Genomic DNA, 57,671 nt, shown 5'->3' with positions numbered 1-57,671 from the left:
GGCGACGTCGCGCGGCATCGGTTAGGAGTTGGGAGCGCAAATGTCAGACCCCAATCATACCAAGATATGCTCAGGTCGCGACGTGCTCGCAGACGGGGACGGCGATCTCGAACGTACTGCCCTGCCCGGGCGTCGATCGCACGTCGATCGTGCCGCGATGCAGCTCCACGATCGAGCGGCAGATCGCAAGCCCGACGCCCATGCCGGCCGCCTTGGTGGTGAAGAACGGCTCGAAAATCTTGCCGCGAACCTCCTCGGACATGCCGCAGCCGCTGTCCTCGATGGTGAGGCGTACCATTCCGTCGCCGGCTTCGGTGGTGTTGATCACGATCCGCCTCGCGCTCTCCTCCATCTCAGCCATCGCGTGAATCGCATTGGTGACGAGGTTGAAGATGACCTGTTGCAGCTGGACGCGATCGGCGGAGATACTTCGCCGCTGATCCGACAGCCCCACCGTGATCTGCACACTGCCGGCGTCGAGGTCCTCGGCGATCAGCCGCATCACCTCTTCGACCACTTCTTCCAGACAGATCGGTGAGAACGTCGCCGGCGCCTGCTTGCCCAGCGAACGCAGCGACTTGACGATATCGGCGGTGCGGCGTCCGGAATTCCTGATCCGGGTCAGCCCTTGGGTCACCTCGCCGATGTCGGGCTGCTCCCTGTTGAGCCAGCGCAGCGCGGCCTCGGTTTGTGCCAGAATGCTGGCGATCGGCTGATTGATTTCGTGCACGATCGAGGCGGCGAAGCTGCCGAGCGCGGTCATCTGCGACGTCCGCCCCAGTTCCGCGCGAGCCTCGCGCAGTTGAAACTCCGCCTCGGCCCGGCGTCGGTTCTCGTCGATCAGGTTGCGATACAGCCGCGCCGCGTCCAGCGAGATTGCCGCCTGCGCGGCGAGCACCTCGAGCATCGCTATGCGGCCGGGAGTGAAGACGTTGGCGGCCAGCGAATTCTCCAGATACAGCATACCGACCAGATCGCCGCGCTTGATGAAGGGGATGCAGGCCAGCGAGCGGGCGGCCCTGCGGCGCGGCCCAGCAGCATCGAGCTGCGGTGCGTCCGTCGAAACGTCGGCGAAGGTGACGGCCTTCTTGATCCGCATCACGGTGTTCAACAGCGCCAAAGGCAGGTCGTCGTCGGTCGGGATCGCGCGGTAGAGGTCGACTCGAATCTCCTGTCTCTCAACTCTCACAGATGCCTCGATACCCGCAACGCCGTCCTGGACCAGCAGGAACAAACCGAACTGTGCACCGGCATGAACGATCATGCTCCGCATCAGGGTTCGTAGCACCTGCTCGAGTCCGACCTCTTCGGCCAGCGTCTGGGCCGCCGCGGTCAGCGCCGCGAGATCGAGTTCGCGCTGGCCGGCGCCGTCCTCCGCCGGAGCGACCCGGCCCGCGTGCTGCGGAAATCGGACGGCGAGATGCGCCGCTTTGCCGATCGCGCCCCATTGGCGATTGCAGGCGCCCGCCGCAATCAGGCAGCCCTGCGCCGGAGCGAACAGCCCCGCCTCCACGTAGTAGTTCCCCGCCAGTTCGTGGGCGAGCGCTTGATCGTGGATGAAGCCGGTTCTCTCCGCCGCACGGGCGGCCCGCTCGTACAATCGCTGCGCGGCTGCGCCGTCGCCGCTCAGCCGGGCGGCCTCGGCATCGAGCAGGAGAGACTTGCTCTCGAACGTGTCCGGATTCAGACGCGCCCATTCGGCGAAGCGCGCGCGGACCGCATCGAGCCGCGCGATCTTGTCGTCGTCTGGACGGCCGCCCGCGATCGAACGACACGACGCCAACGCGAAAAAGAAACGGCACTGCGCCGTGTCGATGTGAGCAGGCGCGGACCAGGCCAGATCCATCGCCTTTTCCAGATGGCGCAGCGCCGCGACATCCCGATTGAACAGGAACGCTGTGACGCCGGCATAGTAGGCGACCCAGAACTGCGTCGCCTTCGAGGTGACGGCGTCCGCATCACGGACCTGATGCCGGTCGCTGTCACCGCTCAGCAGCGCGGTGACGAGGCCCATCTGGGCGTCGAGGATGCGTTCGATATCCTTGTAGCCGATCTCGATGGTGTAGCTGAGGCCCTCCGATATCTCGCCGCGAACGGCGTCGAGCGGCTCGCCGAGCACGAGAAGATTGGAGGCGATATGGTTGCGCGCGTAGCAGGCCATGCCGAGATCGCCCGCGGCCTGTCCGACGCGAGCGCCCTCTCGCGCGCGCTCCAGCGCAAGCCGCATCGGCCTGGTCCAAACGCTGACCTGGTCGAGCGCGATCAGCGCCGCGGCCCGCTGCGCTTCGTAGCCCTCGCGCTCCACCATCCGGCAAGCGACTTCCGCCCAGAGCACCCCTTGCTCATACGCAGCGAAGTGATGCGCCCCGTAGACGCCAAACCATGCCAGCCCATAGGCGGACTCCGGCGTCAGGCCGTAGTCCAATGTGAGCTCGACGATTTTGAGAACGTGAAGAAAGCGAAGGTCGCCGGGAACAAAGGACGCTGAGATCAGCGTCGACAGCAGCGGGAGGGCTGCGCGTGCGATTTCATCGGATGCGTCAGGCAGAGCCAATATCCCGGCAGGCGTCAGTTCTTCCAGCCGCGCCTGGCAAGAGCGATAGAGCTGCTCCAGGTCGGCCAGATCTGGGAGACGCTCGATTTGGATGCCGAGTGCCGCGAGGCCCTGCAACGCCGCCTCGATCGCCGAATCGTATTCGGACCTGATGGTCAGAGCCAGCGCCCGTAGACGATAGGTGTCGGCGATTTCGACAGGCGTGACGGCGACGCTCAGTAAGCCGCCAAGCGCAATGAGTGCGTCCTCGGTATCTGCGAGGGCGAGCAGGCAATCGCATCGCAGCCACTCGATCGCGAACACCGGAAACGCGCAGTCCGGCACCCCGCTGGGCAATCGCAGGTCGCGGGCGACGTCGAGAAATCGCAGCGCCTGCTCGGCCGCGCCGGTCGACCGCGACGTCCTGGCCGCGGTCAAAAGAACCCCGGCGAAGATCACACGCTCGCGGTCCGCCAGCTTGCTTCCGTCGGCACGTGTGATCTGCGTCGCGATGTCGAACGCCAGGTCCGGGCTGCAATCGCCGATTCCGGCAGCAAGCAAATAGCGTGCGATACGCAAATGCTCACTCGGCCTGCGCTCCTCCGGCGTGAGCGAATAGGCCGCCTCGCGAACGCGGTCGTGCGAGAATGTGAGATATTCCCCGGCGCGCGAGATGAGATTGGCCTGCACCAGACTGTCGACCAGCTTGCGTACTTCATCCGACGACATCGCCGTCAGGCCGGCCAGAACCTCGATCGATCCGCGCCGGCTGAGACAGGCGAGATGACGAAGCACCTCGCGCTGGCGCTTCGGCAGTGCCTCGAGCCGCCGCGCCATGAATTCGATCACCGTGAAGCCCTGAAACAGGCGGGCCTGGTCCCAAACCCACTGCTGTCGCGCGCCGTCGAATGAAACGATCTGCTCGTCAGTCAATTTCTGCACGAGCTGGCCGATGTAGAACGGACTGCCGTTGGTCTCGCGATGAATGATCGCCGACAGCTCTCCGACCTGCTCCACCGGCTGGTCGAGGGCGAAAGCGATTAGTTCGCGCGTATCGCCCGGCGACAACGCCGCGAGGTTCATCTCGGTGCAGGGAATGCCGGAGGCGCGCGCTTCGTCGGACAGCGAACGCCAGGGGCCGTCGCTGCGTTCGTGGCTGCGATGACTGCAGATGAGCAGGATGTGCGAGGAACGCGCGTCGAGCAGCGCCTTGGCGACGTCGAGACTGGCGCCGTCGAACCATTGCAGATCGTCGAGAAACAGGATCAGTGGCGTTTGCGCAGAGGCGAGCGCCACGAAGGTCTCGCGGATGATGCGCGTGGTGCGAACCTGGGCGAGATGGGCAGGCACCTCGGGCAGAGGCCGACTGCTCCCCGACAGCAGCGTGACATCGGGGATGAGTTCGGTCAGCAGCCGGCCGCAACCGGGGACCTCGGCGAGGCGGCTACGTATCACCTCGCGCGCCTCGCGGTCCCCGGCCACGAGGCTGATCATGGCCGATCGCAGCGCCTGAACAATGGGCGCGTAGGGGATTGCCTTGCGCAGCGGGTCGCCCTTGCCGACAGCGCTGATGGCGTCGCCTTGACCGACGCGCTTCAGCAGACGGCCGACGAGAGCGGATTTTCCAGCGCCCGGCGGCCCCGACAACAGCACGACTTCGGCCCTGCAGGATTGCCGCACATTGTCCAGCGAACGAACCAAGCTGTCGAGTTCAGCGTTACGGCCAAACAACGCGTCGGCGAGACGGGCCCGGACGGCCAGCTTTCCGGACGGATAAAGAAGAGTGTCCTCCCCGCCTGCCGCTCCACGCAAGGCTGCTATCCGTGCAATCTCGGCCTGCAGCTCGCTCGCGGTCTGATAGCGCTGGCCGGGATCTTTCGCCAACAGCTTGAGCAGAACTGCATCGATCGCAGGCGGAATACGCCCCCGGATGTGGCTCGGCGGCAGCACATCGATCGCCACATGGGCGTGTAGCCAGTCGGCAATGCTCGCCGCGAGCAGGGGCGGACGACCGACCAGAAATTCGTAGAGGATCACTCCCAATGCATAGAGGTCGCTTCGCGTATCCAGCACGGGATGATCACGCCGGGCCTGTTCTGGGGCGGCGTACTTGAAGTCGATCCGCGGCAGCCCGGACATATCGGGCGCAAGCTCTTGCCCGGTCAGGCGCGCCCGGCCAAACTCCGCAAAACGGACGAGGCCGTTCTCGTCGAGCAGGACTTTGCCAGCGTCCAGGGTGCCGTGAACGACGTCACAGGCATGCACGCGCGACAGCGCAATGGCCGCAGCCTCTGCAATAGCGAGAAAGCAATCGACCGCGACCTCGCCGATCGGCAACGATGCCAATGCGCGACGGGCGGCCGGATAGACAAGGACGACCTTGTCGCTATTGCCGACATACGCGGGTAACTCGGCCGCGGCGGCGCCCACGCGGGCCGCGATCGTCGCCTCGCGCTCCAATCGGGCCGCTGCAAAAGTGCCCGCTGCCGCGCTGCGGATGCGCCAGGTTCGCCCGCTCTTCTCCTCCGCCAGATGCGTTTCGATCCCGTCAGCCAAGCCTGTGAAGGATAAAGCGAGTTCGGACCACCATTGGCGATTGATCGCCTGGTAGGGCCGCGGCTCCTCCGAGCTGCACCGCGCCTCGCCGTGACATGTCTGCTGCGAGGTTGCCAAGGTCGGGTTCCACAGCTGTTGATGACCTGAAGGACAAGCCTATCTCCACCGGCTGGCTCGGTCTTTGCTTGGACAAGCGACGTTTTGGCCAGGATTGATATGCTTGATCCGGCCGGAGCCCGGGTCCAGATTGCCAAGGGGCGACGGGATGCAGCCGATGAGCCTGAGGACGAGGACCAGATGACCAGACTGGAGGCGTTCGGGGATCGAAAGTTTCCAGCCGCCGAGCTTATTCTGAGCTCCGAAGGACGAGGCTGGGACGGCATCGGCACACAGGTTCGACGTCATCCCGCCGGCGAGATCCCGGTGCCGGTTCCCGACCAGATGGAGGTCACCCTCGCCATCGCCGGCTCACAGACAGGACGCGTGGAGCGTCGCTCCGGCAGCGCGTTTCAGAATACGACGGCGCGACCGGGCACATTGTGGTTCTGCCCCATTGGCGTCACCGAGGATTCGATCCGGATCACCGAAACGCTGCCGATGGTGCAGCACGTCTTCCTTGCAAAGTCGCAGTTCGACAGCCTTTCCGAGCTGAGTTCGAGATCGCTGTCGCCTGCGAACATCGCCTATCTGGCGGACGTCAACGACGAGCTGGTCCGCCAGATCTGCCAACGGATCTATCGGGAGGCGCAGGAAGAAACCAGCAGCGGCAAGATCCTGATCGACTGCCTCGCCCAGTCCCTGGTGGCGCATCTCGTTTCCGACTATTCCCACGACAGCCGGATCCACCTCGGCCCCGACAGCGGACCATCGAAGCTCGACGATGCGAGGCTGCGCCGGGTGCTGGACTACATTTACGACAACATCGACCAGGACCTGTCTCTGTCGAAGCTGTCAGAGGTCGCCTGCCTCAGCAAACATCATTTTGCACGGGCGTTCCGGGAAGCGACAGGAACGCCGCCCTACCGCTTCATCAGTGAGCGCAGACTCGATCACGCGCTGAACCTGCTCAAAGACAGCCGACTGAGCTTGGCGGAAATCGCCTACATCTGCCGGTTCTCCTCACAGGCAACCTTCACCCGGGCGTTTCGACGCCATGTCGGCACTTCGCCGGGTGAATATCGACATCTCTCCCGCACCTGAGCCTGGGGCGCCGGCCTAGAGCTTCTCCGGTTCCAATAGGATCAGAACCGGAGCTCTCGATTTTTGTTTTGACGCGTTTTCTTCACGCGAACCGTGTCCACTTCGCTCGATAACGTTCTAGATGCATCGCCGCGATGCTACTCCGCTGGCGGCGGCACGATCGGCTTCGCGCCGGCTGGAGCGCTGTTTGGCTGGATCGACACCGTCGCCGTGAGGCCCGCAGCGAGCACGATCGACGGTGGTACATCCTTCAAAGCGATCCGGACCGGGACGCGCTGCGCCAGCCGCACCCAGGTGAACACCGGGTTGACCGTGGCGAGGCCGGACGGATCGGACTCGGCGTTGGGGACCGCGATACCCCGCTCGATTCCGACGACCTCGCCCGCGAGTGTCTGCGGATACGCCATCAGCGCGACCCGCGCCCGGTCGCCGACGCGAATGCCGCGAAGCAAGGTTTCCTCGAAATACGCATCGACCCAGAAACTGTCGCTATCGACGATCGACAACGCGCGCTGGCCGCTGGTGGCGTAGTCGCCCGCCTGGGTGACCAAATTGGTGACGTAACCGTCGACCGGAGAGATGATCTCCGTCCGGCTGAGTGCCAGCCGCGCCTTGTCGAGGTTGCTGAGCGCCTGACGCAAGGCCGCAGCTGCCATGTCGGCCGCGGCCGCATAGATCTGCTGCTCCTCCTTTGAGACCGCGAGGGACGAGAGACGGTCGCGCCGTTCGGCTTCGGCCTGCTTGTTGGCGAGGTCGGCCCTGGCGCTGGCGACGGTCGCTTCCGCGCTCGCCAGCGCGATCTGGAAATCGACCGGATCGATCTTCATCAGCGGATCGCCCTTGCGGACGTACTGCGCCGCCTTGACCGAAAGCTCCGAAATGCGGCCCGACACCTGAGGCGTCACGCCGACCACGTAGGCCCGCACGGTGCCGTCGCGCGTCCACGGCGCAGCCATATAGGCCTGCCACAGCATCCGCCCCATATAGGCCGCTGCAGCGATCGCGGCGAGCGTGGCCAGGACCGAGAGCACCTTCCCAACCGAAAGCCGGCGTGCTGCAGGAGTATCAACGGCCGTCATTGATGAGCTCCCGAGACGACGACGACGATCGAGAGGATGATGACGTAAATCGACAGATTGAAGAGACCCGGGTGCCAGACCCACCGGCCCAGCTGCAGCCGCGCGCCCAAGATGCCGAGCGGAACGGAGGCCGCCCACGCGATCAGCATCATCACCACGAACGGCGCGACGTAGACGCCGAATAGATTGACCTCCCGATACATCACATCGGCCCCCTCACCTGAATGCCTTGAAGAACGGCTGCCAGCCACGGAACGGAGTCGCCAGCAGCACTGGATGGTTGTCGATCGCGTCGATGATGACGGCGATGTGGGACTGGCTGGCGATCCAGCGCCGGTGGTCCGCATCGTCGGGCGGATCGAGCGCGAGGCTCTGGCCGCGCCATGTCACCAGCATCATCCGCGCGTCCGCCAAATGGCCATCGGCCAGCGCCGTCAGGGCGGCTCGGAGCAGGCTCAGCGCGCGGTCGCCCGAAACCTCTTGTTCGAGGCGGAGAGCTGCACGACCGACTGCATGGAGCGCGAGCAGATCGGCGACGTCGTCCGCCGTCGCCTTCGAGGGCAGAAGCTCGATGCGCCGCGCCATCAGCGCTGTCCAACGACGCTGATCGGTCGTACTCCGAAGCGACAGCAGCCGACGCAGATCGCGCAGCGAGAGACCGATCAAGCGGCGCAGCCGAAGGCTCGGCGGCACAACCGGGATGGCGACGAAGAACATCGCTCCCACCGCACTTCCGGACACGATCGCCAGCGCGAGATTGAAATACGCCGAAGCGTCGTAGGTGATCGGGTTTCCGACGCCGAGCAGCGGCAGCGACGAGATCGTCATCGCCAGGAAGACGACGCTGTGCCACGGCCCCGCTTGCATCACGCCGAGCACGATGAACAGCACCGACAGCACGGCGATCAGCGCCGCGAAGCTCGATAGCGCCGGCAGCACGCCGAAATAGAGCACGCTTCCTACCACGGCCATCAGTGCGACGCCGATCGTGTAGTCCTTGGCGAGATCACCCGCGTGGTCTCCGAACGAGGCGAAAATCAGCGTAGCGACCGCGGTAAAGACGATCGCAAACGGCCCCGACGGCCAGGCCGTCACCACCCAGAACCAGGTGACCGCGAGGATCGCTGCGGCCGTCCGGGCCCCGTTCACAAGCGCGGGCAGCGGGTCGGCGACAACGAAGGACGCCCGCGGTGTCCGGCCGTTGCTACCGACAGCCCCCTTAGCCAGCATGCCGTCGGCCGCGGCGGCGAGGCCTTGGACGACGTCGCGAGCCGCAACCACGATCGGCGCATCGACATCGCTACTCCGTGTCGCGTCGATGCGGCCGAGCGCGGTGCGGCAGCTATCCCGGAAGCCCGCCGGATCGCTCTGAAATCGGGCCGGATCGATTGCAGCGAGCGAGGCGCGCAACTCGCCGCGGCTGGTCGTCTCCGCCACGCTGGACCGCTCGCCGAAACGAGCCGCATTTCGCCAGCTGGTCAGTGCATCCAGAAGCGCGAACGGAATTCGGCGCAACCGAGCGCGATCGGCGAGCACCGGCGATTGCTCACCCAAGGCTGCGTCGATGGCGAGATTGAGCGGGCCCAATTCGCGCGCGAGGGCGATGCGTGCGGCACGACTATCAGCGGCACCGCGACCTGAGGTGACATCCGTGGAGAAGCCAGCGAGGAGATTCGCCGAGATCCGGCCGAGCGTCTGGCACAGCTGTCGCCGGGCCGACCCGGAGCCGGTCAGCATCGCGACGACAGTGGCCGACCAGATGCCGATGTAGATCTCGCCTACACGGACGATCGCGAGAAAGGGAGCCGAGGAGGGATCCGTCACGGTGTCGGCGAAGATGATGGCGCTGGTGATGCCCGCCAGCGCAGCCGCGTAGGCCGCCAGATTGCGCAGCAATGTAGCGGCCGCCGCGCATAGGCCGCAGAACAGCGCGAGCAGCAGCAGCGCCGGTTCGCGCTGCTGGGGAAACGCGGCCAGCAGCGCCACCATGACCAGAGCGCCGAGTGCCGATCCGATCGCGCGAAAGCGACCTTTCTGGATCGATGCGCCGAGATTGGGCTGGCAAACGATCGCTGCCGTCGTCGCCGCCCAGAACGCGTTCTGCAATTCGAGATAATAGGTGGCGAACAGCGCGAGACAGACCGAGGCCGACAAGCGCAGACCGAACAGCACACGGGGAGCCAACGCTTGGAGACGCGACAGCACCGCCTGCCGCAAGCCGTGCCAGAAACGCCGAGCCTCGCGGCCGCTGTGGTCGAATACGCTCATCTTGGCCGGACACCTCGAGGCTGGGAGCATCCCAGATGGATCCGGCGCGTGACGAGCTCCATCATACGATGGTTTGCCAGCGCAGGTTGATCGTTCTCCGATGAGATAAGCGCCTTTCGCGGGCGACACGGCGTAGTTGATACCAACCATGGTTTGAGTGACCAGCCGTTCGAATCCGAACAACCGCGAAATAATTGGAAAAGAACATCACGAACCAGGGCGCAAATGGCTTGTGCACGGCAAGTGGTTGCCGATCAAGTGAGGATGGAACGATGAAGAAGCTCTTGATGCTGTCGGTTGTTGGCGTCGGCATGCTCACCGCGAGCGCGGCCTCGGCCGCTTCCTACAAATGGTGCATCGATTACGGCACCGCCGACGCGCTGGAATGCGAATATCGCACGCTCGCCGCGTGCCGGGCCACCGCCTCGGGCGTTGGCGGCGAGTGCACCGTCAATCCGCATCTGCTGTTCGGCAACGCCAGCACCGCCCAGTCGGCGCGCTGACAACGGCAGATCGAACCAAAAGGGAGCGCCAGCACACTGCGGCGCTCCCTTCGTTCTTCGGCATAGCGGCGCGGGCTCCCATGCTGAGGTGCGCTCTGCAAGTGAGGATCGCAATCCAGCGCCGACGTCCTCACGGCTGGATCTTGTATCTCACGCTGAGATTTTGAGGCCGTCAGGCCGACTTCATATCGTCAAGTCGACATCGACCCGGCTCGCGCGCCGGGCGTTCGCGCGACGCGCGTCAGCGAACGTAGCCACGCCGTCTTCTGAAGCAGGGATCCGTTCGTGCGTCCGGGGTCCCCAAGGCAGTTCGCTGTCGTCTCGTCGACACGCGTTGCACCTGCGACCAGCGTCGCTTCGGGAACTATTCAGGTAACGAGATTATCGGACACTGCATGGAAGGTTTGACCGGGAAATCGACGATCAGCCTCGTCCCCGGACGATTGTCCTCATAGCGGATGGTCGCGCCGATACGGTCCGCCGCGAGATCGATCACGCGGCTTCCGAAACCAGACTTGGTAGCCCCATCATCGACTGAACGTCCACACCCGGTATCGGCGATCGACATCGCTCCTCCGCCCAGACCGTTGCGGCGGATTTGAATGATGACATCGCCACATCGCCCGTCGCTGTAGGCATATTTGCAGGCATTGACGACGGCCTCGGCGGCAATGAGGCCAAGGCTCGTTGCCGTTTCGGGCGGCACCGTCATCGGGATGAGGTCCGCAAGCAGTCTGCCCGAATTGAGAGACGGCAGGCACAGCGGGCGAAGCTCCCGGATCAGCGAAATCAGATAATCGGCCAAATCAAGAGAGTCTTCACCCAGGGACGTGGAATAGAGCCTGCGATGCACTCCGGCGATTGCCTGTATTCTCAAGCCCGCCATTTCCAGGCTGCGACGCGCCTGGTCGTCTTGGAGCTGCAAACTCTCCATCGAAATCAGCGACGCAACCATCTGCAGACTGTTAGCGATCCGATGATTGCACTCGGCATTCATGTATAGTCCGGCCGGGCTATCGATGAGCACCGACGTCCCGCCGTGAATGGAAGCCTCGCCAATCATTGTTTGTCTCTCCACGATTGTGGGCGGATTATGCCATTCGGCTTGGTAAGCAATACTGTACTCAGGTGTTAAATCAGCTGACCTTGGTCGTGAAACGCCCGAGGACGCGAGACAAGACAGGCAGCAGCGACGAACCGATCGGGCGATGGACTCGCCCGGAAGCGCCACCGATTGCAACGAATAGCGGCCGGGTTCTACGGGACGACGGCGTGGACGCCGAACTGATCGGAATGCGAACTCTGCGGCAGCACCGTCTCGCGCCACTTCGCCGGCGTCACACCGGTGATCTTCTTGAAGACCGTGGTGAAGTGCGCCTGCGTCTGAAATCCGACCTGAATGGCGATCTGGATGATCGGCTGGTTGGCGTCCAGGAGCAACTCTTGCGCCGCCGCGATGCGCCGCTGCAGCAGATACTGATGGGGCCGCATGCCGGTTGCGCGCAAGAACAGCGCCGCAAAGTGCATGCGGCTCAGCCGTGCCGCCGCGGCCATGTCGGCCAGCGTCACCTTCTCGCCGAGATGCATGGTGACGTAGTCGTAAACCAACTTGAGCCGCCACTTCGGAAGACCGGCCGCCGTCGTTTGCGGCTCGTGGACGGCGCCGGTGTGTCCCTCGATGCTGAGGCGACGAACCACCGTGACGAGGCGGACGGCGTCGGCGTAGAGCGCCGAGAATTCCGATGGATCGCGCTCTGCGGCCGCCAACGCCTCGGACAGCCGGGCCGCCACCGGATCCTGATCGCCGGAGACGGTCTGACCTTCAGGGGCAAACGAACGAACGAGATCGGGAAAGCTCAAGACTGTCTCTCGGCTCTCGTTCGCGACTCGGCATCGCCATCCCTGCTGGATCGCCGGAGTGGCCGCAGCGTCGCCCGTCACGATGCTGATCGACGCAGCGATGCTCTTGAAATCAATTTTCTCGGGCCGGGGATGCGGCGGCTCGTCCTGTCGGCGATCGCCGGCGCCCAATTGGATGCCCCCGTCCCGCTGGTGCGGCTGTGCTTCACGAACGAACTGACAGGACTGATGCGACACGGTCGACCTCCATATTGACGGTCACGCGCCACGTTGCGCGCTTCCTTTATATGAAGGGGGGCGTTCGACCGAACATCATACGAATGTATGCGCAACCTGACCCACATGATGAGCCCGCGAGAGGTGCCACCTGCCCAGCCACATTCGAAACGCGACCGTGAGCGCCAGGTCCTAACTGACGCTTCAAACGTAGCGCGGGATCGGCCCATTGTGCGGGGTCATGCGGTCCGACAGGTCGAACATGACCTCGTCGACATAGCACCACCCCCATCCTTCCGGCGGGTCGTAGCCCTCGATGATCGGATGACCGGTCGCATGGAAATGCCGCGTGGCGTGCTTGTGCGGAGAGTCATCGCAACATCCGACGTGACCGCAGGTTCGACAGATCCGCAAGTGGACCCACGGGCTGCCGATCTTCAGACACTCCTCACAGCCGAGCGCGCTCGGCGTGACGGTACGGATCCCCGCGACATGTCTGCATCCCATCGTCATGTGCATTTCCCTCGTTGTGGCCGTGCAGGATCGCGAACTGATTTGAATTCAATGTCCGGCGCTTCGCCGAAGCAAAGCGCCGGACATTCAATTTGGCCATCGCGACATCAGCGTGGCGGAAACTCCGGCACCGGTTTGGTCTTGCCGCGGAACAGCCAGTAGCCGTAGCCGATATAGGCCAGGATGATCGGCCCGATGATCACGACAGCGCCGGCGACGATGACCTGCGTCCTGTGCATCGACGACGCCTGCCAGATCGTCATCACGCCCGGAATAGCTTCGGGCCACACGCTGGCGCCGAGCCCGGCGAGCGAGGTGACGAACAGCAACAACGACAATGCCAGCGGCGCCCATTCGCGTTCGCTCCAGCGCGTCAGCAGAATGCCGATCCCGGCCAGGACCGCGATGATTGGCAGCGGCGCCAGCAACAGCGCATCCGGCCACGCAAACCAGCGCTCGGCGATCTGCGGCTTGGCGAACGGCGTCCAGACACTGATCAGCACGATTGCGGCGCCGGCGCACAGCAGCGTCGGCAGCATCAGTTCGCGGCCGAAATTCTGCGTCGATCCGCTCGTCTTCCAAACCAGCCAACAGGCACCGAGCAGGCCGTAGGCGGCGACCACGCCCAGTCCCGTCGCGATCGAAAACAGCCCGAGCCAGTCGAACGGACCACCCGCGAATGCGCCGTCCGACACCGTGATGCTGCGTCCGACGAAGGCCCCGAGGACGGCGCCCTGGCAGAACGCCGCAATGAATGACCCGGCCGCGAAGGTCGCCGACCAGACGATCTGGAATCGGCCGCCCTGCGAGCGGAATTCGAACGCTACGCCGCGAATGACCAGCCCGAACAGCATCAGGCACAGCGGCACGTAGAACGCCGGCAGCAGGATCGCGAACGCGAGGGGGAAGGCGCCGAGCAGCACCATGCCGCCGAGCACCAGCCAGGTCTCGTTGCCGTCCCAGAACGGCTTGAGCGTCGCCATCATCGCGTCGCGATCGGACGCGCGCGGCGCGAACGGAAACAGGATGCCGACGCCGAGGTCGAAGCCGTCCAGCACGACGTAGAGCCCGATCACGATCGCCGCGGCGACGGCGAAGAAGGACGCAAAGTCGAAGTTCGCCAGCATGCTCATTTCGCACCTTCAGGGGTTGGGGAGGTCTGTCCAAGCGCGGCCGCCACGGTCGCCAGCGGCACGGCCGGATGAGTCGGCAGTCCGCTCATCGGACCGCGCCACGCCAGCCGGCCGGCGTACCAGAAGAAGCCGAGCAGCAGGCAGTTGTAGAGCACGAAGGCGACCGCCATCGAACTGGCAACGGCGCCGGTGGCGAGCGGCGACACCGCCTCGGCCGTGCGGAAATGCCCGTAGATCACATAGGGCTGCCGGCCGACCTCGGTGACCACCCAGCCCGCCAGTGTGGCGATGAAGCCGAGCGGGACGCAGCCCATGCAGGCGATCTGATACCAGCGCGTGGTGTAGAGCCGTCCTCGCCAGCGCAGATACAAGCCGGTGAACGCGACCGCGAGCAGCAGTATCCCGCAGCCGACCATGACGCGGAAGGCCAGGAACACCGGGAGCACAGGCGGTCGCTCCGACGCCGGCACTTCCTTGAGGCCCTTGACCTCGCCATTGAGCGAATGCGTCAGGATCAGGCTGCCGAGCAGTGGGATTTCGAGCGCGTAGTCGTTACGCTCGGCCTTCTCGTCCGGCCATGCGATCAAGTTGATCGGCACGCGGCGCGCCGTGTCCCAGCGCGCCTCGATCGCGGCGAGCTTCATCGGTTGATATTTGCGGGTGTTCAGCCCGTGCTGATCGCCGATCAGCATTTGCGCCGGCATCAACACCGCCAACAGGCCGAGGCAGACCGAGAACGCCTTGCGGGCCGCAGGCTGATCGGCGGGACGCCCGCGCCACAGCCAGAACGCCGAGACGCCGGTCACCACGAAGCCGCCGGTGATGAAGCTTGCGGTGATCATATGCGCCAGCCGGTAGGGCATCGACGGATTGAACACCACGCCCCAGAAATCGGTGGCGACGAACCGGCCGTCGGCCGTCGTGGTGAAGGCGGTCGGCGTCTGCATCCAGGAATTCGCCGAGATGATCCAGAACGCCGACAGCACCGTGCCGATCGCGACGATCAGGCAGGCGACGAAGTGCAGCTTCTCCCCAACCCTTTCCTGGCCATACAGCATCACGCCGATGAAGCCGGCTTCGAGGAAGAACGCGGTCAGCACCTCCATCACGAACAGCGGTCCGATCGCATCGGCGGTCGCCCGCGCGTAACCGGACCAGTTGAGCCCGAGCTGATAGGAAATGACGACGCCGGTGACCACGCCCATGCCGAAGGCGAGCGCGAACACCTTGGTCCAGAACCGTACCAGATCGCGGTACACCGGATTGTGCGTGCGCAGCCACAGAGCGCTCAGCACAACGATGAACCAGGCGATGCCGATGGTGAAGGCCGGCCACAGGATGTGATAGCCGATCGTGAACGCGAACTGCAGTCGGGAGAGAAGGAGCTGATCCATCGGGTGAGCCTGTTCAGTTCATTCGGTGGGGGAAGTGGGCGAAGGTTGCGCAGCGACCATCTCGGTCGGAGGTCTGCCGACGATCCCGTCGCGCGCCACCGTCCGATCGCCGGCGAGCGGCGCCGCCGCGGGCGTGATCTTGACAGGGATCGATTTGTAGGACGGCGTCAGGCACTCCGGATCGCGGAAGTCGAGCGCCACCAGCGGCTGAATCTCCGGGTAGTAGGAAGCGCAGCAGCCGTCCGGCAGATTGTAGCTGACGAGTGTAAGGCCTTGGACGACGCGGTCGGCCCGCGCGTGGTCCAGCGCAGTGGCGACATCGACGACGTCGCCTTCGGCGAAGCCCAGCCGCGCGAGGTCTCGGGGATTGACGAACAACACGTCGCGGCGGCCGAACACGCCGCGGTAGCGATCGTTGAGGCTGTAGATCGTGGTGTTGTACTGATCGTGCGCGCGTAGCGAGGTCATCCGCAGCACGTCAGGGTCCGCGGTCGTCTCGTCCTCTTCCAGGCCGGCGAAGATGGCGAAGTTCGCCCTGCCGGTCGGCGTATTCCAGATCCGCATTGCAGCCGAGTTCGGAAGCTGAAAACCGCCCGGCTTGCGGATGCGATCGTTGTAGGCCTCGAACTCCGGAAACACTTCTTCGATGGCGTCACGGATGAGGTCGTAGTTGCCGGCGAGCGCATCCCAATCGACCCGGGTCCCGCCCGCCAGCGTCGCCTTGGCGATGCCGGCGAGAATCGCCGGCTCAGAACGCACTTGATCGCTCGGCGGCGTGAGGAAGCCACGCGAGGCGTGCACCATCGACATCGAATCTTCGACGGTGAGCGCCTGCCGCCCGGAGGCCTGGATGTCGGCGTCGGTGCGGCCCAGCACGGGGAACAGATAGGTCGTCTTGGCCGCCAGAAGGTGCGTGCGATTGAGCTTGGTGGCGAGGTGCACGGCGAGATCGAGCCGACGGAATCCCGCAAAGCACGCCTGCGGATCAGAGGCCGCCATTGCCAAATTGCCGCCGAGGCAGATCACCGCCTTGGCGTGGCCGTCGCGCATCGCCGCGATGCTGTCGACGACCGAATGGCCGAACGCCCGTGGCGGCTCGAAGCCGAACACGTCGCGCAGCCGGTCGAGCAACTGCGCCGACGGCCGCTCGGTGATGCCGACCGTGCGATCGCCCTGCACGTTGGAGTGCCCGCGCAGCGGACAGACGCCGGCGCCCGGCTTGCCGATGTTGCCCTTCAGCAGCAGCAGATTGACGATCTGCTGCACATTGGCGGTGCCAGTGACGTGCTGGGTGACGCCCATGCCGTAGCACACGATGGTGGCGTTCGAGATCGCATAATCGTCGGCGATCCGCTCCAGATTGGCACGCGGCAATCCGCAAGCGCGCTCGATCGCCGACCAGCTGCAGGACTCGAGGTCGGCGACCATCGCGTCGAATCCTGCGGTGTGGCCGGCGATGAAGGTATGATCGAGCAGCGGCGCCAGATCGGCGGCCCGCGCCGCCTTGTCCTTCGCCACCAGCGCCTTGCAGATTCCCTTGAGCGCGGCAGCGTCGCCGCCGACCTTGACCTGGAAGTAGCAAGAGGCGATCGGCGTCGACGAGGTGGTCGCCATCTCGATCGGCGCCTGCGGCGCCTCGAAGCGCTCCAGCGCCCGCTCGCGCAGCGGATTGAGCACGATGATCTTGACGCCGCGCCGCGAGGCGTTGCGCAGCGGCGTCATCATGCGCGGATGATTGGTACCGGGATTGTGGCCGATCGAAATGATCAGTTCGGCCTTGTCGAAATCCTCGAGCGTGACGGTGCCCTTGCCGATCCCGATCGAGCGCGGCAGGCCGACCGAGGTCGCCTCGTGGCACATGTTGGAGCAGTCCGGGAAATTGTTGGTGCCGAATTGGCGGCCGAACAGCTGAAACAGAAACGCCGCCTCGTTCGAGGCGCGGCCGGAGGTGTAGAGTTCGAGCTGATTGGGATCGTCGAGCGAATTGAGGCGCGCGGCGATGTCGTGGAACGCCACCTGCCAGTCGACCGCTTCGTATTTGTCGGTTGCAGCGTTGTAGCGCAGCGGATGGGTGAGCCGGCCCTGATCCTCGAGCCAGTAATCGGATCGCTCCCACAGCGATGCGACCGTATGCTGCGCGAAAAACTCCGGGCCGACCCGCTTCGGGGTCGATTCCCAGGTCACCGCCTTGGCGCCGTTCTCGCAGAACTCGAAGGCGGACGTGTGCTTGGGATCCGGCCAGGCGCAGCCCGGACAATCGAAGCCGTCGGGCTGGTTCTGCTTCAAGAGAGTCGGAACGCCGTCGACGACGAGCTGCTGCTGCTTCAGCGCGACGGCCAGCGCCTTCAGCGCTCCCCATCCGCCGGCCGGCTCCTCGTAGTCTCGAATTCCCTCTGGTCGCCGCTTTGTCACCATGCACCCTCTGCGAGAATTGGCAGCGGGACGCGTATCCCGTGCCTGTCTCAGGTGGTGACATCGGAGGCCAATGCATTTTCATTTCGCATTGCGGAGTGCGAAACGAACACCCGAAGAGTTGGTAATCGGGAGGCATCCGCTGTCGTCCGGGCGCGCGGCGGCAGGCGTCCGGCTCGGACGCGATCGACACGAAGATGCGCCGCCAAAGCTGGCGCGGCGCATCTTCATTCTTCCACTGCCGCTGTACCTAGCGGGGCAACAAATTCTGCTCGGCGAGATCGATCACTTCGTCGCCGCGCCCGCTCATCACCGCGCGGACCAGCCACAGGCTGAAGCCCTTGACCTGCTCGGCACCGATGGTCGGCGGCATCGACAGTTCCTGCTTGGCGGTGACGACGTCGAGCACCGCGGGGCCGTCGTGAGCCAGCACTTCGGCCACCGCGGCCGGCAGATCGCCGGGATCCTCGACCCGCACGCCGTGAATGCCGACCGCCCGCGCCATCGCGGCGAAATCCGGATTCTGCAGATCGGTGCCGAGCTCGACGAAGCCGGCGGCCTTCATCTCCAGTGCCACGAAGCCGAGCACGCCGTTGTTGAAGATCACGATCTTCACCGGCAACTTCATCTGCGTCAGCGTGATCAGGTCGCCCATCAGCATGGTGAATCCGCCGTCGCCGGACAGCGAGATCACCTGCCGACCCGGCTGCGCCGCCTGGACGCCGATCGCCTGCGGCAGCGCGTTCGCCATCGAGCCGTGCGCGAGGGAGCCGATCAGGCGGCGACGACCATTCATCTTTAGATAGCGCGCCGCCCAGATCGTCGGCGTGCCGACGTCGAAGCTGAATACCGCGTCCTCGGCGGCGCTGTCGCTGATCAGCTTGGCAAGATATTGCGGGTGGATCGGCTTGCGGCCGGGCGCGCCCTTGGCGAGGTCGTCGAGACCGTTTCGGGCCGACACGTAATGTGCCACGCAATGGTCGAGATGGCCGCGATCGGTCTTGGTCATCAGCTTAGGCAACAGCGCTGCAATGGTCTCGCGCACGCCGCCGACGACACCGAGGTCGAGCTTGCAGCGCCGGCCGAGCTGTTCGGCGCGGAGATCGACCTGGGCGATCTTCACATCGCCCGGCAGGAACTGCTTGTACGGGAAGTCCGTGCCCAGCATCAGCAAGACGTCGCAGGCGTGCATCGCCTCGTAGCCCGACGAAAACCCGATGAAGCCGGTCATGCCGACGTCGTAGGGATTGTCGTATTCGACGTGCACCTTGCCGCCGAGCGCATGAACGATCGGGCTCTTCAGCGCTTCGGCGAGCGCCATCAGCTCGTCGTGCGCGCCGGCACAGCCGCGGCCGCAGAACAGCGTGACCCTGCCGGCGCCGTTGAGCAACGTCGCCAGCGCCTCGATCTCCGCCTCGCCCGGCGTGACGACCGGTGCCGGCGGCAGCAAGCCCGAGACCGGCGACACACCGCGCCCCGTCGCCTCACGCAACGCCACGTCGCCGGGGATCACCACGACGGCGACGCCGCGACGGCCGATCGCGGCGCGGATCGCGTTCTCGATGACGAAGTCGAACTGATGCGGATCGGTGATAAGCTCGCAATACACGCTGCATTCACGGAACAGATTCTGCGGATGCGTCTCCTGGAAGTAGCCGCCGCCGATCTCGGCCGACGGAATCTGCGCCGCGATCGCCAGCACCGGCGTACGTGTCCGCTGCGCGTCGTAGAGGCCGTTGATCAGATGCAGATTGCCCGGGCCGCAGGAGCCGGCGCAGACCGCCAGCTCTCCGGTGATCTGGGATTCGCCGGCGGCGGCGAAGGCCGCGACTTCCTCGTGGCGAACGTGCACCCACTGGATTCCACCGTGCTCGCGCAACGCCTCCGTCAGTCCGTTGAGGCTGTCTCCGACGACGCCGAAGATGCGCCGAACTCCGGCTTGATGAAGAATCTCGACAATTCGATCCGCGACCTTGGGCATGTACCCTATTCCCTGACTGAGCTGTGAAGGATCAGCGATGCGGCGCGACCACCGCACCGCGAGTCCCGCCTTCACCGATTGAAAGCTTCGAGCAGGTGGAAAGCCGCGCGCCGAATCACAAGACTGGTTCATCCAAGGCCCACGCGACGTGCCGAGCAGGGCTGCGATGCTCTCAGGCCCGCTATGGAGCGCCTGTGCCGTGCAAACTTGCAAAATCGCGCGGCACCGCAGTCCAACTGTCTGATCGATCTCCGGCTGTAATGCACCGCCGATTGCGCTCCGCTTGCCCCGCCTGCAGGCGTCGAAGCCGCGGCTCGGACAGCGGCACGGTGCGGCGTTAATTCGTCAGGCTCGCAAGGACGTTGACCATGCGCAAATCCGTCATTCTCGCCTCCACGCTGGCCGGAGCCGCGCTTGCGGCAAGCCTCTGGTACATCCGACAAGACGAGTCCGTCGCAGCATCAGCCGTGGTGCCGGTGCCGAGCGCAGCGGTGCCGGTGATTACCGCGAGGGTCACACGCAGCGATGTGCCGATCTATTTGCGCGGCATCGGGACCGTCGTCGCCTACAACACCGATGTGGTCCGCAGCCAGATCCAGGGCCAGCTCACCGCGATCGATTTCACCGAAGGGCAATTCGTCAAAGCCGGCGACCTGTTGGCGCAGATCGATCCGCGTCCCTATCAGGCGCAGATCGCACAGCTGACCGCTAATCGCGACCGCGACGCTGCCCACCTCGCCAATGCCAAGGCAAATCTCGATCGAGATACTCAGCTCGGCGACAAGGGCTTCGCCAGCACCCAAGCGATCGAGACCCAGCAGGCGAAGGTCTCTCAGCTTCAGGCTGCCGTAGAGGCCGACCAGGCGGCGATCGATCAGGCCAACGTTCAGCGCGGCTACACCCGCCTAACCTCGCCGATCCCCGGCATCACTGGCGTTCGGCAAATCGATATCGGAAATATCATTCATCCGACCGATCCCAATGGTTTGGTGGTGGTGACCCAGATCGAGCCGATCTCCGTTCTGTTCGCTTTGCCCGAAGCCGATCTACCCCGGATTCAGACTCAGATGGCCAAGGGCTCCCTCCCGGTGATCGCCTATACTCAAGACGGCCGGACCAGGCTCGACGAAGGCAAGCTTCTGCTAGTCAACAACCAGATCGACCAGGCGACCGGCACCGTGCAGCTCAAGGCGGAGTTCGCCAACACCGAGCATCGACTGTGGCCGGGCCAGTTGGTCACCGTCAATCTGCTGCTGACGACGCGAAAGAATGCCGTCACCATCGCTGGCTCCGCCGTGCAGCAGGGGCCGAATGGCTCCTACATCTACGTGGTCTCACCGTTGGGCACCGCCGAGATGCGGCCTGTGACAATCGGTCAAATCAGCCGTGGACAGGCGCTGATCGACTCCGGCCTTGCCGGCGACGAGACGGTGGTGGTCGACGGCCAGTATCGACTGAGAGACGGAAGCCAAATTCGGCCGCTGCATGGCAAGGCGGCGCAGGAAGCCGATCTGCAGAGCGCCATTCAGGACGCCCTGCCATGAATCTCTCGGCTCCCTTCATCAGCCGTCCAATCGCGACGTCGCTGTTGATGCTCGGCCTGCTGCTGTGCGGCCTTGCGACTTATCGGCTTCTCCCGGTCGGCGCTCTGCCGAACGTCAATTATCCGACCATCCAGATCTCTGCGCAGCTGCCGGGCGCCGATCCGCAGACCATCGCCTCGTCGATCGCGACGCCGCTGGAGCAACAGCTCAGCCAGATCCCCGGCGTCGTGCAGATGACGTCCTCGAGCGCGCTCGGCGTCGCGCAGCTGATCGTGCAGTTCGATTTGTCGCGGAACATCGACAGCGCAGCGACAGACGTGTTGGCCGCAATCAACGCCGCGAGTCCCTACCTGCCACCGAATATCCCCTACCCGCCGACGATCCGCAAAGTGAACCCGGCCGAAACGCCGGTGATGCTGCTGGCACTGACGTCCGACAGCCTGCCGCTCACCACCGTCGACGCCTATGCGGAAAACATCCTGCTGCCGAAGATCTCGCAGATTCCCGGCGTCGGGCTGGTCGGCATCGGCGGCCAGCAGAAGCCGGCGATCCGCATCCAGGTCGATCCTGAGGCCTTGGCGGCGCGCGGCCTGAGCCTCGAGGAGGTCCGCAGCGTCGTCGCCGGCGCCAATGTCGAACTGCCCAAAGGCACGCTCAACAGCCCGCGCGTCACCTACACCCTCAACACCAACGACCAGCTGCTCAAGCCGGACCAATATGACGCGCTGATCATTGCCTATCGCAACGGATCGCCGGTGCGGATCCGCGACATTGGCAAAGCGGTGGAAGGGCCGGAGAACGACCTGCTGGCGGGCTGGTACAACAAGGATCGCGCCATCATTTTGGCGGTTCAGCGCGTGCCGGGCGCCAATGTCATCGCGACGGTCGACCGGATCAAGGCGCTGCTGCCCCAGCTCCAGGCGTCGTTGCCTCCCGCCATCAAGGTGACGATCGCGGCCGACCGGACGCAGACGATCCGCGCCGCGGTCTCGGACGTGCAGCACACGCTGCTACTGACCATCGGCCTCGTCGTCATGGTGATCTTCCTGTTTCTGCGCAACATCTGGGCGACGGTGATTCCGGCTGTCACTGTGCCGCTATCGCTGGTCGGCAGCTTTGCGGTGCTCTATCTGCTCGGCTACAGCCTGGACAATCTGTCATTGATGGCGCTCTCCATCGCGGTCGGGTTCGTGGTCGACGACGCCGTGGTGGTGATCGAGAACATCGTCCGCCATATCGAGAACGGCCTCAGCCCGATGCAGGCGGCGATCAAGGGATCGGGCGAGATCGGCTTCACCATCGTGTCGATCACGCTGTCGCTGATCGCGGTGTTCATCCCGCTGTTCCTGATGGGCGGCTATGTCGGCAAGCTGTTCCAGGAATTCGCCGTCACCATCACCGCCTCGCTGATCCTGTCGCTGATCATCTCGCTGACCTTGACGCCGATGATGTGCGCCCGGCTTTTGAAGGACGAGACCCACAAGCGGCACGGACGGATCTACCTGGTCGTCGAGCGGGCGTTCGAGTCGCTGTTGGCGCTGTACGCACGCGGATTGCGCGTTGTGCTGCGGCATCGCTTCTCGACGCTGATGGTGATGCTCTCCACCATCGCGCTGACCGGCTACCTCTATATCGTGATCCCAAAGGGCTTCTTCCCGCAGGAGGACACCGGGCAGATCGTCGGCATCACCGAAGCCTCACAGGACATTTCGTTTCCGGCGATGTCCGAGCGCCAGCAGGCGATCGTCGGCGTGCTGCTGAAGGATCCGGCGGTGCAGTCGGTCGCCAGCTATATCGGGCCGGGCGGCCCGACCGCGACGCTGAATCAAGGCCGCATCTTCATCATCCTGAAGCCACGCGCGCAGCGCAATGTCAGCGCCGACCAGATCATCGCCCGGCTCAAGCCGGAGCTGGCCCGCATTCAGGGTGTCGAGCTTTACATGCAGTCGGCACAGGACATCACGATCGGCGCCCGGCTGTCGAAGACACAGTATCAGTACACGCTGACGGATGCCGACTCCGCCGAGCTGGCCCATTGGGCGACGATCTATCTCGCTAAGCTCAAGCAGATCCCGGGCATCTCTGACGTCGCCAGCGATCAGGCAAATGCGGGACCGCGGCTGGACATCACGGTCGACCGCCAGGTCGCCTCCAGCTTCGGCATCCTCCCAAGTACGATCGACAATACACTCGACGATGCCTTCGGCCAGCGCATCGTCTCGACGATGTTCACCTCGCTGAACCAGTATCACGTCATCCTGGAGGTCGATCCGCGCTACCAATACGGCCCAGATGCGTTGCAACGGATCTACGTGCCATCGTCGGGCGGCCAGCAGGTGCCGCTCAGCACGCTGGTGACCAGCAAGATCGTGCCGAGCCCGATCCTGATCAATCACCAGAGCATGTTCCCCTCGGTGACGCTGTCGTTCAACCTGCAGCCCGGGATCGCACTCGGCGATGCCGTGGCGGCGATCAAGGCTTTCGAAAAGTCATCCGGCAAGCCGGCGGCGCTGGCGACCTCATTCCAGGGCAACGCCCAGGCATTTCAATCGTCTCTGGCCGGCACGCCGCTGCTGATCGGCCTCGCGCTGATCGTGATCTACATCATCCTCGGCGTGCTGTACGAGAGCCTGATCCATCCGATCACAATCCTTTCGACCTTGCCGTCGGCCGGCATCGGCGCACTGCTGCTACTGATCGCGATGAAGATAGATCTGAGCGTGATCGCGCTGATCGGCATCATCCTGCTGATCGGCATCGTCAAAAAGAACGGCATCATGTTGGTAGATTTCGCGCTCGACGTCCGGCGCACTCGCGGACTGTCGGCAGAAGATTCGATCTATCAGGCCTGCACTTTGCGATTCCGCCCGATCCTGATGACCACAACGGCGGCGATTCTGGGCGGCCTGCCGTTGATGCTCGGCTCCGGCACCGGATCGGAGCTGCGGCAGCCGCTCGGCACCGCCATCGTCGGCGGACTGCTGCTGTCGCAAGTGCTGACACTGTACACGACGCCCGTCGTCTATCTCTATCTCGACGCGCTCGGAGACCGCATCGCGCGGCTGCGATCGCGCGCCGGCACGCCCACGACGCCGCCTGCGCTGCCGATCGATGACATCAACACGCCTCCGCCGTCGAGCATTTGAGGTGCAGACAATGACGCTCGAAGCCTGTTTGTTGGTCGGTGTCGGCGGCGCCATCGGAGGCGCTTCCCGCTTCGTCGTTTCGGATGCGGTCGGACTGCGATGGGGTACGACGTTCCCCTGGGGCACACTCGTCGTCAACGTCACCGGCGCGTTGCTCATCGGCGTCTTCGTCGGCTGCGCCCGGGTCTATGCGGGCGCATTCGACAGCTTGCTCACACGAGATCTGATCATCACCGGCGTGCTCGGCGGCTACACCACGGTGTCGTCGTTCAGTCTGCAGACCATCAACCTGGTGCTCGACCGTCGCGCGGGGCTCGCCGTGCTGAACGTGATCGCATCGACCACGCTGTGTCTGATCGCCGTGGCACTGAGCTATTTCGGCACGATCTGGGCCGTGGGCGGAGGAGCCTGACCATGCCGGCCTCGCGCATCGTTCTCTGCACCGCCGTCGCGCTCGGCAGCGCACTCGGGGCGCTGTCGCGGTTCGCCTCGGCGGCGATTATCATGGATGTCGGAGGCGGCGGCGATCTGATCGCGACCGCCGTCGTCAATATCGTCGGCTCGTTCATCATCGCGCTTTACGCCACGCTGACGGATCGGCGCGGGGCTTTCCCCGCGAGCGAGGTGTCGCGTCAGTTCGTGATGGCGGGATTCTGCGGCGGCTTCACGACGCGGTCGCTGATGGGTCTGGAGACATTCACGCTCATTCTGGATCGTCACCCGCTCTTGGGAATCGCCTATGTGACCGGCGTCGTCACACTCTCACTGCTCGCTGCCGCAGGCGGATATCGATTGGGCCGTTCGTTCGAGCCTGGCGCTGAGGTCAAGACGATCGAAGAATGCCGGGCGCTGTCATGACGTATGCCGTTCACAACCCGCCCTGCGCGATCGTTCGATAGCGGAACCTCTGCAAACTCGGCGTGCAATTGGACAAGCGTAGCGCGGCGCATCCGTCTCACTTGAGCAGCGCCACTCGCTCGACGGCCCTCAACGGCGCGCCGAGACACCCGGCTCAACCCAATGCAGCGGAGACACGCAATGCCGACATCAACCAAACCTCAACCGATCCGCGGCAGCTACGGCGCCGACGATCCCGGCCCGCGCAATATCGAATTGGATCTGCAGAACCCCGACATTCTGGTCCCGCCACCAACCGACAATGGCTCGATCCCGAACCTGAAGTTTTCGTTCGGCATGGCGCACAACCGGCTCGAAGCCGGCGGCTGGGCGCGCGAAGTCACGGTCCGGGAATTGCCTGCGGCCAAGGGCATGGCTGGCGTCGACATGCGCCTCGGCCCCGGCGTGGTCCGTGAGCTGCATTGGCACAAGGAGGCCGAATGGGGCTACGTGCTCGAGGGCCGCTGCCGCGTCACCGCCGTCGATGCCGATCGCGGCGTCTTCGTCGACGACCTGAAGGCCGGTGACATCTGGCTGTTTCCCTCCGGCATCCCGCATTCGATCCAGGCGCACGCGGAAGGCTGCGAGTTTCTGCTGGTGTTCGACGACGGCAACTTCTCCGAGAACGAGACGCTGCTGGTGACCGAGCTGATGGCGCACATGCCGATCGAGGTCGTCGCCAAGAACTTCGGCATCCCGGCGACGCATTTCGCCAATCTGCCGCCGAAGGAAAAGTACATCTTCCCGCTGCCGGTGCCGCCGCCGCTCGGCGAGGTGATGGCGAAGCTGCCGAAGAACCGCCCTGCCATGCCGTTCACGGTGCACGGCGGCGACTTCACGCCAACGCAGTGGGACGGCGGCAAGACCACGGTGATCGACGTCCGCAACTTCCCGGTGACCAACATGGCGGCGCTGATCATCGATCTCGAGCCCGGCGCGCTCCGCGAGATTCATTGGCACCCCGACGCCGACGAATGGCAATACTACATCCAGGGCGAGGCCCGGATGACGGTGTTCGACGCCACTTCCAAGGCGCGGACGTTCAACTATCGCGCCGGCGATGTCGGCTATGTGCCGAAGACCCTCGCGCACTACATCGAGAACATCGGCACCACGCCGGTGCGCGTGCTGAACGTCTTCAACAAGCCTCTGTTCAAGGACGTTCCGCTCAATCAGTGGCTGGCGCTGACACCGCCGGATCTGGTGCGCGGCCACCTCGAGCTCGACGACATCGCGATGGCGGCGCTCAATCCAAACCCACGTTCCGTGACGCGCTGACACCGGGCGAGCCCGACTGATGCCTGCGTGCGAAATAATCGCGCGCAAGCATCGTTGGTTCTCGTCCGAGTGCGGAGCCGACATCCAGAGAGAGTGGCCACGATGCCGTCGGATGCCGACATGGCAGCAGCGCTGGAGACCGCGAACGGTGCCGGCGCAAGGTCGATGCTCCACGGCGTGTTTGCACTGTCGCTGACGTGCATGGCGGGATACCTCGACGCCGTGGGCTACACCCATTTGGCCGGCCTGTACGTCTCGTTCATGAGCGGCAACAGCACCCGCCTGGGCATTGCGATTGCCAAAGGCGATCGGGAGCTCTTGGTGCCCTGCGTCGTGGTGATCATCGGATTCGTCGCAGGCGCATTCATCGGATCGTTGATAGCTAACGCCGTTAGTCGCTTCAAGCTGACTGCGGTCCTGGCCACGGAGACCGCCCTGCTGCTGTCGACGATCGCTCTGAGCCTCGACACCACAAGCTACGCCGCGCTGCTTCCGATCTGCGTCGCGATGGGTATTCAGAACGCCGCTCATGAGACGATCGCCGGCGCCGAACTCGGCAAGAGCTTCATCACCGGCTTTCTGTTCAATCTCGGCAAGGCTCTGGCACATCTGGCTCAGGGCCGAGGAGGCGCGGCTCGGGCGCTGGCCTATGGCGCCTCATGGAGCGCCTTTCTCCTCGGCGTCGTTCTGGGCACCCTGGCACTGGGATATTTCGGCCTGATCGACGCACTGTCGGGGGCCGCTGGGGTGCTGTTGGCTCTCGCAATCGGCGCGGCGTCCGACCAGTTCGACCCGCCGAACCCGATCGCCGACTCACGGCGGCGGTCGACCAGCCCGTAACGGGCTGGCGCATCCGACAGGGCTGTCAAGCCGACAGCCATCGGGCGCGTACCATCGGATAGATGAGTCGTGAGTGGCCGGACGCATCTTCGGCATCGGTTCGCCGTTCCGTCTTGTCGAAATGAACGATGCCTTGTGCATTTCGCGCGCGGCAATGTCGTTCAGGTCGGATATCCAGCCTCGTCCGTTGGACGCGACGGGATGAAGCGCAGATCATTCGTTCCGCCGCCCCCTTAACACCTAGATTTAATGTTCAGTGGAAGCGGGCCTCGCTACCTTGCTTACTAGAGTTCAGCATCGGTAGTGGAGATTACCATGGCCTCATCGTTTCCTATGGCGGCGCCCGCATCGACACACGTCAATTCCGTGCTGTTCGACGAGCAAGACTACATGCGGGCGATCGGCCGCTATCCGGTGCTCGAACCGGACGAAGAGGCGCGGTTGTGGCAGCGCTGGCACACCGCTCGCGACAAAGCGGCGGCTGACGTGCTGATCACCAGCCATCTCCGACTCGCGGCCAAGCTGGCCCGCAACTACCGACGCTACGGATTTCCGATCGGCGACCTGATCGCCGAAGCCAATCTCGGCCTGATGATGGCGCTCGACAAATTCGATCCGACGCGCGGCGCACGCTTTGCAACCTGCGCGGTGTGGTGGATCCGGTCGGCGATCTACGATCACATCGTCAGGTCGTGGTCGCTGGTGCGCATCGGTCGAACGCCGGCGCAGAAGAAGCTGTTCTTCCGTCTCCGCGGCGAGATCCGCCGGCTGAGGCCCGACCACCACGGCGCCCTCACCAAGGACCTGGCGGAGCAGATCTCGACCTCACTCGATGTCCCTCTGCGAGAGGTCATCGAGATGGAGCAGCGCCTGTCGGGCGATCTGTCGTTGAACGCACCGCTGTCGGACCTCGACGAGAGCGGCGAGTGGCAGGATTTGATCGCCGATGACTCGCCGAATGCCGAAGCTATTCTGGCAGGCCACGACGAGCTCGATCGTCAGCGCGGCGCGCTCCGGGACGCGCTGGTGCAGCTCGACGCGCGTGAGCGCTACATCTTTTCGGCGCGGCATCTGGGCGACCGCCCCGCCAGCTTCGAGGCCATCGGTCAGTCGCTCTCGCTTTCTGCCGAACGGGTCCGGCAGATCGAGGCGCGTGCGTTCGCCAAGGTGGCGACAGCGGCGCGGCGGCATTGCGGCACGGCCCAGCAAGTTGCCCGCGGCAGGATCGACCGACATCCGCATCCGGCCATCCAGAGCCGCCAACTTGGAATGGAGCAGATGGCGCACGCCTCGTGACGAATGGACCGCGCCCAACCGTTCGGAATGAGCACCGCTCATCCTGCACTCCGGCCGACGAACCGCCGAGTAACCCTCAGCGTGTCGACAGGCGGCCCCGCCGGGCCGCCAAACCCAGCAAGGAACGCGGATGAGCAGCGCCGAGTTTTACGGCACACGGCTGGACGAGCATTGGCGCGGGCAGTGTTCGGTCACATCACTGCTGGTGAAGGGAAAGGCGCAAAGCGACGTCACGGTGGCCCGCTTGATCGGAGGCCCCGGATTCGGAATGGTCGCACCGGTGCCGCCCGAAGAGGGCTACGCGCTGACGATCGAATTGATCGACTATCAGAAGGGTGAGCTCTGGCTCGGCGGCCGAACCACCCCGCAGACCGATCTGCTCAGGAATCACAGCGTCTTCTTCGACCTTCGCAACGGCGTCGAAGCCAAGCTGGAGGATCCGTTCGATTTCCTTCATTTCCATATTCCGCGACAGTACTTTTCCGACCTTGCCGCAGCCAGCGGCGTGAGAGCGATCGACGAACTCCGCGTGCAGAGCGGCCAGGGCTTCTTCGATCCGACGATGCTGCATCTGGGGATGGCGATGCTTCCCGCGCTCGAGCGCCCCACGGAGGCCAACCGGCTCTTCCTCGATCACACGATGCTGGCGCTCTGTGCCCACATTGCCGGCACTTACGGCGTCGCGATCGAGCCGCGGGTACTGGCGAAGGGACTGTCGGGCTGGCGACTGCGGAGAGCCAAGGACCTGATCGCGAGCCGTCTGGACGGTGACGTTTCGATTGCCGAGATCGCCGCCGAATGCGGGCTGACGCCGAGCTATTTCGCGCGGCAGTTTGCCGAAGCCACCGGGACGACACCGCATCGCTGGCTGCTGAAGATGCGCGTCGAAACCGCCAAGCGCCTGATCGTCGAAGGCAGACTTTCGCTCGCCGAGATCGCGGTAGCTTGCGGCTTCGCCGACCAGAGTCATTTCACACGGGTCTTCGCCCGCGAGACCGGCGCGACGCCGAGGGCGTGGCGCGACCATCTGCGGTGAGAAAGCGTCACGCAGTTCCCAATCTGCACAACCGGATTCGCATTTCGTTCAAGACGCAAGGTTCTGTGCCGAGCATCATCACGATGGAGGAAAGGCTGCCGGCGGAGACGTCGGCGCGCCGCTCCGATTTCGAAGGAATGCAAGGATGCGAGAACCGCCAGCTTCGGCCCCCTGCACGTCCCGCACCCCTCAGATGTGCTGGTCCGGCGAAAATTCGGCCCTGAGCGACCTCCGCTTGTCACCTGACAGCCGCAGTTGCAATGGCATCGGCGATGCGGTGAAGCCTGTGAATGCGACCAGGTCCGACGAAATGGCGGCCGTTGGACATTATTCCGCGGTGATGTCGCGGGAGCTCCATCATCCACTCACCAGCCTGGTGTTCGATGCGGAGGCGGCGCTTCGCTGGCTCGACCGGCCGCAAGCCGAGCTCGGGGAAGTCATCCGGGGTCTGGAACGCATGCGTGACGCGGCGCTTCGTGCCGTCGCCATAGCACGGTCCTTGCAAGCGCTGGCTGTTCACGCCGCACCGTCATTTGCGCCCGTTCTGATCGAGGATCTGCTTGAAGCCATGCTGAGGAACGTCGCCAGGGATATCGAACGGCATCGGATCGCGGTCGAAACCGAGCTCCCTGCGGTACGCAGTTTGGTGAGAGCCGATCCCGTGCAAATCCAACAGGTCCTGCTCAACCTCATCGGCAACGCAATCGACGCGATGGCCGTCACCGAAGGCAGAGACCGACGCCTGTCGATCGCTATCCGGCATGTCGGCAGCGCGGTCCATTGCAGCATCAGCGATACTGGAACAGGAATGGAAGCGGACACCGTGGCTCGCGTGTTCGAGCCGCTCTTCTCGACCCGTCCGGCCAAGAAAGGCCTCGGCCTGACGATCGCGCGCGCCATCATCGAAGCGCATGGCGGCAAGCTCGAGGCGCGCTCCCGGCCTGGGATCGGCAGCACGCTCTCGTTTCATCTCGATGTGACACGCTGACCTCTGCACCACCGAAGGTCCTGGAGGCAGCCAAAAGTTGGCGACCAAACGTCTTCGGCCGGGAAGTGCTTCAACAGACTAGCAGCCGGCGGAGCACCAAGTGCCCCGCCGGACAGCGGCTGCTAGGCTGGATGACGACTGCGTCGCGCCGCCCGCAGCTCCCGCACCTTGATGGCGATGCCAAAGGCGAGGTTACCCCAACCCTGCACGATGAGGTCGACGACCAGCAACGCACCAAACAGCCAAAGACCGATCCCCGGCGATCCGACAATGAGTACGACGCCAGTTGCGAAGGTGACGATGCCGGCAGCAGCGATCCAGCCCCACCCTCCTGCGTGCCGCATCTTGATCCCGGCAATGGTGCGCATCACGCCCATGCTCGCCAGGAAGAATCCTCCCAGCAGCGCAAGTTCGAGCGACGCCAGCAGCGGATCGTACACGATGAGCGCCCCGGCGACCGTATAGATCAGGCTGCTCAAAAACCAGAACGCCGCGCCTCGCGGCCCGCGAGCCGAAAAGGCATGCACGATCTGGGAAATGCCGCTGACGATCATCGTCGCGCCGATCACCACCACGGACGCCAGATTGGCCAGCATCAGGTTGGTGGATGCGATCCCACCGACGATCAGATCGATCAAGCCGATCGCGATGAACCAGCCCCATTTGCCGTCCAGGGTTCGGGGCGCGCTGCCGAGCGAAGGGCTCGCCTCGGAAGTCATTGTCATGTGGTGCCTCCCGTCTATTCGCCTTGCGAATTATGGCCGTGCCGGCCAGCTTCGTAGAGAAACCAGACGCGCCGCTCAGCTTCGTCGATCCAGTTCTCGATGAGGCTCGCCGTCGCGATATCGCCATATTGGTCGCAAAGCCCGTGCAAGCGGCGCAGCTCGACGGTCAGCTGTTGATTGTCGCCGCGAAGCTCGGCCAGCATGTCTTGCGTATCGACGTAGTCGGCGTCGTTGTCGAGAATGCGCTGGGTCCGGGCGATGTGCCCGATCGAATGCAGCGCCGTGCCCCCGATCTTGCGGGAACGTTCGGCGATCGGATCCGTCATGCCGAAGATCTGGTCCGACTGTTCGTCGAGCATTAGATGGTAGTCGCGAAAGTGCGGACCGGACATGTGCCAGTGGAAATTCTTCGTCTTCAGATAGATGGCGAAGACATCGGCCAGCAGGGCGCGCAACGCGGCAGCAATGTCGCGTATGGCCTCGGACGAGAGATCCGTCGGACTATCCAGATTGGGGCGGACGAGGGGCAGGTGCATGTGGGGGATCCTTTCATCGGTCGGAGGGAGGAGCGTGATTGGCTGGCCAAAGCGCTGGCGTGAGGTCGGGGTAGCTACGCGACCTTTCGAGCGCGGCGTCATATCGATCTGGCAACGCAGGGCCAGAAGCCGTTCCGGATCAGCACTGCGCTTGCGCAACAGCACTTCGAGGACATCAGCGGGAAATCACGAACGACGTCGGGTCTCGCGCTTCGTCAGCGGCCGACAGGTTCGCGTGATCGTCGATCTAGTAGCAGACACGATGCGTCTGCCGCACGATTCACCTGCCTGCCGGATCACCGAGCGACAATGACCCCTGACGGACGAAGCGCCCTTCGCGTCGGCACGCGCCGGCGGGGCGCCCAAACGAGCCGCCGAGGCTTACCTAAATCCGAACGGGATAGACGCAGAGCTAATGTTGCGACGACGGCGGTTCGCGTCGGCGGCCGTCGAGCTGAGCAGCGGGCGCCGCCCGGACGCCAAGCGCGTCGGCCATCCGGACCAGCTCTGCAAGAGACTTCGCCTGCATCTTGCGCATCATGTTGCCGCGGTGAATCTTGACCGTGATCTCGCTGAGCGACAGTTGCCAGGCGATCTGCTTGTTCATCAAGCCGGCCGTGACAAGCCCCATCACCTCGCGTTCGCGCGACGTCAGCGATTCGTAGTGCATGCGAAGACTATGATCACGGTCCGCCTCGCTCCGCTTCTGCTGCGCGCGGGACACGGCCTCGCGGACACCGACGAGCAGCGCCGCCTCGTCGAAAGGTTTGGGAAGGAAGTTGACGGCGCCTGCCTTCATCGCCCGGACCGTCATGGGAATGTCGCCGTGACCCGAGATGAGGATGATCGGGATCGGCGTATCGGCTGCGACGAGTTCCTGCTGAAATTCCAGGCCGTCCGCTTCGCCGAGCCGGATATCCAGAATCAGGCAAGAGGCGTCGTCGACGGCGTCGGAGGCGAGAAAGTCCTGCGGTCCGGCGAAAGTCTTCACCCGATAGCCGACCGAGCGCAGCAGGCTGCTGATCGAGCTGCGGACGTCTTCGTCGTCATCGACGACGCAGATCAGAGATTGCCGTGAATCGCCGGGCTTCTCGGTCATGAATTCGTCTCCGGCGAATCCGGCTCGCGATCATGAGCCGATGACTCCCGCAAAATCGTTTCGACGTTCTGCAGCAGGATTTCGGGATCGACCGGCTTCTCGACGAAACCTGCGGCGCCGAGATGGCTGGCTTCTGCGTGGGCCTCAGGCGTCGAATAAGCGGTCATCACGATGACCGGCACATGGACGCCGCGGCGCAGCAGCTCGCGATGCAATCCGAGCCCGTTCATTCCGGGCATGTGCAGGTCCGTGATCAGGCACGCGGCATCATCGATCGTCGCAGACGACAGGCACTTCTCCGCGGTGCCGAAGCCGACGACCTGGAGCCCGACCGAGCGAAAGAAGCTGGAGATGCTCTCTCGAACGTCGTCGTCGTCATCCACGATGCAGATGGTGTGTCCCTGCGCCAAAATTGTCTCCCGCCGCATCCGCGAAACCGGCCCGCCAATGGTATGGCGGCTTTGGCCAGCGTAACCCATCATATCAAGATATGAGACGGCGATTGTGGCGCCCCTCGTCCGGGTTATTGCGCAGCAAAGTGAACGCCACGGTGGCACCCGGTCCGTCGTTGTTCGACGCCTGGATCTGGCCGCCCTGGCCTTCGATGATGGTCCGGCAGATCGACAGTCCAAGGCCCATTCCGTCGGATTTCGTCGAGAAGAACGGTTCGAAGATTCGAGCGGGTTCGCCCGCAATGCCGACCCCGGTGTCACACACGGCAACGGTCAAGGAGTCGCCGGCGTCCTCGATGCGGACCAGGATCTGGCGATGTCCGTCGATCCCCCGCATCGCTTGCAGCGCATTCATCAGCAGATTGACGAAGACCTGCTGCACCTGAACCCGGTCACAGTCGATCATCGCGATCGGCGTGCTGAGTTCGACACGCACGGTCGCCTTTACACTGTGGATTTCCCGTCTCAGCAACTCGATGGCGTCCTGGAGCATCACGACCAGGTCGACCGAATCCGTCAGCGGGGCGGATTTGCGGGCGAGAAAGCGAACGCGGCCGACGACCTCGGCCGCGCGGTTGGCATTCGACACGATCTTGTCGAGGCAATCGGCGACCTCGCCGATGTCCGAGGTCGGCCGCACCAGCCAGCGTTTGCCCGATTTGCCGTAGTTGATGATGGCGGCGAGCGGCTGATTGACCTCGTGGGCGATCGACGCCGCGAGTTGGCCGAGCACAGAGACCCGCCCGGCGTGGGCGAGTTCCGCGGAAATGCGTTCGATCTTGGTCCGCGCCTCGTTGCGTTCGGTCACGTCGATCGCCATTAGCAAGACGCGTGACCAGTCGGTCCCGTCTGGCAGAACCGACAACCGCAGCACCGCGTCGATTGTCCGTCCGCGCCGCGTGATGAAGCGCGTCTCGGTCTCGATCTGCGTGGCCCCGGTGCTGAATGCGACGAAGATCGTCTCGAGTGCCTGCCGAGCATCCGGGATCGAGAAGGCCAGCAGTTCGGCGACGACCAGTTCTCCGGGGCCGTCGGCGTCGAACATGTCGAGAGCGGCCGGATTGGCCTCGCAGATCACGATGCGTTCGACCGCGGCCGCCAGCAGCGCCGGATCCGCGCGCAACGACGCCGCCACGTCGGACCCGGCCGACAGAACCAAGCTCAATGCGCCACTGAGATCGCATTCCAGAGCCGCAAAGCCCGCGGAATTGAAGATGGTGCTGTACCGCCGCTCCGATCGGCGCTGTTCCGCCTGCGCCCGGCGACTCTCCGTAAGGTCGGCACTGGCTTCGATGACGCCGATCGCCCGTCCCTCCCCGTCGCGCCGCTGCAGCCACCGGCTTGCCAGAATCAACCGAGCGCCGTCGCGACGCGTGCGTACCACCTCGCCGGACCAGCTTCCGACCTCCCGCATCGATCGATCGATTTCGTCGACCGGTGCGCTTTCGTCGAACAGTTCGGCGTAGTGACGTCCGATCGCCTCGTCGCGGGACCAGCCGTACAGACGCTCGGCGCCTTCGTTCCAATAACGCACGATGCCGGCTGAGTCGCGAATGATCACCGTGTCGTGCGACGCTTCGAGGATTCTCACCTGCTCGGCCAGCGAAACGCGGGCCGAGCGGTCGCGCACCGACAGTAGAACGGTGATGAGGATGGCGATCAGGCTGACGACAAGCCGGAGCAATGCGCCGCCGACCAGATCGGACGCATGACCCCACACAAAGGCGGTGAGCGCCAGCACCGCCGAGATGTAGCCCGCCACGACGATGAACTTGCGGCCTAGCGGCGCGACCATCAGTACGACACCGGTGTAGAGCACCGCGACCGCACCATCGATCGGACTCAGCGCATCCGCAACGAAGATCAGCACCGCGGCGACCACGGCCACCACCAACACGGCCCGCCGCCTTCTTCGGTCGATGATCCCCACAGTTTGCCCTCTCGGAACGCCGGCGAATCAGCCAAGACCCAGGCGCCGGCGCCTTTCATCCCCAGCCCGCAAGCTTCGCACGATAGTTGGCCGCCCGGGATGCTGCAGCCATACCTAGGTTTGGGTTGAGGGGGTGATAGGTCAGCGCGAGCGTTAGAATGGGCCGTTCCCGACACCAACCAAACCGCCCGCGGTCCGGGAACGGCCAGCGGTCGCCCATGGGATCAGCACAGGTGCTGGCCATAATCCGGCCACCGAGTAGCGGGGGTGCTGCTGCCGAGGAAACCATCGGGAGGATCGGGTGTCGAGCGGACAGAATAGTCTCAACTTCCGGTGCACGACCTTCCGATCCGGCACGATGACGCCGGTGGGGCGAATGTCGCCCCACCGGCGGTTGGAACAGGAGGCTTAGCGCTTCTGGCCGAGCGAGCGACGCGCGATGCTTGCGGCGAAGAGCGGGGTCTCGCGCGAATTGTGGTCGCCGCCAGCATCCTGACGGGCCTTCGCGGCGTCCTCGTAGCTGACGCCGTGCTGCTTGATGAAATCCATGAAACTGTCGGTCGGATGCGCGGTCACGCTGTTTGTATAGCGGGTGCGGCCACCATCGATGCCTTCAGCAGACAGCTCCCAGATCACGTTGACCTGGGTGCGACCGGCCGAGGTGAACACGTCCGAGATCGAGTTCATGCGGCAATAGGTCGGGCTGACTTTTTCGGCCACATAGTGCTGCACCACCAAGCCTGTGCCGATCATCTCGACGTTGATCATCATCGTACGACCGTCATCCGAAGTCGTCACCCCGCAGGCGATGTGGTCGGGCGGGCAGCAGCGCTGATATTCGGCCTCCGGCAGATTGAACAGCCAATCGGCGATGTCGAACCGGTCGATCGGCACATCGACATCCGCGTGGAACGCCGACTTCGAGAGAATGGTGTCCGAGAGAATCTTCATGGTGTCTTCCTATCCTGGCTTCGAAGATGAAGTTGCGAGTGGGGTTGGTTCAGACCGCAGCAACAGGCCGCAGAAGCTGTTCGAACCAGTTCCGCGTTGATTGACCGTTCTTGGCGCCGGAGCGGAGCACGTCGGTATCGGCGCTGCCTGCTCGGAACTCGTTCGCTGCGAATTGCCCGCCGTTACCGCGCGGCATCCCGCACCGACGGACAAGGAGTTTGCAGGCGCCTCAGCCTCCCTCGAGCGCGCCGAGCGTCTCCGCCGCACGTGCCGAAGCCGATATCGCGGCCGGGAAGCCGGCATAGAATGCGAGGTGCGTGATGAGGCCGCTCAGCTCAACCTTGGTCACGCCATTCTCGATCGCTCGGCGGAGATGCGCCGGAAGCTCGTCGGCGGCGCCAAGGGCGATGAGGGCGGAGACCGTCACCAGGCTGCGATCGCGCTTGCTGAGCGCGCCATCTTCCCAGACCTTGGAGAAGAGCGGGTCTTCCACAAAGTGAGTGAGCTGAGGCGTAAACGCGCGGGCGGCCTCGCGGGGACTTTTCATTTCGGTGGCGCTCATGATTTTTCTCCGGCTCTGTTGATCTTGAACCGCCTCAGCAGTTCAAAGACGCGACACCACGAACATCGGACGGAAACTCGCTATCCGCAGCTATACGTAGGTTTGCAGGCTGATGGGTCCACTCAAAAGCCGACGAGCGCCCGGACTGTCGAGGGAATCCGCTTGCCCGAGAGGCATCCGGTGGTGGAAGCCCGGCTAAGATAGTCGAGGACCAAGACGAGGATGGATCGGCACACGTCGAACAGCACGACGCTGGGCGCTCGCCGGGATGGTCGAACGAAAGCTCAGTCCTAGGATCGATAGTCGAAGAGGTTCTTGTACTGATAAGGCTGAGAGCGAAGGTATTGATCCGGCGCGCGAACGCGGCCACCCAAATGCGCCGCGGCGTGCCAAGGCCATCGTGGATCGTACAGAATGCCGCGTGCCAGCGCGACGAGATCGGCGTCGCCGGTGGCGATGATCGCTTCAGCCTGCTCATAATCCGTGATCAGCCCGACAGCGACCACCGGAATCGAGACCGCCTGCTTCACAGCCCGGGCAAACGGCACTTGGTAGTTGGGCCCGTCGGTGATGCGCTGCAGCGGGTCGATCCCGCCGCTGGAAACGTTGAGGGCCGAACAGCCGCGCGCTTCCAGCGCCTGCGCGAAAGCGACCGCGTCGTCGATGGTCGCACCTCCATCGATCCAGTCGGCCCCCGAAATACGAACCGTGACCGGGCGATCCGTCGGGAAGGCAGCTCTTACGCCCTCGAAAACTTCCAATGGAAAGCGCATTCGGTTCTCGAGCGAACCGCCATATTCATCCTCGCGCTTGTTCGAGAGGGGCGAGAAGAACTGGTGCAGCAGATAGCCGTGTGCCGCATGCAACTGCACGGCATCAACGCCAAGTCTGGCTGCGCGTCGGGCACTCTGGGCAAAGCCCTGGCGGATCTGCTCGAGGCGCTCGGCATCGAGGGCAACAGGAGACCGGCCGCCGACACTCAGCGGAAGCGCCGAAGGCGCCACGGTCAGCCAACCGTTCGGGTCGTGCGGTGGCAGATGGCGCCCACCGCGCCACGGCACATCGGCCGACGCCTTGCGGCCCGCGTGCGATAGCTGGATCGCGATCGGGATCGATGACCAGCTCCGGATTGCATCGATCACCCGACCGATCGCCGCTTCGGTACGATCGTCCCAGAGACCGACATCGAACGGCGTGATGCGGCCTTCTGGTGCGATTGCGGTGGCTTCTATCGTAAGCATCGCCGCACCCGAGAGGGCCAGATGGCCGAGGTGCATGAGATGCCAATCCGTCATCTGGCCTTCACGTGCCGAATATTGGCACATTGGAGCGATCACAATACGGTTCTCGAGCTTCAACCCGCCAACCTGCAGAGGCGCAAACAATTTAGACTTGGTCATGAGGGGCTCCGACTGAAGCAGCTGCTGGCGAACGAGCCCGGAGAGCGCATGGACCTCGCGCTCGGTACCGAGACCCGCCTCGCTGTCGGATATCTGTGACCAAACACTCCAAGTAAGCACCATACCTTAGTTTGTTGCTGTCAAAGCGGCACTCAATCCATGCGTGGCCGACAAATACTCAGGCGTCTTCAACTCACCCGTCCCATTGACCTGGCGATCATAAATGCAGCCGAGCGGCCAAGGTACGACATCGGCGGTCCGATGTTAGCTCACGAGGCGATGCATGAAGCGTGCGGGACCCAGCTTCAATATCATCATGACCAAGCGTTGCGGGATCCGGCGCTTGGAGCGCGGGTCAGCCAGGCGTGAAAGCTTGACCGCGACACCAAGCGCGCATCGCGCAGCCATGCCACCGGCCAGAGCGCCCGGTGCTTCGCGATGAAGACAAACTTCATGTCGCTTCCTTCGCGAAGAAGGGTACGGCCTTCTTTTGGAATGTCGCGCTCCGTCTGCAGCTTGGCGAACTTACGCCTCAGCCGCACGATCTCCCGCTGCTCGGGCTTCCTCTGGCCGTGACCGGGAACCGCCTGAACCGGGGCGACGCCGCGCTGCTTCACCCACTTGCGCAGAACGCTCTCGTGAACGTCGAGATCGACCACGGCCCGCGCCGCCAAGACCCGCGCTCCTTCAGATCCGAAGGCTTGGACCGTTCCAGCGCGGACCTGATTGGCGAGAGACCCCACCTGGATGCTGGAGGCGTCGCTGCGCCGCGGCCCTGCGTGACGCCCAGGGCGTTGTGCGTCGCCGAACATCGTCAAATTGACGGCGGATCGTGAGGCCCCGCAGCGGCCTTGAGGCAGACCGGATCCCGATGAGGTTTGAGCGCGGGTGACTAAACGCGCGAGTTCGACGAGCGGGCGCCACTGCCAGACGGCGGCAGCCCGCTCTGCGACGCAGCCGCTTTCCAACGATGTCTGCCGCCCACGTCCGACCGCGCTGTACGTCCACTTTCAGGCAGCCGACCACGGCGGCCCGATGATGTTCGCCAGGATCGGCGTGAGCAGGATGGTCAGTCGGCACCACCCCGAGCCACCTCGGCCGCTGCGCAAGGACAAGCCGTGGGGTCGGCGCCGGCTCAAGCGCGACGAGTGACGGCTGGAAATGTTGTACGCCGCGTTGTACGGGCTGCTGAGCGAAGTCGGCGCGAGCAGCGTTACAGTCAGCTAAGTGATTGAGATTGCTTTGGTAGCGGGAGAGGGACTTGAACCCCCGACCCCAGGATTATGATTCCCGTGCTCTAACCAGCTGAGCTACCCCGCCACGGTGGTTCGCCGTCGGCCTTGCGAGTGAAGGCGATGCGAACGCGCGGCATATAAGGAGGCGCGGGTTGCCCTGTCAAGCAATGCCGGACAGGGCGGGAAAACTTGCCAATATGGCTATTTGGGACGGACCGTCGGATCGTCGCCAGGGCTGCCCGGCGGCGGAATCACCGGGGTTCTGCCGACGTCCGGGGTCGGCGCCCGGATTTCCGGGTCGACGCCGGTCGGCGGGCAAAGCACGCCATCAGTCTTAGCGAGCTTGTCGCCGAGCGGCTGCTGTGTCTGGCCGGTGGTGGCACCTGGAGCGGTCGTGCCGGGCGGATTGGCGGTGGCATGCGGCGAGCATTCGGTCGCCGACGGCGCCGTGGTGGTGGGCGGCTTGGGCGGCGCCTGGGCCGCAGCGGGCGCGGTCGCCAGGGCGAGGCATCCGAGCGCGATGGTCAGTTTCGACATCATGCCCGGACAACGTGGTGACGCGGGTCACGTTCCGGCGTCACACGGTCACAGTTTGCGATAGCGGATCAGCGAGAAGTGGCCCATCGGCGGCATCGGCCGGCGCTCTGCGAGTTCCACGCCGCGGTTGCGCGCCGCCCAGTTCACCAGCCGCTGCCACGGGAACTCGGGCCGCCAGCCGAGCCGGCGCGCGATCGGCGAGAACGCCAGTTCGAACAGCTTGCGGGGCCCGCTTTCGGCGCCGATGTGGTTGACCAGGATCAGCTCGCCGCCCGGCTTCAGCACGCGGACGAAATCATCGAGCGTGGCTTCCGGGTCCGGAACCGCGGTGATGACGTATTGCGCCACGACGGCGTCGAAGTAATCGGCCGGAAACGCCAGGTTCTTGGCGTCCATCACGGCGAGCACATCAACGTTGCTGAGGTTCAGCGTGCGGACGCGCTCATGCGCCTTGCGCAGCATCGGCTCGGAAATATCGACGCCGCACAGCCGCGTGGTCTTCGAATAATCCGACAGCGACAGCCCGGTGCCGACGCCGACGTCGAGCACACGTCCGCCGATCGCATCGGCCACCGCGATGGTCGATTGCCGGCCGCTGTCGAACACTTTGCCGAAAACCAGATCGTAAATCGGCGCCCAGCGCGCGTAGGCTTTCGCCACGCCCGCGCGATCGATGTCGTTCGCCATACTCTGCCCCGAAAATCCTTTAGCCGCGCGCGGCGGCCAGCGCCGGCGCCTCGATTTGCTCGCGCCCGCCTTCGAACCGGCGCGGCGCAGCGCTCTTGATGAAGCCGCCGCCGAGCACGCGGGCCTGGCCCTCGGCCGCGTCGTAGAACACGCAGGCCTGCCCCGGCGACACGCCCTCCTCGCCGACCACGAGTTCGACCTCGTAGCCGCCGTTCGCCGCGCGCAGCCAGGCCGGCTGCGGCGCCCGAGTCGAGCGCACCCGGACGAACAGCTCCAGGCCGTCGCCGATCACGTCGTCGAGTGCTCCGTCGCCGATCCAGTTGATGTCGCGCAGCACGATGCGGTCCATCAGCAGCGCTTCGCGCGGGCCGACCACGACCTGCCGACGCGCCGCGTCGAGCCGAAGCACGTACAGCGGCGATCGCGACGCAATCCCGAGACCGCGGCGTTGGCCGACGGTGAAATGCACGATGCCGGGATGCTGGCCGAGCACGCGGCCGTCGACGTCGACGATGTCGCCCGGCTCCATCGCGTTCGGCTTCAGCCGCTCGACCACGTCGGTGTAGCGCCCGGTCGGCACGAAGCAGATGTCCTGGCTGTCGTGCTTGTCGGCGACCGAGAGGCCGAACTGCCGCGCCAGCTCGCGGGTCTGCGGCTTGGTCATGTCGCCGAGCGGGAAGCGCAGAAATTGCAGCTGCTCGCGCGTGGTGGCGAACAGGAAGTAGCTCTGGTCGCGGTCGCGATCGGCGGCACACACCAGCGCCCGCGATCCGTCACCGAGCCGCCGCGACGACACGTAGTGACCGGTCGCCAGCGCCGAGGCGCCAAGCTCGCGCGCGGTCGCAAGCAGGTCGCGGAATTTGACCGAGCGGTTGCACTCGATGCACGGCACCGGCGTCTCGCCGGAGGCGTAGCTGTCGGCAAAGCTGTCGATCACCGACTCGCGAAACCGGCTTTCATAGTCGAGCACGTAATGCGGAATCCCGATCCGCTCGGCGACCGCGCGGGCGTCGTGAATATCCTGGCCGGCGCAGCAGGCGCCCTTGCGATGGATCGCCTCGCCATGATCGTAGAGCTGCAGCGTGATGCCGACGACGTCGTAGCCCTGCGCCTTGAGCAGCGCGGCAGTCGTCGAAGAATCCACGCCGCCGGACATCGCGACCACGACGCGGGTGTCCTGCGGCCGGCCTTCGAGATCCAGACTGTTGAGCATTGGTTCAGTCATAAGCTGCGACCGGCGTCCGCCGCGCGGTCATCCTTCCGCAATGTCCGGAAGCGGCAGGGCCAATTCCGCAAACCTCGGTGATGCATGCTTTTAATATAGGCCGCCTCCCGGAGGCGCAATCGCAGCGGCCCGGTTTTGCGGGCCGCGGCCGCGGCAAATTCTGCCGCAGCGGCAGAAATAGCGTGGCAAAGCCCGGTTCCGCCCTCCCCTTGCAGACGCCAACCATCTGGATTCACTCATTCTTTTGTTTGGCCCGGTCCTTGCTGAAGGTGCTTTGGACTGAAGAGTGAGAGATTGCCCGTGGTCAACGCATCGCCAGACGTCGCAGCCAGCACGCCCGCCCCCGCGCCTCGCACCCAGGCGCGCAACGAGCGTTCGTCGCATACGGACAATTTCGCCGCGCTCGTGGACAGCAATACCGCTGCCTACGACAAGGCCAGCTCGGCGCCGAAGCCGGATACCCGCTCTTCGAGCAGCGCCTCGGACGATCGCGGCAGCAGCCGCAGCTCCCGCACTGACCGCAGCGATGCGACTGATCGCAGCCGCTCCCGCGACACCAACGACGACTCCCGCCGCGCCGATAACGCCGCGTCGTCCGATCCGGCCAAGCCGGACGCCAAGACCACCGACACCACCGGCGGCGACAAGACCGGTACGACGAAGAGCGACAAGACGGACAACACCAAGTCGGCCAAGGACGACAAGTCCGGCGTCGCCAAGGACACCGACGCCAAGGGCGCCGACCAGACCGACAGCAAGGACGCCAGCGCGACCCCGCCGGTGACGATCACGCCGAATGCAGCCGCGCTGATCGCCGCCCAGGTCACGACCACCGCGACCGCCCCGAACGCCGAGGGCGACGCCGCCGGCAGCGCGAACGGCACGCCACTGGCGATCGCCGCCGCCGCGGCGCTGAAGGCCAAAGCCGATGCCGGCACGACGACGACTCAGACCGCTCCCGCCGACCAGACGGGGACCGCCGAGGCGACCCAGACCGGCGTTGCGGCCGATCCGAAACTAGCCGCGCTGGCAGCCCAGGCCAACGGCGCCAAGGCCGATACCAAGGCCGGCACCAAGACCGACGGGACCGCCAAGTCGGACGCCAAGGGCGAGGCCACCACCACCATGACGACCGCGCAAGCCGCGGCCGCTCAGGCGGCAACCGCCAATGCCACCACCGGAACGCCGGTGCCGCCGCAGCCCGGCCAGACCACGCCCGACGGCCAGCCGGCCGGAGACGCGAAGCTCGCCCACGCGCTCGCTGGCGCCGGCGACGACGCGTCGCCGAAGGCCGGCGCCTCGCACCTGAAGCCGGACGCGGCGCTGCCGCAAGCCCAGGCGCAGGCCGATGCCAACACCATGCTGCCGCAGACGCCGATCGCGGTGCCCCAGCATCTGCAGCCGGCGGCCACCACCCGCGTCAATGCGGCCGCCGCATCGCAGCTCACCGCGACCAACGCCGCCAACGCGCCGGTGCCGGTCGAAGGGCTCGCCGTCGAGATCGCCACCCGCGCCAAGGGCGGCGCGACCCGCTTCGACATCCGTCTCGACCCGGCCGAACTCGGCCGCATCGACGTGCGGATCGATGTCGATCGTCACGGCCAGGTGACGTCGCATCTGACGGTGGAGAAGCCCGAGACGCTGCAGATGCTGCGCCAGGATCAGACCCAGTTGCAGCGCGCGCTCGACGACGCCGGTTTGAAGACCGGCGACGGCGGCCTGCAGTTCAGCCTGCGTGACCAGTCCTCGTCCGGTCAGCAGGGCCAGCAGCAGGAGAGCGGCCGCAGGTCGCAGCGGCTGGTGATTTCGCAGGACGAACTGCCGCCCACGCCGGTCGCGAGCCGCGGCTACGGCCGCATGCTCGGTGCGAGCGGCGGCGTCGATATTCGAATCTGAGGAGCAACGCGCATGTCCGTCGATTACACAACCGCGACTACGCCGTACTCGGCCCCGAATCCGAACTACTCCGCCGACAGCGCCAAATCGAAGACCAGCTCGACCCCGGGCATCGCGGACAATTTTCAGACCTTCCTGACGCTGCTGACGACGCAGCTCAAGAACCAGAACCCGACCGACCCGCTGGACACCAACCAGTTCACCCAGCAGCTGGTGCAGTTCGCCGGCATCGAACAGCAGCTCAAGTCCAACGAGTCGCTGAGCTCGCTGGTGCAGCTGCAGACCACCGCACAGGCGACACAAGCGATGAGCCTGGTCGGCGCCAACGCCATCGTCGACGGCAGCAAGGTGCAGATGAGCGAAGGCAAGGCGATCTGGTCGCTGTCGACCGACAAGCCGGTCAGCGCTCAGGTTTCGATCCAGAGCGACACCGGCCAAACGGTGTATTCCGGCAAGTTCACCATCAATGCCGGCAAGGATCAGGCGTTCAAGTGGGACGGCCGCGGCAACGACGGCGCCCAATGGCCGGACGGCAACTACAAGCTGTCGATCGTCGCCACCGATGCGTCGGGCAAGACCGCCACGGTCTCCACCCAGATCCAGGGAACGATCGACTCCGTCGATCTCACCCAGACGCCGCCAAAACTGTCGATCGGCGGCCAGAACTTCTCGCTCGATCAGATCAACAAGCTGGTCCGGGCCGCCACATCGAAGTGACGATGCCGCGCGCCCGGATCTGCCGGGCGCTTACTGCTCGATCAGCTTGTCGGCGAAGTAAGCGATCGTCTTGCGATACACCAGCGCGCGATTCCATTCGCGCATCGCTTCGAAATTCGCCGAGCCTTCCTCGTAGGAGCCGCCGGCCTTCCAACCGGCGCTCTTCAGCAGATTGGCGGTCGAGGCCAGCACGTCCGGCACGCTGTGGCGCAGGTCGACGTGGCCGTTGCCGTCATAGTCGACGCCATACTTGATGTAGGACGACGGCAGGAACTGGGTCTGGCCGATTTCGCCGGCGTAAGCACCGACCATGTCGCGCAGCGTCAGGTCACCGCGCTGCAGGATCTGCAGCGCCGCCAGCAGTTCGCCCTGAAACAGCTCGGTCCGGCGGCAATCATGCGCCAGCGTCGCCAGCACGCGGAACACCGGCAGCTTGCCCATATCGCCCTTGCCGTAATCGGTCTCCAGGCCCCAGATCGCCACCACGATCTGCGGCGGCACGCCGAACTGGCGCTCGATCCGCGACAGCAGCGAGGCGTGGCGCATCAGCATCGCGCGGCCGGCCTTGATGCGGCCGGCGCCGACCCGGGTCGAGACATACTGCTCGAAGCTCTTGTTGAAGGTGCCGCGCTGACGGCGATCGAACGCCAGCACGCCGGGGTCCTCGGTGACGCCGCCGAGCGCCTGCGAAATCACGCCCTGCGAAATTCCGGCCTGGGCTGCATCAGCAGAGAAGCTGGCAATGAAGCTGTTGAAGTCGCCGCCACAGCGGGCGGCCTCAGCCGGCGCGGTAGACAGCAGCGCGCCGCCGAGGGCGCAGGTGACGAGAGCAAGGCGCAGCTTCAACATCTGAATCGTGTCTCCAAGCAAGGGAAATGGCGAGCGGAAAGGACGGCGTACCGAACCTGAATGCGTATTGATGCGTATTGCTATGACAACCGCGCGAATCTACCATTTCATACTTGCGGTTGCGAGGCGGGACCAACAGCGCCATATCTGACCCGACAAGTCGGCCCCGAATCCAGGGACGCTGGCGACAAGCTGGCGAACCATCGTTAGCGAAGGGAAGAACATCATGCCGCGCCGGAGTGCCTTGCTGGGCCAACCGCTGTTTCGCCTGCTGGCGATCAATCTGGCGATCGGTGTGATGATCGCGGCTTTGCTGCTCGGCGGGCTGCTGTATCTCAACCCCGGCCATCTGCGCGATCTGATCTTCGCCGACGACTCGCCCGGCACCGCGCTCGGCCTGCTGCTGTTCGGCTTCGTCGTGACCTTCGGGTCGGCCGCGATGGGCTCGGCCATCATGGCGATGGGCACCGATCTGCGCGGCGGCGGAAAGGGCGGCAAGAAGCTGGAATTGCCGATCGAGCTGATCCCCGGCGCCAAGGCGATCCCGGTCCGCGCCGAGCATGGCGCCCGCGCAGTGCGCCGGCACGGCAGCCTCTGAGCCAGCAGCTTGCGGCGCCCTCCGGCGCCGCAGCGCTCCACCTCTCCCGATCCGCACGGCCCGCGCCATCGCGGCTCCTCTGGCATCAAAACCGCGCCGATGAACCCATCGGCGCGGTCGTTGTTCGCATCCCGGAACTGTCGCGGATCACCGTGGCGAAACGGCGGCTGAGCGCCGCCGTCACCCGTTCATGCATCAGGCCGCGCGGCGCTGATGCTTGCCCTCGCGGATCTCCTCGATGATCTTGGCCGAGAACGCCTCGAGGTCCCCCGGATTGCGTGAGGTGATCAGGCCGTTGTCGGTGACGACCTGAGAATCCTCCCACTTGGCGCCGGCGTTGATCACGTCCTGCTTGATCGAGTGGTAAGACGTCATCCGCTTGCCCTTGGCGATGCCGGTTTCGATCAGGAGCCACGGCGCGTGACACACCGCCGCCACCGGCTTGCCGGCATCATAGAACGCCTTGATCAGCTTCAGCGCGTCCGGATTGACGCGCAGCAGGTCCGGATTGATCTGGCCGCCGGGCAGCACGATCGCGTCGTAATCGTCGGCCTTCACCGCGCCGAGCTGCTTGTCGACCTTCACCGGCCGGCCCCAATCCTTCATGTCCCAGCCTTTGATCTCGCCCTGTTCCGGCGAGACGATATCGACCTGCGCTCCGGCCGCCTTCAGCTTGTCGCGAGGAGTTTCCAGTTCCGACTGTTCGAAGCCGTTGGTAGCCAGAATAGCGACGCGCTTGCCATCGAGTTGGCCTGCCATATGTGCTCTCCATGTCGTTGATCAGCGCCCCGCTGAGTAATCGCAGGCACGGATGATCGTTCCGCGGGGAACAAAACGGATAAAGATCGTCGTCAGGGCGCGGTGAAGAGCAGCGACCCGCTTGCGCCCGCGCGTTCGGTCAGACCGGCGGCGCGAGCCGGCACGATCAGCAGCGATCCAGGATAGGCGGCAATCAGCGGAAATGCCCCGGCCGTGATCTGCCGCGCCAGCTCAGCCTCCGAGCGTTTCCCGGTGAGGAATGCTTGGCCGGCATTGAATTGATCGTAGCCCGACGTCTGCCCGGACCAGTAGCACAGCGCCAGTTCATCACACATCGCCGGTCCGCGCTGCTGCGCCATCCACGCGACATCGGCCCGCACCGCCGCCTGGCGCGCCAGCAACTCATCGAGCAACCGCGGTTCGGTGACGAAGCGGATGAGATCGCCCGAGGGCAGCAGCACCAGCCGTATGCACAGCGCGCCGACGATGAACGCCTCCGTGGTCACCACGCCGAACCGTGCAGACAGCCGCGACTGATCCAGTCGCGACAGCAGCACGCCGGCAGCGATGCAGGCCGCGATGATCCAGTCGAACAGGCAGTTGATATTCACGCCCTCGCCGATCCGCGTGACCACGAAGGCGACGCAGCCGAACACCAGCAGCAGACTCACCAGACGGAATTCCGCGGTGGGGCGGGCGGCTCGGACGAACAAGATCCACACCACCATCGGAATAACAAAGCCCTGCAGCCAGCCGAGTAGACTGACGACGTTGTACAGACTGACGGTGCGCGGCGTCATCAACTGGTGGAAAAACGCTGGGCCATAGGCCGCGAGACAGACAGCAAATCCGATTGTCAAAAACAGCAGCGACAAGCCGAGCCAGCGCAGCAGCGCCTTGCGGTCGTACCACGCCAGCCACGCCGTGCACGCCAGCGGCATCGCCAGCTCGTTGTGCTTGATGAAGCCGGCCACCACCATCACCAGCGCAGCTGTTGCCAGATAGACAGTTCGTTGCGGCGCATGCGTGAACAGCGCGAATCCCGCCGTCATCACCGCGAACGCCAGCAGCTGCGGATCGTTGACGCCGACATAGAGCAGATAACTCTTGCTGACGATGCCGAGCCAAAGACAGCCCGCGAAGATCGCATACAGCACCGTGCCGCCGAGATTGCGTACGACGATGCCGATGTTGATGCCGATCGCCAGCGTGGCCAGCAGCGACAGCAAGCGACCCGCGATGATGTTATCGCCGAGGAGCACACCGACGGCGCCGACGATGTAGAACGACAGTGGCGGATAGTTGTTGAACATGAAACTGTCGGCCGCCGGATACAGTGGCAAGCCGCTCAGCGCGCGCGCCGCATGGATCGCGTTCCAGCCTTCATTGGCGCCGATCGGCACCTGGATGAACAGCCGCGCAAACACCCAGGCCAGATTGAGCCCGGTCACGACCAGAATGAACGCGCTGCCGATCGTCGCTATCGTCGCCGACGACCACGCCCCGCCCTGCACGCTGCCCCGTGCACTCGCCGCCTGATACAAACCAGCCGCCCCCAGCCGCAGGCACTGAACTGATGCCCGACATCAGCATAGAGATCGGTACGGCAACGTCCATTCGACGAGCGGCCGAGGCGGATGACGATGAGCTGCAGTGAATACCGGCAACGAACTAACGAAACGAAGCGTTAGTACAGGAATGGTGATGAGCGTACGTAGATTTGGTACCAGCATCACCGAGCGATTACCCCCTCGCTTCACCGCTTCATGCGATGGCTTGCTCCCTGAGAAATTGGGGTAGCGACAGCGGCGAGGCGGGCAAGAGCTACAGCGAGCGCGATGCCTGAATTCCGGGATCCCGGATTTCGCTCCCCTGTATCCGGGCTACGGACTACGTAGCCTTCACCGCTGCCGGCCAAAACATCGTCAGCCACACGCTCGGCTGGTCGGTCGCGGTGGCTTCGACGCGGTGGCGGCAGTGAGCCGGGATGTCGATCCAGGTGCCGGGGATGAGATCGACAGTGCGATCGCCGTCTTCGAACCGCAGCACGGCGGAGCCCGCCAGCAGCACGACGAACTCGTCTTCGCTCTGATCGTACCAGAAACCCTCCGGGCTCGACTGGCCGAACGAGACGATGCGCTCGACGCGGATGCCGCCGCGCGCCAGCAGGGTGTCGAGCACTTCGTCGGGGCCGGCGGGCGGCAGCGCGCTCAGCAGATTTCCGTGGGGTGCGTCCATCGTTCTCAATCCTCGGCGCGGAATTTGGCGCCGATCGGCGCCGGCCGCCATCCGTCTTGCGATGGAGCTTGTGTTTCGCCGCGCGGCGTTTCATACCGCTTTTGCCCGCGCCGGCCGAGATGCCCGCGCGCCCCGCCCCGCCGGCCTCCCCGCTCCCGACCAACGGACGATGCGGCCGAGTTCCGCCTTTTGTCCGGCGTCAAAGCAGACGCAGGTGAAACGGCGTCGGATACCGGCAGGGCGCGGCGGATCGCTTGGCCGGCGGTCCTCTCACTCAGCCACTGAGCCTGGAGCTTTCCGTGCGCCCTGCCGTCATTGCCGCGACCGGCCTCTACACTCCGCCCGACAGCGTTTCGAATGCCGAGCTGGTGGAGGCGTTCAACACCTATGTGGCGAACTTCAACGCGGCGAACCAAGCGCGGATCGAAGCCGGCGAGATCGAGCCGCTGCAGCCGTCGTCCTCGGAATTCATCGAGAAGGCCTCGGGTATCAAGTCGCGCTACGTGGTGGCCAAGCCCGGCATCGTCGATCCGGAAGTGATGCGCCCGATCATTCCGGAGCGCTCCAACGACGAATTGTCGATCCTCGCCGAGATGGCGGTGACCGCGGCCGAACAGGCGATCGAACGCTGGGGCAAGCCGCGCGAACGGATCGGCGCGGTGCTGTGCGCCTGCTCCAACATGCAGCGCGCGTATCCGGCGATGGCGATCGAGGTGCAGAACGCGCTCGGCCTCGGCGGCTTCGCGTTCGACATGAACGTCGCCTGCTCGTCGGCGACCTTCGGGCTGAAGACCGCGGCGGATTTCGTCGGCGGCGGCTCGGTCGATGCGGTGCTGATGGTCAATCCGGAGATCTGCTCCGGCCATCTCAACTTCCGCGACCGCGACAGCCACTTCATCTTCGGCGACGTCGCCACCGCGGCGATCGTCGAGCGCGCCGATGATGCAGACGGCGGCTGGTCGATCCTCGGTACCAAGCTGAAGACGCAGTTCTCCAACAACATCCGCAACAACGCCGGCTTCCTCAACCGCGCCTGGCCGGAAGGCCGCGACAACGCCGACAAGCTGTTCGTGCAGCAGGGCCGCAAGGTGTTCAAGGAAGTGGTGCCGCTGGTCTCGGAGATGATCATCGAGCACGCCCGCGAGATCGGCATCGATCCGCACGGCCTGAAGCGGATGTGGCTGCACCAGGCCAATATCAACATGAACGAGATCATCGGCCGCAAGGTGCTGGGCCGCGATCCGACGCGGGACGAAAACGTCATCATTCTCGACGACTACGCCAACACCTCGTCGGCCGGCTCGATCATCGCCTTCCACAAGCACCAGGACGACATGGCGCCAGGCGACCTCGGCCTGATCTGCTCGTTCGGCGCCGGCTACTCGGCCGGCACGGTGTTCGTGCAGAAGCGGTAACAGTCTGACGTCGCGCTCTCCCCGTCCTTGCGAGGCGCGACGCGACGAAGCGATCAGAAGCCAGCTGCACGGCGTCGCTGGACTGCTTCGCTCGCAATGACAGGGAAGTCCGCGCGCCCCGCCTGCTTGCGTCCTCAGCCGCTGCGCTTATCTCCCGAGCATCGCCATCCGCCTCGAGGAGACCGCCATGCCGCATCCCGCCATCGCCAAGGATCAGGTCGCCGTGGTCACCGGCGGCGCATCGGGGATCGGCTTTGCGGCCGCCAAGCGGTTTCTGCAGGCCGGCATGAAGGTGGCGATCGCTGATCTGAACGCCGATCATCTCGCCCGCGCCGCCGAGTTGCTGGCGCATGTCGCCGGCGGCGGCGCCGACGACGTGCTGGCGAAGGAAACCGACGTCGCCAAACCCGACCAGCTCGAAGCGCTGCGCGCCGCCGTCACCGCGCGGTTCGGCGGCGTCGACGTGGTGATGAACAATGCCGGCATCGAGCCGCCGAGCACCGCGCTCGGCCCGCGTGAGGCCTATGAGCGCATCCTGGCCGTCAATCTATGGGGCGTGATCCACGGCTCGCAGATCTTCGCGCCGGACATGATCGCCCGTGGCCGGCCGGGGCTGATCATCAACACCGGCTCCAAGCAGGGCATCACCACGCCGCCGGGCAATCCGGCCTACAATGTTTCCAAGGCCGGCGTGAAAGCCTACACCGAAGCGCTGGCGCACGAGCTGCGCACCACCGAGGGCTGCGCGGTGACGGCGCATCTCTTGATCCCCGGCTTCGTCTTCACCGCGCTGACCGCGCGCGGCCGCAGCGAGAAGCCGGCCGGCGCCTGGACCGCCGAGCAGACCGTCGACTTCATGCTGGCGCGGCTCGACGACGGTGACTTCTACATCCTGTGCCCGGACAACGACGTGCCCCGCAGCCTCGACGAACGCCGCATCGCCTGGGCCGCCGGCGATATCATCGACAACCGCCCCGCGCTGTCGCGCTGGCACCCGGCCTGGGCCGACCGCTTCCGGGCTTTCGTCGAGGGGAAGTAACAAGCACGGTGCCAGCCTCGTCCTGAGGCGCACGCCGGCTCAAGCCTGCGCCGTCGCCACCGCGTCGCGCGCGGACGCGCCGCCAGCGTCGAACAGCACGAAGCGGTTGCGGCCGGCGCGCTTGGCGGCGTACAGCGCCGCATCGGCCTCGGCAAAGGCGGCGTCGATCGAGCCGCCCGACACCACCCGGCAGGCGCCGATCGAAACCGTCAGCGCGATGTCCTGCCCATCGTCGGAGCGGATCGGCGCAGCGTTCATCGCGGCGACCATCCGCGCGCACAGCTCTCGCAGGGCGTCCGCATCGCGATCCTCGACCAGCACGACGAACTCGTCGCCGCCCCAGCGGCCGCAGCTGTCCCGCTCGGTCAGAAGCGGCGCCAGTCGCCGCGCGGTTTCACACAGCAGCCGGTCGCCGGCCAGATGGCCGAACACATCGTTGACGTCCTTGAAGCCATCGAGATCGATCAGCAGCAGCCCGGCCGACCGCGGCGCCAGGGGCGAGGCGGCCAGCCACTGCTCGAACACCTGGGTGAAGCCGCGGCGGTTCGGAATCTCGGTCAGCAGATCGACATTGGCGAGACGCCGCAGCTTCTCGGTCCGCTCGTCGACCAGATCCTCGAGAATGCGGGTGTGATCGCGCACGGCGTGCGCCATGCCCGACAAGGTGCGCGACAGCCGGCCGATCTCGTCGCTGCCCTGGTCGACGACGATATTGTCGAAGTCGCCGTCTTCGACCCGCCGCGCGCCCGCCTCGACGGTGGCGAGCCGATCGAGCACGACCCGGCGGAACAGAATGGTGACGAGCACCACTGCCGCCGTCATCATCACGATCAGCAACAACGCGATCGGGGTGAACAAGTGGCGATCGATGATGGCGTCGATGTCCATCAGCGTCACGTTGAACCAGCCGAGCTGGTCGAGATAGCCGACCCCGACCAGGAATTCGCGCCCCCCGATGTTCATGAAGCGGGATTCGACCGCCGCAGGGCCGGCGGAAACGCGGCGCATCATGGCGGCGAGTTCGGCGGCGTCGGCCGGGCTGTCGACCTGCTGGAAGATCGTCTTCTTGGTCTTGGTATCCTTGGTCAGGCTGTGGAAATCGACCATCCCCGGATCGCGATGCGCCTGGATGGCGCCGGCGTGATCGACGAACATGCTGGTAACGCCGGTCTGCGGCAGCGCCACCACCTCGCGGATGAATTCGGTGAGGTCGACGCCGGTGCCGATCACGCCGAGAATCCGGCCCTGCTCGGCGATGACGCAGTTGATCCAGACTTTGGTGACGGCGAGATGGTCGTCGCGATCGACATTGAGCTGGCACGGCTGTCCGGCCGCAATCGTCTTGAAATACCAGCCGTCGCGCGGATTATCGCGCTTGACCTGATAGCGGAGCTGGTTCCCGTCGTAGGCGTTCTCGGCGTTATTGAAGTAGTAATTGCCGGACTGGTCGACGACGAAGAAATAGCTCTTGTCGTGAAACGACAGCCGGTAATGCTCCAGCTCGGCCAGCCCGAGCTTGGTCTTGGCGGGGTCGGCCTCGTCGCGGGCCCAGGCGCGCACCGCCGGCGAGCGGGCGACCGTCTCGGCCAGCGAGACCTCCCGGGTCAGCGCCTCGAGGCCGCGGTAGCGGTCGAACAGCACCTGCTTTTCGGCGAACAACGTGCCGAGCGCAACCACGGTCTTACGGGTCAGGAATTCGAACGCCACATAGGCCGGCACGGCGACCAGACCGAATACGCAGACGGTGACGACCAGAAACCGCGTCTTGAGGCTGGTGGCAATCTGATTCCAGAGACCGCGCATCGGGCTTCGTGTCATCTCCGCCGAAACAAGCCGTCGTCCCGAGCGACCGCCGAGCGCGGCTGCGCAGAATGCACCACATACAATTCAGATCTGAAAGCTTCACTAATGGTTCACGGTGTGGTGCCGATGGACTCGATCATTCGATCGACGCCAGCGCCACCAGGCATTCCACCCGACACGCGTCCTCGCCGCCGGTGTTTGAGCGGCGCCAAAGCGGCGGTCCTGCTCTAGCTCGCGCGGTCAAATTCGATGCGGGCGGTGGTGCCCGGACCGACCTCGTAGCTGATCCGGCCGCCGATCTGGGCGGCGAGGTTGTGGATGATCTTGAGACCGAGGCTGTTACCAGCGCCGGGGGCCTCGGCCGGCGTCATGCCCTTGCCGTCGTCGGCGATGGTGAAGACGATGCGGTCGTCGTCCTGCACCAGCCGCAGCGCGATGGTGCCGCGGCCGTCGGGAAACGCATGCTTCAGCGCGTTGGTGACGATCTCGACGGCGATCAGCGACAGCGGCGTCAGCTTGGCGAGATCGAACTGCACCGGCGGCATGTCGACCGTGAACCGCACCTCGCCGGCGCCCGCCGCGTCGCCGAGATTGGCGCACAGATCCTGAAAGAACTCGCCGACCGGCCTTGTGACGTTGGCCGGGTCGTACAGATGGCGGTGGATTCGCGACATCACATCGAGCCGCACCCGGGCGTCGTCGAGCGCGGTCAGCATCGCGGCCGGATCGTCGCCGGCGCGCTTGGCGTACAGCCGCAGCATCGCCGAGACGAACTGCATGTTGTTGGCGACGCGGTGCTGCAGCTCCTGAAACATCGTGCGCTGCTGCTCGTACAGCCGCGCGGTCTCCTCGGCGTCGGCCCGCAGCCGCGCCGCGGCCAGGTGCATGATGTGGATCAGCGAGATATCGACCGTGACGATGAACACGTAGAACGCCAGCGCGATCGTGGTCGGCGACGACAGGTCGAAGCTGAAGAACGGCGGGATGAAGATGTACCACGCCGCCACCCCGCTCAGCACCGCACAGATGATGCCGGGCCGCAGCCCGAAGAAGAACGCGGTGAGAACGACGGCCGGAAAGAACGTCAGATACGGAAAGCCCGGCGGCAGCGCGGGATCGAGGGCGACGCGCAGCAGCAGCGCCACCCCGGTGGCCGCCACCGCAGCCAGATCGCCGAGCAGCCCCAGCGACCGCAGCCGCCGGGTGGCATGAATGATGTCCCAGACTTTAAGTCGCGCCAAAGCAGGCTCTACGGATTCGACACGTGGAGCGGCGACTATGGCCGAAGCGGAACCGAAAGGACAGGCGATCGCGGCCATGGCGGCTCTCCCTCGTCCCGGCGGCCAGCGGACATGCGTCATAGCCCTGTGGTTTGGACGGCGCGGGGACGCCGATCGCTTTTGCGCGAACCGGCTGCCTGCCCTCGCCGCGCCCGAAACGAGGCGCGCGGAACGCCGGACGCACGATGCGTCCGTAGCCTTATGCGCAACGCAAAAAGCGCACGAGTTGGTCACCGCGAACGCACCGAGACGTCCGGCATTCCGCACGCGTGGGCTTCCGGCTTGCTTCGTGCTCTCCCCGGCGGCGAATGATACGCTTGCGTTCGTCACCGACGGGACTAAGCAGTGCGGACGCGAACGTCCGGACCTTGTCTCCTGCGGCCGGTCGGCCTGCAGGCGCTCCGTCCCTTTGCGCCAGCGACGGGCGTCAGGACCACACGACTCGTGCCGGCGCGCAAAGTCGATGCAGATGGGGCGCATCTCCGCCAGCGCGCACCGCAAAGTGTCGTCGTCAGCGTGGTGGTAGTCGGCTCCATAGGCCCCGAGGCCAGGCCCTGCGGACCTCCTGCCCCGCGGCCTCCAACCGCCTCCCTCAGCGCCGACGGTGCCGCGTCCACCGCACCTCGCCCCGCGACTAGTGACGATCGCGAGCCGCCCCTCGGGAGTGGAGCGGGATGGATAGGAATGTATGCGATATAGGAATTTTGTCGATGCACGAGCAACGCTACGGTGCTGACACCCTCTCGCAATGAAGGACCAATCACCGTGTCCCAGATCGCGCCCTTGCCCAACCGACACCGCACGGCATAGAAAGCGCTCAAACTCTTGCCCTGACTTTACGAAAAATTTGGAGCGGGTCGCAGACCTGCCGATGTTGAAGACACAATCAACATCGAATGCGCCCAAGCATCTCAGATAATCACTCTCCAAAATGACAGACAATTAAGATTGATAACCCGCACGAGAGTTGTCGCGATGACATTTTTACGGACCCGGTTTGAATGGTTGGACGTGCTTTCTGCAAAAAGCTCGATTGCCGCCGAGCTCGCCTTGAAAACGAAGCTCGCAGACGAAATCTACAAGACACAGAATAAGAAGGCGTTGAACAAAGATGCCTTCAATCTATCCAACAATAACGACCACAATGATATCCTCGCCTCTACCATCGATGGACTTGCCGCTAAGGGCGCCGATCTCAAGAATCTGAGCAAGCTGCTTGTCGATCTAACTAGCAGGAACACCTACGGCACTTTTTGCGAGATCAGCGCCTACGGTTACCTTCTCAAGGGAAAGCACGATTTCGACATCCAGCTGCCAATGGACGGGTCCGCCATCCTGAATCCGCATGGGGCCGACCTCGACGGACTACTTCGCCTCCCCCAAGAGGTTGCTTTCGACGTCAAGGCTTTTGGCTTTCATGAGCACTTGGTCTCTCGCCTTACAGAAAGGCTCTCCTACGATCTCGCGCCCGACATAGTTGTTGCTCAGGATAGTTGGGACGTTCCAATATCGACACTGTTCGATCTTCTAAGCACCCAATATGAACAGCTAGTGCAGGAGCTCAGACAATCGCGATCTGCGGCGCGTGACGCGATTCGCTTCGTCGTGAGGACGCCGGCGCGTGTGCAAGTATCATCCCGCGAGTTAGATCCAGGAAAGTTAGCTAGGAAAAACGCGGATTATGCCTTTTCGTACGCAAAGCAATTCGCGCGCCATAAGCCATTCATTCTTGTATTCGTGATACATCCATGGGCCAGTGGCGCTCTCCATGTTAATTTTTACGGCTACGTCGACGATTTTACTCAGGCCTTGGCGCAGATAACTTTCTGTCAGTTCATGGCCGACACCAGTCCCATTTTCGATGTAACCAAATCTCACGCTAGCCAATTGCTCTCAGGTATTCTGTTCATGAATGCCTGGGCGGGAACACCACCCGCCGAGCCCCCGCTCTATCGATTATTTCTAAATCCCAACGCGATCAATCCACTCCATCCCGCATCAGTCGAGACGCTGGCCGCCCCCTACGGCGACGATATGACCGTAACAAAGATTCAATGTCCGTCGGCGCAATCAGACCCATTACGTGGCGACATGTAGGCACGGGAGATCCGCAAAGGGGTCGGAACGTTGATTAGACGAGAGCGCAATCCGGCTGGCAGCCGCTCCCACGAGTTGAATACCCCAACTAACTCTATCGACACTTACAGTCCGACGCCAATTCACCGAACTCAAACGCAAAAGGATGAAACGGCCTGATGGAAATCATTGGATCCATTATAACCGCAGTGATTAGTGGCGGCTGGAAGCTTTATCTTGCCGCACTCCTCGCAAGCGCCGCACTGCTATTCATTCCAGACTGGCTCATCACTCATCTCGGGCTCGGGGAAATCAAGCAAACCTACCGAACATATGCGGGCATCGCTTTGGTTGCGTCGTCGAGCCTGCTTATGGTCAACCTGATTTCATTCATCGGAAAGATCGCTCTTAAACCCTGGCACCACCGCCAATTTACCCGCCATGTTCATAAAGCGCTGCGCGAGCTAACTCCGGCAGAGAAGGACTTCTTGCGAGATTTTATACATGGACAGGCTAACACGGTATCAGCTCCAATCAATGACGGAGTAGCTGGAGGACTGGCTGCTAAACAGATCATTTATCGTTCATCAAACTTTTCTTACGGCTTGGAATTTCAGTACAATTTACAGCCCGTTCCTCGGAAATTGCTTAGCGCTCATCCTGAATTACTTGATTGAAACTTGTGGGCCGCAGCGCAGATTAGCTCGTAGGGCGGATTAGCCGAAGGCGTAATCCGCCGCGATCGGGGCCGGTGGTTTACGGCTCGCCTGGCCCCACCAGCATCCCTCACTCAGCGGCCGCGCGGGACAATTCGCCCGCGTCCCGGAGATAGCGAGCGTAGCCCGGATGGAGCGCAGCGTAATCCGGGACCTGCCGTAAATCCCGGATTTCGCTTCGCTGCATCCGGGCTTTGCCGTGTCAGTGCTCGTGTCGCCCTCACCCCGGCCCTCTCCCGCAGGCGGGAGAGGGGGCGCGCTGCGGCGGGGGGT

The 57,671-nt window shown here is 64.5% G+C and carries 46 protein-coding genes, 1 tRNA gene and 1 pseudogene; 18 read left to right on the top strand and 30 right to left on the bottom strand.

Features of this window, described 5'->3' with window-relative positions; all coding sequences use genetic code 11:
- Window positions 1–70 precede the first annotated feature (70 nt).
- Window positions 71–5,206: an ATP-binding protein gene (locus tag VRZ08_RS21325; protein ID WP_414533815.1), complete on the bottom strand. Its 5,136-nt coding sequence runs from the start codon at window positions 5,204–5,206 to the stop codon at window positions 71–73.
- A gap of 99 nt (window positions 5,207–5,305) precedes the next feature.
- On the opposite strand from VRZ08_RS21325, the gene VRZ08_RS21320 reads away from it, so the two are divergent.
- Entirely contained in the window at window positions 5,306–6,289 is a 984-nt protein-coding gene (locus VRZ08_RS21320) for a helix-turn-helix domain-containing protein (protein WP_414533814.1), read from the top strand.
- Between the two features lie 137 nt (window positions 6,290–6,426).
- On the opposite strand, the gene VRZ08_RS21315 is transcribed toward VRZ08_RS21320, so the two are convergent.
- Genes VRZ08_RS21315 through VRZ08_RS21305 form a run of 3 tightly spaced genes read right to left on the bottom strand, consistent with a single transcriptional unit; the run spans window position 6,427 to window position 9,636 of the window.
- Window positions 6,427–7,320: an efflux RND transporter periplasmic adaptor subunit gene (locus tag VRZ08_RS21315; protein ID WP_414533813.1), complete on the bottom strand. Its 894-nt coding sequence runs from the start codon at window positions 7,318–7,320 to the stop codon at window positions 6,427–6,429.
- A gap of 44 nt (window positions 7,321–7,364) precedes the next feature.
- Window positions 7,365–7,571, bottom strand: a complete 207-nt coding sequence (locus tag VRZ08_RS21310) for a DUF1656 domain-containing protein (protein WP_011156887.1) — start codon at window positions 7,569–7,571, stop codon at window positions 7,365–7,367.
- 13 nt (window positions 7,572–7,584) lie between these two features.
- Window positions 7,585–9,636 carry an FUSC family protein gene (locus VRZ08_RS21305; protein ID WP_414533812.1) on the bottom strand — a complete coding sequence of 684 codons (2,052 nt, stop codon included), beginning with the start codon at window positions 9,634–9,636 and terminating at the stop codon, window positions 7,585–7,587.
- A gap of 272 nt (window positions 9,637–9,908) precedes the next feature.
- On the opposite strand from VRZ08_RS21305, the gene VRZ08_RS21300 reads away from it, so the two are divergent.
- Entirely contained in the window at window positions 9,909–10,139 is a 231-nt protein-coding gene (locus VRZ08_RS21300; protein ID WP_107354647.1) for a DUF3551 domain-containing protein, read from the top strand.
- Window positions 10,140–10,503: 364 nt separating this feature from the next.
- Here the strand turns inward: VRZ08_RS21300 and VRZ08_RS21295 are convergent, their stop codons facing one another.
- The 7 genes from VRZ08_RS21295 to poxB all read right to left on the bottom strand — a co-directional run bounded on the left by VRZ08_RS21295 (window position 10,504) and on the right by poxB (window position 19,648).
- Entirely contained in the window at window positions 10,504–11,202 is a 699-nt protein-coding gene (locus VRZ08_RS21295; RefSeq protein WP_264054642.1) for a sensor histidine kinase, read from the bottom strand.
- A gap of 194 nt (window positions 11,203–11,396) precedes the next feature.
- Window positions 11,397–11,999 carry a helix-turn-helix transcriptional regulator gene (locus VRZ08_RS21290; RefSeq protein ID WP_234803353.1) on the bottom strand — a complete coding sequence of 201 codons (603 nt, stop codon included), beginning with the start codon at window positions 11,997–11,999 and terminating at the stop codon, window positions 11,397–11,399.
- A 420-nt stretch (window positions 12,000–12,419) separates the two neighbouring features.
- Window positions 12,420–12,728, bottom strand: coding sequence for a UBP-type zinc finger domain-containing protein (locus VRZ08_RS21285; RefSeq protein WP_011156882.1), 309 nt, complete (start codon window positions 12,726–12,728; stop codon window positions 12,420–12,422).
- 107 nt (window positions 12,729–12,835) lie between these two features.
- Window positions 12,836–13,861 (bottom strand): cytochrome d ubiquinol oxidase subunit II, encoded by a 1,026-nt coding sequence (locus VRZ08_RS21280; protein ID WP_414533811.1) that lies wholly within the window; start codon window positions 13,859–13,861, stop codon window positions 12,836–12,838.
- Complete coding sequence (locus tag VRZ08_RS21275; RefSeq protein ID WP_414533810.1) at window positions 13,858–15,255, bottom strand: cytochrome ubiquinol oxidase subunit I; 1,398 nt, start codon at window positions 15,253–15,255, stop codon at window positions 13,858–13,860. Before VRZ08_RS21275 ends, VRZ08_RS21280 begins: the two co-directional genes overlap by 4 nt.
- An 18-nt stretch (window positions 15,256–15,273) precedes the next feature.
- Window positions 15,274–17,667: an FdhF/YdeP family oxidoreductase gene (locus VRZ08_RS21270; protein ID WP_414533809.1), complete on the bottom strand. Its 2,394-nt coding sequence runs from the start codon at window positions 17,665–17,667 to the stop codon at window positions 15,274–15,276.
- 250 nt (window positions 17,668–17,917) lie between these two features.
- Window positions 17,918–19,648, bottom strand: a complete 1,731-nt coding sequence (gene poxB / locus VRZ08_RS21265; RefSeq protein ID WP_414533808.1) for a ubiquinone-dependent pyruvate dehydrogenase — start codon at window positions 19,646–19,648, stop codon at window positions 17,918–17,920.
- A 368-nt stretch (window positions 19,649–20,016) separates the two neighbouring features.
- Between poxB and VRZ08_RS21260 the strand changes: the two genes are divergently transcribed.
- From VRZ08_RS21260 to VRZ08_RS21220, 9 genes are all read left to right on the top strand, one after another.
- Window positions 20,017–21,192: an efflux RND transporter periplasmic adaptor subunit gene (locus tag VRZ08_RS21260; protein WP_414533807.1), complete on the top strand. Its 1,176-nt coding sequence runs from the start codon at window positions 20,017–20,019 to the stop codon at window positions 21,190–21,192.
- Window positions 21,189–24,338: an efflux RND transporter permease subunit gene (locus tag VRZ08_RS21255; RefSeq protein WP_414533806.1), complete on the top strand. Its 3,150-nt coding sequence runs from the start codon at window positions 21,189–21,191 to the stop codon at window positions 24,336–24,338. The genes VRZ08_RS21260 and VRZ08_RS21255 overlap by 4 nt, the downstream gene beginning before the upstream one ends.
- A gap of 10 nt (window positions 24,339–24,348) precedes the next feature.
- Window positions 24,349–24,750, top strand: a complete 402-nt coding sequence (gene crcB, locus VRZ08_RS21250; RefSeq protein ID WP_414533805.1) for a fluoride efflux transporter CrcB — start codon at window positions 24,349–24,351, stop codon at window positions 24,748–24,750.
- A 2-nt stretch (window positions 24,751–24,752) separates the two neighbouring features.
- Window positions 24,753–25,196, top strand: a complete 444-nt coding sequence (locus VRZ08_RS21245) for a fluoride efflux transporter FluC (protein WP_414533804.1) — start codon at window positions 24,753–24,755, stop codon at window positions 25,194–25,196.
- 180 nt (window positions 25,197–25,376) lie between these two features.
- The gene (locus VRZ08_RS21240; RefSeq protein ID WP_414533803.1) at window positions 25,377–26,513 is read left to right on the top strand and encodes an oxalate decarboxylase family bicupin; all 1,137 of its coding nucleotides are present in this window, start codon (window positions 25,377–25,379) and stop codon (window positions 26,511–26,513) included.
- Between the two features lie 120 nt (window positions 26,514–26,633).
- On the top strand, window positions 26,634–27,353 hold the full coding sequence (locus VRZ08_RS21235) for a YoaK family protein (protein WP_414533802.1): 720 nt from the start codon (window positions 26,634–26,636) through the stop codon (window positions 27,351–27,353).
- Between the two features lie 315 nt (window positions 27,354–27,668).
- Window positions 27,669–28,649, top strand: a complete 981-nt coding sequence (locus VRZ08_RS21230) for an RNA polymerase factor sigma-32 (protein WP_012494985.1) — start codon at window positions 27,669–27,671, stop codon at window positions 28,647–28,649.
- 130 nt (window positions 28,650–28,779) lie between these two features.
- On the top strand, window positions 28,780–29,685 hold the full coding sequence (locus VRZ08_RS21225; protein WP_414533801.1) for a helix-turn-helix domain-containing protein: 906 nt from the start codon (window positions 28,780–28,782) through the stop codon (window positions 29,683–29,685).
- 235 nt (window positions 29,686–29,920) lie between these two features.
- On the top strand, window positions 29,921–30,673 hold the full coding sequence (locus tag VRZ08_RS21220; RefSeq protein WP_190273056.1) for a sensor histidine kinase: 753 nt from the start codon (window positions 29,921–29,923) through the stop codon (window positions 30,671–30,673).
- 122 nt (window positions 30,674–30,795) lie between these two features.
- On the opposite strand, the gene VRZ08_RS21215 is transcribed toward VRZ08_RS21220, so the two are convergent.
- From VRZ08_RS21215 to mnmA, 13 genes and pseudogenes are all read right to left on the bottom strand, one after another.
- Window positions 30,796–31,398, bottom strand: a complete 603-nt coding sequence (locus VRZ08_RS21215) for an HdeD family acid-resistance protein (RefSeq protein WP_414533800.1) — start codon at window positions 31,396–31,398, stop codon at window positions 30,796–30,798.
- A 14-nt stretch (window positions 31,399–31,412) separates the two neighbouring features.
- On the bottom strand, window positions 31,413–31,934 hold the full coding sequence (locus VRZ08_RS21210) for a Dps family protein (protein WP_414533799.1): 522 nt from the start codon (window positions 31,932–31,934) through the stop codon (window positions 31,413–31,415).
- Between the two features lie 412 nt (window positions 31,935–32,346).
- Window positions 32,347–33,033 (bottom strand): response regulator transcription factor, encoded by a 687-nt coding sequence (locus VRZ08_RS21205; RefSeq protein ID WP_414533798.1) that lies wholly within the window; start codon window positions 33,031–33,033, stop codon window positions 32,347–32,349.
- Window positions 33,030–33,443: a response regulator transcription factor gene (locus tag VRZ08_RS21200; RefSeq protein ID WP_414533797.1), complete on the bottom strand. Its 414-nt coding sequence runs from the start codon at window positions 33,441–33,443 to the stop codon at window positions 33,030–33,032. The genes VRZ08_RS21205 and VRZ08_RS21200 overlap by 4 nt, the downstream gene beginning before the upstream one ends.
- A 73-nt stretch (window positions 33,444–33,516) precedes the next feature.
- Complete coding sequence (locus VRZ08_RS21195) at window positions 33,517–35,382, bottom strand: PAS domain S-box protein (protein WP_414533796.1); 1,866 nt, start codon at window positions 35,380–35,382, stop codon at window positions 33,517–33,519.
- Between the two features lie 441 nt (window positions 35,383–35,823).
- Window positions 35,824–36,366, bottom strand: coding sequence for a hypothetical protein (locus VRZ08_RS21190; RefSeq protein WP_414533795.1), 543 nt, complete (start codon window positions 36,364–36,366; stop codon window positions 35,824–35,826).
- 229 nt (window positions 36,367–36,595) lie between these two features.
- Window positions 36,596–36,928, bottom strand: coding sequence for a carboxymuconolactone decarboxylase family protein (locus VRZ08_RS21185; protein WP_414533794.1), 333 nt, complete (start codon window positions 36,926–36,928; stop codon window positions 36,596–36,598).
- Window positions 36,929–37,218: 290 nt separating this feature from the next.
- The gene (locus VRZ08_RS21180) at window positions 37,219–38,328 is read right to left on the bottom strand and encodes an NADH:flavin oxidoreductase/NADH oxidase (protein WP_414533793.1); all 1,110 of its coding nucleotides are present in this window, start codon (window positions 38,326–38,328) and stop codon (window positions 37,219–37,221) included.
- Between the two features lie 326 nt (window positions 38,329–38,654).
- Window positions 38,655–39,077, bottom strand: a pseudogene (locus tag VRZ08_RS21175) (transposase); the annotation flags it as partial.
- 494 nt (window positions 39,078–39,571) lie between these two features.
- Window positions 39,572–39,648, bottom strand: a tRNA-Met gene (locus VRZ08_RS21170).
- Window positions 39,649–39,764: 116 nt separating this feature from the next.
- Window positions 39,765–40,103, bottom strand: coding sequence for a hypothetical protein (locus tag VRZ08_RS21165; RefSeq protein ID WP_414533792.1), 339 nt, complete (start codon window positions 40,101–40,103; stop codon window positions 39,765–39,767).
- 45 nt (window positions 40,104–40,148) lie between these two features.
- On the bottom strand, window positions 40,149–40,787 hold the full coding sequence (locus VRZ08_RS21160) for a class I SAM-dependent methyltransferase (protein WP_107354623.1): 639 nt from the start codon (window positions 40,785–40,787) through the stop codon (window positions 40,149–40,151).
- Window positions 40,788–40,806: 19 nt separating this feature from the next.
- A complete protein-coding gene (gene mnmA / locus VRZ08_RS21155; RefSeq protein WP_263990924.1) occupies window positions 40,807–42,000 on the bottom strand; it encodes a tRNA 2-thiouridine(34) synthase MnmA in 1,194 nt (397 codons plus the stop codon).
- Window positions 42,001–42,312: 312 nt separating this feature from the next.
- Between mnmA and VRZ08_RS21150 the strand changes: the two genes are divergently transcribed.
- Both VRZ08_RS21150 and VRZ08_RS21145 read left to right on the top strand, forming a co-directional pair.
- Window positions 42,313–43,908 carry a flagellar hook-length control protein FliK gene (locus VRZ08_RS21150; protein ID WP_414533791.1) on the top strand — a complete coding sequence of 532 codons (1,596 nt, stop codon included), beginning with the start codon at window positions 42,313–42,315 and terminating at the stop codon, window positions 43,906–43,908.
- Between the two features lie 12 nt (window positions 43,909–43,920).
- On the top strand, window positions 43,921–44,625 hold the full coding sequence (locus VRZ08_RS21145; RefSeq protein ID WP_107354620.1) for a flagellar hook capping FlgD N-terminal domain-containing protein: 705 nt from the start codon (window positions 43,921–43,923) through the stop codon (window positions 44,623–44,625).
- Window positions 44,626–44,655: 30 nt separating this feature from the next.
- Here the strand turns inward: VRZ08_RS21145 and VRZ08_RS21140 are convergent, their stop codons facing one another.
- Entirely contained in the window at window positions 44,656–45,474 is an 819-nt protein-coding gene (locus VRZ08_RS21140; RefSeq protein WP_011156867.1) for a lytic transglycosylase domain-containing protein, read from the bottom strand.
- A 226-nt stretch (window positions 45,475–45,700) separates the two neighbouring features.
- Between VRZ08_RS21140 and VRZ08_RS21135 the strand changes: the two genes are divergently transcribed.
- The gene (locus VRZ08_RS21135; RefSeq protein WP_107354619.1) at window positions 45,701–46,072 is read left to right on the top strand and encodes a hypothetical protein; all 372 of its coding nucleotides are present in this window, start codon (window positions 45,701–45,703) and stop codon (window positions 46,070–46,072) included.
- A gap of 195 nt (window positions 46,073–46,267) precedes the next feature.
- Here the strand turns inward: VRZ08_RS21135 and VRZ08_RS21130 are convergent, their stop codons facing one another.
- The 3 genes from VRZ08_RS21130 to VRZ08_RS21120 form a co-directional block, all read right to left on the bottom strand.
- Window positions 46,268–46,831 carry a type 1 glutamine amidotransferase domain-containing protein gene (locus VRZ08_RS21130; RefSeq protein WP_107343438.1) on the bottom strand — a complete coding sequence of 188 codons (564 nt, stop codon included), beginning with the start codon at window positions 46,829–46,831 and terminating at the stop codon, window positions 46,268–46,270.
- A 92-nt stretch (window positions 46,832–46,923) separates the two neighbouring features.
- The gene (locus VRZ08_RS21125; RefSeq protein ID WP_414533790.1) at window positions 46,924–48,375 is read right to left on the bottom strand and encodes an ArnT family glycosyltransferase; all 1,452 of its coding nucleotides are present in this window, start codon (window positions 48,373–48,375) and stop codon (window positions 46,924–46,926) included.
- Window positions 48,376–48,721: 346 nt separating this feature from the next.
- Window positions 48,722–49,069 carry a cupin gene (locus VRZ08_RS21120; protein WP_107343436.1) on the bottom strand — a complete coding sequence of 116 codons (348 nt, stop codon included), beginning with the start codon at window positions 49,067–49,069 and terminating at the stop codon, window positions 48,722–48,724.
- A gap of 299 nt (window positions 49,070–49,368) precedes the next feature.
- Between VRZ08_RS21120 and VRZ08_RS21115 the strand changes: the two genes are divergently transcribed.
- A complete protein-coding gene (locus VRZ08_RS21115) occupies window positions 49,369–50,484 on the top strand; it encodes a beta-ketoacyl-ACP synthase III (RefSeq protein WP_414533789.1) in 1,116 nt (371 codons plus the stop codon).
- A gap of 187 nt (window positions 50,485–50,671) precedes the next feature.
- Complete coding sequence (locus VRZ08_RS21110; protein WP_264075860.1) at window positions 50,672–51,523, top strand: SDR family NAD(P)-dependent oxidoreductase; 852 nt, start codon at window positions 50,672–50,674, stop codon at window positions 51,521–51,523.
- Window positions 51,524–51,562: 39 nt separating this feature from the next.
- Here VRZ08_RS21110 and VRZ08_RS21105 read toward each other — a convergent pair whose 3' ends face one another.
- A complete protein-coding gene (locus VRZ08_RS21105) occupies window positions 51,563–53,326 on the bottom strand; it encodes a diguanylate cyclase domain-containing protein (protein WP_414533788.1) in 1,764 nt (587 codons plus the stop codon).
- Between the two features lie 227 nt (window positions 53,327–53,553).
- Entirely contained in the window at window positions 53,554–54,645 is a 1,092-nt protein-coding gene (locus VRZ08_RS21100) for a sensor histidine kinase (RefSeq protein WP_414533787.1), read from the bottom strand.
- Window positions 54,646–55,581: 936 nt separating this feature from the next.
- Here VRZ08_RS21100 and VRZ08_RS21095 point away from each other — a divergent pair.
- Both VRZ08_RS21095 and VRZ08_RS21090 read left to right on the top strand, forming a co-directional pair.
- Window positions 55,582–56,703 carry a hypothetical protein gene (locus VRZ08_RS21095; RefSeq protein WP_414533786.1) on the top strand — a complete coding sequence of 374 codons (1,122 nt, stop codon included), beginning with the start codon at window positions 55,582–55,584 and terminating at the stop codon, window positions 56,701–56,703.
- 158 nt (window positions 56,704–56,861) lie between these two features.
- Window positions 56,862–57,359, top strand: coding sequence for a super-infection exclusion protein B (locus VRZ08_RS21090; RefSeq protein ID WP_414533785.1), 498 nt, complete (start codon window positions 56,862–56,864; stop codon window positions 57,357–57,359).
- The last annotated feature ends 312 nt before the right edge of the window (window positions 57,360–57,671 follow it).

The sequence above is a fragment of the Rhodopseudomonas sp. G2_2311 genome (assembly GCF_047501505.1).
Lineage (GTDB): Bacteria > Pseudomonadota > Alphaproteobacteria > Rhizobiales > Xanthobacteraceae > Rhodopseudomonas > Rhodopseudomonas palustris_H.
This window is presented reverse-complemented; position numbering and strand designations above follow the sequence as displayed.

Excerpts from the sequence above, each read along its gene's own strand:
- VRZ08_RS21320 (WP_414533814.1), top strand. The coding sequence starts at position 5,306 with ATGCTTGATCCGGCCGGAGCCCGGGTCCAGATTGCCAAGGGGCGACGG.
- VRZ08_RS21310 (WP_011156887.1), bottom strand. The coding sequence starts at position 7,571 with ATGTATCGGGAGGTCAATCTATTCGGCGTCTACGTCGCGCCGTTCGTG.
- VRZ08_RS21305 (WP_414533812.1), bottom strand. The coding sequence starts at position 9,636 with ATGAGCGTATTCGACCACAGCGGCCGCGAGGCTCGGCGTTTCTGGCAC.
- VRZ08_RS21300 (WP_107354647.1), top strand. The coding sequence starts at position 9,909 with ATGAAGAAGCTCTTGATGCTGTCGGTTGTTGGCGTCGGCATGCTCACC.
- VRZ08_RS21295 (WP_264054642.1), bottom strand. The coding sequence starts at position 11,202 with ATGATTGGCGAGGCTTCCATTCACGGCGGGACGTCGGTGCTCATCGAT.
- VRZ08_RS21285 (WP_011156882.1), bottom strand. The coding sequence starts at position 12,728 with ATGACGATGGGATGCAGACATGTCGCGGGGATCCGTACCGTCACGCCG.
- VRZ08_RS21280 (WP_414533811.1), bottom strand. The coding sequence starts at position 13,861 with ATGAGCATGCTGGCGAACTTCGACTTTGCGTCCTTCTTCGCCGTCGCC.
- VRZ08_RS21275 (WP_414533810.1), bottom strand. The coding sequence starts at position 15,255 with ATGGATCAGCTCCTTCTCTCCCGACTGCAGTTCGCGTTCACGATCGGC.
- poxB (WP_414533808.1), bottom strand. The coding sequence starts at position 19,648 with ATGCCCAAGGTCGCGGATCGAATTGTCGAGATTCTTCATCAAGCCGGA.
- VRZ08_RS21260 (WP_414533807.1), top strand. The coding sequence starts at position 20,017 with ATGCGCAAATCCGTCATTCTCGCCTCCACGCTGGCCGGAGCCGCGCTT.
- VRZ08_RS21255 (WP_414533806.1), top strand. The coding sequence starts at position 21,189 with ATGAATCTCTCGGCTCCCTTCATCAGCCGTCCAATCGCGACGTCGCTG.
- crcB (WP_414533805.1), top strand. The coding sequence starts at position 24,349 with ATGACGCTCGAAGCCTGTTTGTTGGTCGGTGTCGGCGGCGCCATCGGA.
- VRZ08_RS21245 (WP_414533804.1), top strand. The coding sequence starts at position 24,753 with ATGCCGGCCTCGCGCATCGTTCTCTGCACCGCCGTCGCGCTCGGCAGC.
- VRZ08_RS21240 (WP_414533803.1), top strand. The coding sequence starts at position 25,377 with ATGCCGACATCAACCAAACCTCAACCGATCCGCGGCAGCTACGGCGCC.
- VRZ08_RS21235 (WP_414533802.1), top strand. The coding sequence starts at position 26,634 with ATGGCAGCAGCGCTGGAGACCGCGAACGGTGCCGGCGCAAGGTCGATG.
- VRZ08_RS21230 (WP_012494985.1), top strand. The coding sequence starts at position 27,669 with ATGGCCTCATCGTTTCCTATGGCGGCGCCCGCATCGACACACGTCAAT.
- VRZ08_RS21225 (WP_414533801.1), top strand. The coding sequence starts at position 28,780 with ATGAGCAGCGCCGAGTTTTACGGCACACGGCTGGACGAGCATTGGCGC.
- VRZ08_RS21215 (WP_414533800.1), bottom strand. The coding sequence starts at position 31,398 with ATGACAATGACTTCCGAGGCGAGCCCTTCGCTCGGCAGCGCGCCCCGA.
- VRZ08_RS21210 (WP_414533799.1), bottom strand. The coding sequence starts at position 31,934 with ATGCACCTGCCCCTCGTCCGCCCCAATCTGGATAGTCCGACGGATCTC.
- VRZ08_RS21205 (WP_414533798.1), bottom strand. The coding sequence starts at position 33,033 with ATGACCGAGAAGCCCGGCGATTCACGGCAATCTCTGATCTGCGTCGTC.
- VRZ08_RS21190 (WP_414533795.1), bottom strand. The coding sequence starts at position 36,366 with ATGAAGATTCTCTCGGACACCATTCTCTCGAAGTCGGCGTTCCACGCG.
- VRZ08_RS21185 (WP_414533794.1), bottom strand. The coding sequence starts at position 36,928 with ATGAGCGCCACCGAAATGAAAAGTCCCCGCGAGGCCGCCCGCGCGTTT.
- VRZ08_RS21180 (WP_414533793.1), bottom strand. The coding sequence starts at position 38,328 with ATGACCAAGTCTAAATTGTTTGCGCCTCTGCAGGTTGGCGGGTTGAAG.
- VRZ08_RS21165 (WP_414533792.1), bottom strand. The coding sequence starts at position 40,103 with ATGATGTCGAAACTGACCATCGCGCTCGGATGCCTCGCCCTGGCGACC.
- VRZ08_RS21160 (WP_107354623.1), bottom strand. The coding sequence starts at position 40,787 with ATGGCGAACGACATCGATCGCGCGGGCGTGGCGAAAGCCTACGCGCGC.
- mnmA (WP_263990924.1), bottom strand. The coding sequence starts at position 42,000 with ATGCTCAACAGTCTGGATCTCGAAGGCCGGCCGCAGGACACCCGCGTC.
- VRZ08_RS21145 (WP_107354620.1), top strand. The coding sequence starts at position 43,921 with ATGTCCGTCGATTACACAACCGCGACTACGCCGTACTCGGCCCCGAAT.
- VRZ08_RS21140 (WP_011156867.1), bottom strand. The coding sequence starts at position 45,474 with ATGTTGAAGCTGCGCCTTGCTCTCGTCACCTGCGCCCTCGGCGGCGCG.
- VRZ08_RS21135 (WP_107354619.1), top strand. The coding sequence starts at position 45,701 with ATGCCGCGCCGGAGTGCCTTGCTGGGCCAACCGCTGTTTCGCCTGCTG.
- VRZ08_RS21130 (WP_107343438.1), bottom strand. The coding sequence starts at position 46,831 with ATGGCAGGCCAACTCGATGGCAAGCGCGTCGCTATTCTGGCTACCAAC.
- VRZ08_RS21120 (WP_107343436.1), bottom strand. The coding sequence starts at position 49,069 with ATGGACGCACCCCACGGAAATCTGCTGAGCGCGCTGCCGCCCGCCGGC.
- VRZ08_RS21110 (WP_264075860.1), top strand. The coding sequence starts at position 50,672 with ATGCCGCATCCCGCCATCGCCAAGGATCAGGTCGCCGTGGTCACCGGC.
- VRZ08_RS21105 (WP_414533788.1), bottom strand. The coding sequence starts at position 53,326 with ATGCGCGGTCTCTGGAATCAGATTGCCACCAGCCTCAAGACGCGGTTT.
- VRZ08_RS21100 (WP_414533787.1), bottom strand. The coding sequence starts at position 54,645 with ATGGCCGCGATCGCCTGTCCTTTCGGTTCCGCTTCGGCCATAGTCGCC.
- VRZ08_RS21095 (WP_414533786.1), top strand. The coding sequence starts at position 55,582 with ATGACATTTTTACGGACCCGGTTTGAATGGTTGGACGTGCTTTCTGCA.
- VRZ08_RS21090 (WP_414533785.1), top strand. The coding sequence starts at position 56,862 with ATGGAAATCATTGGATCCATTATAACCGCAGTGATTAGTGGCGGCTGG.